A 41175-nucleotide genomic window follows, 5' to 3' on the forward strand; every position below is an offset into this window, starting at 1 on the left:
CCAGCGGGAGCAAGCTCCCTCGCCACAAGTCACTGGTTGTCTGCTCTAGCTCTTAACTGACTGGCATTAGGGCAAGCCCGGCTCCCACAGGGATCTCTACACGTCTGACGGTCTTTTAAAAGGCAAAGGCGCCATCAAACACCGGCTTGTCATCCAGCGCCAACACCCCGCTGGCGAAGATCAGGTCCAGGTGATGGCTGCCCTTCTGCCCGCCACCCAAGCCCAGGTGCAACCCGCAGTGACGCTCTTCAAACCCGGCATTGCGCGCATACAAGTCCTTGACCCCTTCATTGGTGCCAATCCCCAACTCCTCCACGCGACGGTTGGACGGGTTGGCATTCAGGTACTTGTTGAAGTCATCTGCCAACCCCGGCACTTCGCTGGCCACGCTGCAAACGGTGGAGTTCTCGATCCATAACTCCAACGGCGATTGCAGCACGCCGTATTTGCGTGCAAAGGGGATGGTACTGAGGAAAGTGCCGACAAACCGCACCTGGCCGTTGATGGCTTCGCTGTGGGTGGCGATTTCGCCGGGCGCCAGGTCGTGGTTGCCGACGCCGTTGATATTGGTCCACTTCTTGATGCTGCTCATCGGCGCTTCCAGGCGCGAACCGTGTTTGTCGGTAAAGCTCAGCACGTTGGCCTGGGCCATGCGCCGGATCAGTGTGGCGTTGAGGTCGGCGATGCGTTGGGGCTCGACGCTGAAGGTGTCGTAAAAATAGTCGCCGTAATCCTTGAACAGCAGGGATTTCTTCCAGTGCTCGGCCATCACGCCTTGCAGGGCGCGGATAAAGTCAGGGCCTTCGGCGCGTGGGTTGGGCAGCGTGGAGGAATCGTAGAGAAACAGGTACAGATCACAGGTTTGAATGGCCTTTGCCAGGGTGTCGCTGGGCGCCAGGTCCAGGCGTTGCAGTTGGAAGTTGAAGCGGGCGGCGCTGCCGTGGGTGATCGCCTGGGCGATGGCGTCATAGCGCTCGGTATGGCCCAGCAACACGGTGGGGCGGTTCAGGCCGTTGAGGGCCGGGTGGTGAGCAAGGTAGTAGAGAAAGTGTTCGACGGCGCGGGCCTTGTCCATGACGGGTGTCCTTCGGTGCCTTGGGTAAGGGGGCAGGCGCCGTGCACAGCGCCTGCCGGATGCCTGCCGGTTATTAGAAAGGCCACATCGCGGTGCCAAAAGGCACAACGGCATCGGCTTGCATCATTTCAACGGCGGCCTCATGGGTCGGCGCTTCAAACCAATCGTCGAGTTGCAGTTCGGTTTCCAGGTCGTTTTCCAGTGCTTGCATGGTGTATCTCCTAGAGGACGTTGATTGAGAACGGCTCACCCACGGGCTTCGCGGGCAAGTGGAAAGAACCTAGAAGAGAGTGTTTCGAAATGCAAAAAATTTATTGACACGGTTTCATTTGCATTTTTTCTTCTGTTTTTTGGCGGATTTTTTTATTCAGGCAAAACAGTAAATTGGCTGAAGCGATTCTTCAGATTTTGCCTTCCGACAGAATTCCGTTGAGGGCTGCCAAAGTCTGGCTGTAACGCAGGATTTCCGTGGTGTAACGATAGATTTACGCAACTGCCCTGCCGTTGTTGGGGGGCGCGCCGATGTAAGCATTAGCTGACAGAATTGCCTGTGCACTTTCCCGGTGCGTGCCGAAGCTGTCGAGCGGTGTACAATGCGCCGCGTTTTACTGTGACCCCCCTTGCGTACCCACACAAAAGGCCAAGACCTCAGGGTTTGATCCCCCTGATCACTCCGCCTGGCCACGAGCCGGACGGGTTCGATTTCGTCACAGATAAAAACAAACAGGTGACGCATGACCATTAGAAAGACGCTGTACTCCTGGTGCCTGCGCTGGGGTTTGAGCGGCGCTGCTTGAGTCGGTAATTCAAGGCAGCAACCTGCATTCAACTCTTCAAACCTTGCGTGAGACCCTTTTCATGAGTGGACCCCATTCCTCTTCAGGCGAGCTGAAACGCGGCCTGAAAAATCGGCATATCCAGTTGATCGCCCTCGGTGGCGCCATCGGCACCGGCCTGTTCCTGGGCTCGGCCGGGGTGCTCAAATCCGCCGGCCCGTCGATGATCCTGGGCTATGCCATCTGCGGCTTTATCGCCTTCATGATCATGCGCCAGCTAGGCGAAATGATTGTCGAGGAGCCCGTCGCCGGCTCCTTCAGCCATTTTGCCCACAAGTACTGGGGCGGTTTCGCCGGTTTTCTGTCGGGCTGGAACTGCTGGATTCTGTACATTCTGGTGGGTATGTCGGAGCTGACGGCCGTCGGCAAATACGTGCACTACTGGTGGCCGGAGATTCCGACCTGGGTCTCGGCGGCGGCGTTTTTCGTGCTAATCAACGCGATCAATCTGGCCAACGTCAAAGTCTTCGGTGAAGCCGAGTTCTGGTTCGCCATCATCAAGGTGGTGGCGATCGTCGGCATGATTGCCTTGGGCAGCTACCTGCTGGTCAGCGGCAGCGGCGGCCCGCAGGCCTCGGTCAGCAACCTGTGGGAGCATGGTGGTTTCTTCCCCCATGGCGTCGGCGGCTTGGTGATGGCCATGGCGATCATCATGTTCTCCTTCGGCGGCCTGGAAATGCTCGGCTTTACCGCTGCCGAAGCCGACCAGCCACGTACCGTGATCCCCAAAGCGATCAATCAGGTGATCTACCGCATCCTGATTTTCTACATCGGTGCCCTGGTAGTACTGCTGTCGCTCACACCGTGGGACAGCCTGCTGGCGACCCTCAACGCCTCCGGCGATGCCTACAGCGGTAGCCCGTTCGTGCAGGTGTTCTCGATGCTGGGCAGTAACACCGCCGCGCATATCCTCAACTTCGTGGTGCTGACCGCCGCGCTGTCGGTGTACAACAGCGGTACCTACTGCAACAGCCGCATGCTCTTGGGCATGGCCGAGCAGGGCGACGCGCCCAGGGCCCTGGCGAAGATCGACAAGCGCGGCGTGCCGGTGCGTTCGATCCTGGCCTCGGCGGCGATCACCCTGGTGGCGGTGCTGATGAACTACCTGATGCCCCATGACGCGCTGGAACTGCTGATGTCGCTGGTGGTGGCCACGTTGGTGATCAACTGGGCGATGATCAGTTTCTCCCACGTCAAGTTCCGCCAGCACATGAACCGCACCGGCCAGGTGCCGCTGTTCAAGGCGTTGTGGTATCCGTATGGAAACTACATCTGCTTGGCGTTCGTGGTGTTTATCCTGGTGATCATGCTGATGATGCCGGGGATTCAGGTGTCGGTATATGCGATCCCGGTGTGGGTAGCGTTCATGGCAGTATGTTACTGGATCAAGAACAAGCGCACGGCGCGGCCGGCTATTGGCGCAACGGGTCCGGTTCTGGAGTAGGACTTTTCCCCTTGCAGAAAACCCGGCGCCCTGCCGGGTTTTTTGTGGGTATGGCAGGTTAGAATCGCCCCCTCTTTTTTCCGCATGCCCGGAGGCCCCGATGCAATACACCGACGTCGCCGATAGCGCCTTGCAGCGCGATGAGCTGGAAGACTTGATAGACCGGCACAGCGGCCCTTTGCGCTTGATCGGAGTAGATTTAAGTGGCGTCGACCTGTCGCGCATGGCACTGGACAACTGGGTGTTCGAGCGCTGCACACTGGTCCAGACCTCGTTTCTCGGTTCTCGACTGGAAGGGACTCAGTGGAAAAACTGCCGAGCCAGCCTCGCCATTTTCGAAGCGGCCAACCTGCTCGAGGCGCAATTCCACAGTTGCGATCTGAACAACACTCGTTGGCAGCGCAGCAAACTGTCCCAGGCGACTTTTACCCAGTGCAAGCTGACGGGCGCCAATTTCACCCATTGCGCGTCACTGGGGCTGAGCTTCAGCGAAACCCTGCTCAACAGTGCCTTTTTATCCGGGTTGTCGTTTGCTCGAAGTGTGCTCAAGAATCTGGATTTTTCCGACAGCGACTTGTCGGATACGGACTTTCGCAAGGCTGAACTGGTCGACTGCAGCCTCGCACATGCCCGCATCAACGGCGCTAATTTTGCGGGTGCCGACTTGCGCGGTGCAGATTTGAGCGGTTTTCGCCTCAATGATGCCAAACTGTTCAAAGGCGCCGTGATTTCCAAAGCCCAGGCGTCGATATTGTTGTCCGAGTTGGGCTTGTCCGTTGCCTAAGGTTTTGATTGATGCTGGAAATTTCCAACAATGTGCACCTGCCCGACGCCGAGATCGAGCTGACCGCCATTCGTGCCCAGGGTGCCGGTGGGCAGAACGTCAATAAGGTGTCGAGTGCGGTGCACCTGCGGTTTGATATTCCGGCCTCGTCGTTGCCGGAGTTTTACAAGGAGCGCCTGCTGGCGCTGCGTGACAGCCGGATCACCAGCGAAGGCGTGCTGGTGCTCAAGGCCCAGCAATATCGCACCCAGGAGCAGAACCGTGCCGATGCGCTGGAGCGCCTGGTGGAGTTGATCCAGAGCGCCACCAAGGTCGAGAAAAAGCGTCGTCCGACCAAGCCCACCCTGGGTTCGAAGAAACGCCGCCTGGAGTCCAAGACCAAGCGCGGCAGCATCAAGGCCGGGCGCGGCAAGGTCGACTTCTAGGCGTCGCGTGTTTCGCGGGCCTTAGGCGCCTGGCGGTACAGGTAGAAGCTCAGCAGCAAACCGGCGAAAGCTGCGAGGGCCGCGAACAGGAAGATTGAGGCAAAGCCAAAACCTGCCGCCACGGCGCCCGCCAGCGGCCCGGTGATGCCCAGGGACAAGTCGATAAACAGCGAATAGGCGCCCACCGCCGAACCTCGGCTGGAGGCCGGCACCAGGTTGACCGCCTCTACCCCCAGCGCCGGGAACACCAGGGAAAAGCCGAAACCGCTCAACGCCGCACCCGCCAACGCCAGTTGGGCATCCGGCGCCAGCCACAGCAACAGCAGGCCCAGCACTTCCACTGACAGGCAGGCGATTGCGACGCGAAAACCGCCAATGCGGTTGATCAAATTGCCAAACAGCAAGCGTGCGCCGATAAAACTGGCACCGAACAGACTCAAGGCCCACACCGCGTTATCCCAGTGCTGGGTGCTGTAATACAACGTGATAAAGGTGGCGATGGTGCCAAAGCCGATGGAGCCCAGCGCCAGCGCGCAACCATGGGGCAGCACGCGGCCCAGCACGTTCATGAACGGCAAACGTACGCCGGGCACAATCGGCGCCGCTTGTTTTTTCCAGGCCAACAGCACACCCAACACGGCCAACAGAATGATGCTGACGCCCATGCTCCACAGCCCCAAATGGCTGACCAGCAGCACCCCCAACGGCGCACCCACCGCCAGCGCGCCGTAGCTGGCGATGCCGTTCCAGGAAATAACCTTGGCCGTGTTCGCCGCGCCGACACGGCCAATGCCCCAGCCAATCGCGCCCGAACCCACCAGGCTTTCAGCGCTGCCCAGCACCAGCCGCCCGACCAGCAGGCAGCCGAGGCTCAGAGCCGGCAGGCTGGAAAACCACGCCGCAAACAACATGAACACGCCACTCAAACCGCAGCCCACCAAGCCGAGCAGCACGGCGCGCTTGCTGCCCAGATTGTCGATGATCTTACCGGCATAGGGGCGGCTCAGCAGGGTTGCCAGGTATTGCACGCTGATCACCAGCCCGGCGATAACGGCGCCATAGCCCAGCTGGCTATGGACATAACCCGGCAATACGGCCAGGGGGATGCCGATATTCAAGTAGCCGATGAAGGTAAACAGCACGATGGAAACGACTTGCAGCGTGACCGTCATGGGGCGCTGGGTATCTGGCATGGGAGAGATCCACTGTCGCAGCAGGTAAAGATAGGCTGCTAATGATACCGGTGCGCAAGCCGGGCAGGGCGGCAAAAATGTAAAACGTCAGATCTAAGGCAGATCAAGCTTGGGCGGGGGCCAGCAATTGGGTGGTCACCAGGGCCGCCAGGGCGTTTTCCTGGGTGCCGAAGCGCTTGAGCAGTGCTGCTTGCTTGTCGGCACTGAGGCGGTTCCAGACTTCGACCATCTGCAAGGCAGCGTCGAGTACAGCGGCGTCCGGCGTGACGGAAGGGGAAGTGGTCATAGTGAAGGTCTCGGATAATTCAGGCAGTGTGGAAAGCGCTCAAAGGCGCGCTTTCCACACGGTCTGGTACGGCGTCAGTCTCGGCTTTCGCGCTCGACTGGTTTTGCTTCTTTGGCCTCAGGCTGCTTGTCGCTGGCCTGCTGCGGTGTTGGCTGCTCAGTTGGGTGCAGGCTTGGGAAGGGGAGATTAGGTATCTCGTGCATCGTGGTCGCTCCTCGCAAGGTCTGTTTTTTCAATCGCAGGTGATTCCGCGCTCTCAAAAAGCCTTGGCAGGATACAGCACCGTAAATGACAAAAAGACTTTTATCTCCACAGATGCACAATTTTTAATGGTTCAGGCGCAAGTGACATGAGGTCACACCCCTAGAACGGCACCTTGCCCAGGATCATGTCGCGGTACATCACAAAATCCCCCAGCAAGCTGTAGAACGGGTGCTGAAAGGTGGCGGGGCGGTTCTTTTCGAAGAAGAAGTGGCCAATCCAGGCAAAGCTGTAGCCTGCCAGGGGCAACGCCAGCAGCAGAACCAATGAGCCTCTGCCGATGGCGTACGCGAGAATGCCTATTACCAGGGTGGTGCCGATAAAGTGCAGGCGTCGGCAGGTGCTGTTGCCATGTTCGCTCAGGTAGTACGGGTAGAACTCGGCAAAACTGTTGAATTTCTTGATGTTTTCCACGGTCACCGGCCCTCTGGTTGCTGTGCCGCCAACGGGTGCGCGGCGGGGAGCTTATTTGAGTCTAGAGTGATCAGTGCTAACAGCCAGTGACAATAGATGCCACTTTAGTATCCTTGGCTTCCTGGCTGCCGTTTGAGCCTGCTTTCAACAAGAAGACGCCATGAGCGAACGAACAACTTCTGCAAGCTGGGCGATGGGCATCGTCAAGGCGCTGGAAATGGATGGCCTGGATTGCCGTGCCTTGTTCAAGCAACTGGGCCTGGACTACGCCGCCCTCAGTGACCCCGATGCGCGCTTCCCGCAAGACGCCATGACCCGCCTGTGGCAACGCGCGGTAGAGGTGTCGGGTAACCCGGCGATTGGCCTGAACATGGGCAAGGTGGTGCGCCCGGCCTCGTTTCACGTTGCCGGTTATGCGTTGATGTCCAGCAACACCCTGGCCGAAGGTTTTATGCGATTGGTGCGCTACCAGCGCATCATCGCCGAAAGCGCTGATTTGAGTTTTCGACTGTTACCCGAAGGCTATGCGTTGATTCTGACGGTGCATGGCGATCACCTGCCGCCGACCCGTCAAAGCGCCGAAGCCTCGCTGGCCAGCGCCCTGGCCCTGTGCGGCTGGCTCACCGGGCGCACCCTGCAGCCCCGCAAAGTGCTGCTGCAAGGCGAGCAGCCGGCGGACCTGGCGCCCTACCAACAGGCCTTTCATGCGCCTTTGCAATTCAATGCACCCTATGACGCGCTGATTTTCGAGCAGGCGGACATGGAGGCGCCGCTGCCCACGGCCAACGAAGCCATGGCGCTGTTGCATGATCGCTTTGCCGGTGAATACCTGGCGCGTTTTTCCGAAAGCCGCGTGACCCACAAGGCGCGTCAGGTGCTGTGCCGCCTGTTGCCTCAGGGCGAGCCCAAGCGCGAAGCCGTGGCCCAGACGTTGCACCTGTCCCAGCGCACCTTGCAGCGGCGGCTGCAGGAGGAGGGCACCAGCTTCCAGGCCTTGCTTGATGACACCCGGCGCGAACTGGCCGAGCAGTACCTGGCACAACCCAGCATGACCTTGCTGGAAATCGCTTACCTGCTGGGGTTTGCCGACCCGAGCAACTTTTTCCGCGCGTTTCGCCGCTGGTTCGATGCCACGCCCGGTGAATACCGGGCGCGCTTGCAGCAAACGTCGTCGGTCAGTGACGCCAGAACGCCGGAATGCACAACACAAACACGGTGATGATCTCCAGGCGCCCCAACAACATGCCCAGGGACAGGATCCACTTGGCGGCATCCGGCAGGGTGGCGAAGTTGCCGGCCGGGCCGATGGTTTCGCCCAGGCCGGGGCCCACGCCGGAAACGGTACTGGCGGCGCCGGTCAACGCGGTCATCCAGTCCACGCCTAGCAGCGACAGGGCCAGGGCGATCATGCAGATGGTGATGGCGAAGAAAAACGAAAAAGTCAGGATCGACCGCACAATCTCTTCATCGAGGCGATGGCCGTTGTACTTCTGCTTGATCACCGCGCGCGGATGGATCAACTGATTCAAGTTGGCCTTGAGCAGGATGTAGGCCACCTGGAAACGGAAGATTTTGATACCGCCCGCGGTGGAGCCCGAGCAGCCGCCGATAAAGCCCAGGTAGAAAAACAGCATCAGTGAGAAGTTGCCCCACAAGCTGTAGTCCCCCAGTGCAAAGCCGGTGGTAGTCACCACAGACGTCACGTTCAGCGCCACATGGCGCAAGGCATCGAGCCAATGCAGGTTGGTGGTCCACCAGTACCAGGTGCCGAGTACCAGCCAGGTCACCAGCAACAGGCCGAGCAAGCCTTGCACCTGCTGGTCCTTGATCAGCGCCCGACGGTTACCACGTAAAGTGGCAACGTACAGGGCGAACGGCAAGCTGCCCAGGATCATCACCACCACCGCGACCCAGTGCACCGCCGGTTGTTTCCAATGGGCCAGGGACTCGTCCGAGGTGGAAAACCCGCCCGTGGAAATCGCCGACATCGCATGGTTGATCGCATCGAACACGCCCATTCCGGCCCACCAGAAGGCCAGGCTGCCGAAGATGGTGATGCCCACATACGCCGCCACGATCAGGCGCGCCACCATGTGTGAACGAGGCATGACCTTTTCCGAGCGGTCCGAGGATTCGGTCTGGAACAGGCGCATGCCACCAATGCGCAGCAGCGGCAGGATCGCCACCGCCATGCCGATAAAGCCGATACCGCCGAGCCAGTGCAGCAGCGAACGCCACATCAAGATGCCCGGCGACATGCTGTCCAGCCCGCTCAACACGGTGGAGCCTGTGGCGGTGATGCCGGACATGCTTTCGAAGAACGAGTCGGTGTAGCTGATGTGCTGGGTCAGCAAAAAGGGCAGGGCCGCGAAGATGCACACCACCACCCAACTACTGACCGTCAGCAGGTACATGTCCCTGGGGCGCAGGTGCACGTGCTCTGGGCGACCAGGGATGACCAGCGCCAGGCCGGCGATAAAGGTGATCAGGCTGGCCCACAGGAACGAGGGCAGGTCGCTGGTGCGTTCGAAGATCACCAGGGTCGCCATCGGGATCACCATGGCGACCGCAAGGGTGATCAGGAAGATGCCGATGATGAAACCGATGATGCGCAGGGTCGGCAACGCCATGAAGTTCGCTCGGGTGATTGGGCAGAGGCGCCATTCTACCTGCGGTGCAGGTCTTGTAAACCAAGGGCTGCCGGTTGATGGAGAACCCCTGTGGGAGCTGGCCTGCCAGCCGGCGGATATCCACCTGACGCCCCGCAATCCAATGTGGGAGCTGGCTTGCCTGCGATGGCGGTGTGTCAGTTACAGATCAGTCGACTGAACCACCGCCATCGCAGGCAAGCCAGCTCCCACAGGTATAACGGCGGCAGTTATTGCGCGCATGAAAAAGGCGACCCGCAGGTCGCCTCTTTCAACTGCGCTTGATCAGAACTCGTGATCAGCGCTGTCCGGGTTCAGGTCGCTGATGCCCAGCTTGCCGGCAGCAGCCTCGATCGAGCCGGTCTGCTTGACCAGGGCGGCAATCGAGTCACGCACGATCTGGTTGCCCTTTTCATTGTCGGCGGCGATCAACTGGTCGTAGTGCTCGCCGTTGTTGGCGTGGTCAACCATCACCTGGATCTTCGCTTCGGTGGCGGCCAGGTCAGCCTTGAGGGCTGCATCTGCTGCCGGGTCGGCCTTGGCCACCAGGGACGACAGGCTGGCGCCGGTCAGCTTGGTACCGTCAACACGGGTGTATTCGCCCAAGTAAACGTTACGGATGCCCTTGGCGTCGTAGAAGTGCGAGTTATGGGTGTTGTCGCTGAAGCAGTCTTGCTCGTCTTCTGGCGAGTTGGCTTCCAGGGATACTTTCATGCGCTCCCCGGCGAGTTCGCCCAGAGACAGGCTGCCCATGCCGAACAGCATTTTACGCAGGCCATCGGTCGCAGGTTCCGACTCCAGGGTGGCGCGGTAGTTGTCTTCGACGTTGGGCTTCCAGTTGCCGACCATTTCCTGCAGGTCGCTGACCAGCAGTTGGGTGACGGCGCGCAGGTAAGTGCGGCGACGCTCGTTGTGGCCGCCGGTTGCACCGTCACCGGTCATGTAGTCCGATGCCGGGCGGTTGCCCGCGCCTGGGCCGGTGCCGTTGAGGTCCTGGCCCCACAGCAGGAATTCGATGGCGTGGTAGCCGGTGGCGACGTTCGCTTCGGAACCGCCCAGTTCATTGAGGCTGGCGAGTTTTTCCGGAGTGATCTCCTTGACGTCGACCTTGTCTTCGCCGACCTGGATCTCGTTATTGGCGATGATATTGGCGTTCGCACCTGGGTTGCCCAGCGCGTGCTCGTAGGACTTGTCGACGTAGTCGATCAGGCCTTCGTCCAGGGGCCAGGCGTTCACCTGGCCTTCCCAGTCGTCGATGATGGTGTTGCCGAAGCGGAATACTTCGCTCTGCAGGTAGGGTACGCGTGCGGCGATCCAGGCGGTACGGGCCGCTTTCAGGGTTTCGTCGTTCGGGTTGGCGAGGAAGGTATCGATTGCGGTCTGCAGGGTTTTTGCGGTGGATTCGGCATCGCTGTACACCGCAAACACCATGTCTGCGTAGTGCGCGACCACGGCCTTGGCGGCCGCTTCGTCGACCTGGCCAGCCGGGGCAGCCGCCGGTGCGGTAGTGCTGGCGGCAGCGGGTGCCTGGGGCGCGGCGGCCTTGTCTTTACCTTCGCCGCAACCGGCGAGAGAAATGGCAATGGCCAGCAGACTGGCGGTGGCCAGGGGCATACGAATCATGGCGAACATCCTGCTTCGGTTGTTGAAAGGGCGCGCGGGGAGCGCAAACGCTGCGACATAATGCGAAAGATTTGCATTTTGTGTAAAGGCTTATACGCGGGAAATATTGAGTATCGAAGTGTAAATTCAAAGACTCACGGCGTTATTGCGCTCGGACTGCTTCAGATAAGCCGTCAACTCCCGGGCCTGCAGCGGTTTGCTGTAGTGATAGCCCTGCCCCTCATGGCACCCCTCGGAGATGATGTAGGCCTCCTGTTCGGCAGTCTCCACGCCTTCGGCAATCACCTGCATGCCCAGGCTTTTGCCCAATTGGATAATGGCGCGCACGATGGTGGCGTCATCGTCGTCGTCCTGCAGGTCCTGGACGAAGCTCTTGTCGATCTTGATCTTGTCCAGGGGCAGGCTCTTGAGGTAACTCAAGGATGAGTAGCCGGTGCCGAAGTCATCAATGGCGATCAGCGCGCCGGAGCGACGCAGGCTCAGCAGGTGCTGGGCTGCGGTGCTGATGTCTTCCATCAGGCCGGTCTCGGTCACTTCCAGCTCCAAGCTGCGGGGCGGCAGGCGATAGATCTGCATCAGGTTGTTGACCACCCGCGGCAACTCGGTGTGGTGCAGTTGCACGGTGGACAGGTTGACGGCCATGCGCAGCGCGGTGAAACCCTGGTCATGCCATTCGCGCAGTTGCCGACACGCCTGGTCCAGCACCCATTCGCCGATGGGAATGATGGTGCCGTTCTGTTCCGCCAACGGAATGAACAAGTCCGGCGGTACCAGCCCATGTTCCGGGTGTTGCCAGCGCAGCAGGGCTTCCACACCGACCACGTGATGGTCGAGATAGCTGATTTGTGGTTGGTACACCAAGTGAAACTGCTCGCGGCCCAAGGCGTCTCGCAAGTCTTTCTCCAGTTCACGACGCCGGCGCATTTCGCTGTCGACGCTGGCGATATAAAACTGATAGCGGTTGCGCGAGCGGCTCTTGGCCAGGGTCATGGTCTGCTCGGCTTTCTGGAGCAACTTCTCGGTGCTGTCGCCATCTTCCGGGAACAGCGTGATGCCGATGGTGGCGCGCAGGCGGATCAGGTCATGCTCAAGGGCGAACTCTGCTTCCAGGTCATCAAGGATGCTTTGCGCCAGTTCGGCGGCTTCGTAGGGCTGGTCGATATCGGCTTGCACCAGGGCGAACTGGTCGCCGCCCAGGCGGGCGAGCGTGCCCAGGTGGCCACTATGGGCGCGCAAGCGATCAGCCAGCGCCAACAAGAGTTTGTCGCCGGCCTGGTAGGTGAATTGCTCGTTGACGCTCTTGAAATCATCCAGCCCCACGCACAACACCGCGACACGGCGTTGCCGGCGGCCGGCGTCCGTGAGGATTTTGTCCAGTTGCGCCTGCAACTTCTGGCGGTTCGGCAGGCCGGTCAGGAAGTCGTATTGGGCCATGCGCAACAGGCTCGATTCGGCCTCGTGGCGCAGGTGGGTATTGCGCTCGATGGATTCGAGCAATTGGTTGGCGGTGTTTATCCACTGCCCCAGTTCGTTGCGTTCGTGGCCCTTGAGCTGAGGGATCTTGTGCTCGCTGGGGCGGTCCGGGTTGATCGAGGTCAGGTGCTCGATCATCCGCGACAGCGGTTTGGTGAGCATCCAGTGATACACCAGGTACAGCACCAGCCCCATGACCAGGGCGCGCAATACGCCCGAGATAAAGATGATGACCGAGCTGACCAGAAAACTTCGGCCATAGGTGGCGGTGTCGAGGGTGATGCTCAGGTCGCCGTAATATTCGCTGTAGGGGCCCTTGCCCACCAACGCAGTAGTAAAGGAGCGTTCCTGGCCAAGAATCAGGTCGGTCAACCAGCGGCTGGGCGACTGCTGTAAAGGACGGCTTTTTTCCGCCAGCATGGTCTCGTTGGGGTGCCCGATGGAAGCCATGCGCACAGCGTCGTCCTGGAACAGACCTTCGATCACCTGCATGCCCATCTCGCGATCCAGGCTGTACACGGCCTGGGTCGAGGGGTCGCGAAACATGTCGAGGATGCGCTGGGCATCGCCCGCCACGGCCTGGCGCGTCTTGTAGGCATCAAAAACGATCTGCGCCACGCTCAGCGCCACACCCACGATCAATGCCGAAAGCAGCACAACCCGTAGCAACTTCACCGACAAGCTGTTCTTGAGTTCCAGCTTCAAAGGGGCATTCCTTGTCTCATGCGGGTGGCCGTCAATATGCCATGAGTATTGGCAATCTGGTGATGGCAGTCAAAGGGACATTCGGGCTTGAGATTAATTGAAGGGGCTGGATAAACGTGGAGGGATACCCGCTTATGAGACGTGGGCAGAGGGCTTGGCGTGGGCTGGATGCCTGGCAGAGAAGAAGGCGGAACAGATCCGCCTTCTGTTTGGCGACGCTCTCAAAAATTGATCTTACCCTCTGGCTGTTGCTCTTCCCCTCCGACCTTTGACTGTTCACCCGCGATGTCTACGAGTTTGTTCGTCAAGTCCAGTGCGCTTTTCGCCAGGTCCATTCCCTTCTCAAGAAGACCGGATAACATTGGCACTGCACCCGCGGCCGTTGAAATAGGATCCATTGTCATTCTCCACATTGATTCAGGAGGTTTATTCCTCCTGGCGTTTGTGTGGTGAATAGTTACCGTTGGGTTCCGGGATTTCTGGCATGGCAATCAGGGCGCCCATGAAAAAGCCCGGCAATCGCCGGGCTCTTTTTACTGCAAGCGTCGCTTAGGCAGTGAAGGTCTTGCCTTCGAACTGCTCAGCCACGAACTTCCAGTTGACCAGGTTCCAGAACGCTTCTACATACTTTGGACGCACGTTGCGGTAGTCGATGTAGTAGGCGTGTTCCCAGACGTCGCAGGTCAACAGCGGGGTGTCGCCGTTGGTCAGCGGGTTGCCGGCGCCGATGGTGCTGGCCAGGGCCAGGGAACCGTCAGCCTTTTTCACCAGCCAGCCCCAACCGGAACCGAAGGTGCCGACCGAAGTCTTGGTGAACTCTTCCTTGAACTTGTCGAACGAACCGAACGCAGCGTTGATGGCTTCAGCCAGTGCGCCGGTTGGTTGGCCGCCGGCGTTCGGCGCCAGGCAGTTCCAGTAGAAAGTGTGGTTCCAGACCTGAGCGGCGTTGTTGAAGATGCCACCCGAGGAAGACTTGACGATCTCTTCCAGGGTCTTGCCTTCGAACTCGGTGCCAGGCACCAGGTTGTTCAGGTTCACGACATAGGTGTTGTGGTGCTTGTCGTGGTGGTATTCCAAGGTTTCCTTGGAGATGTGCGGCTGCAGGGCATCGTGTGCGTAGGGCAGCGGCGGCAATTCGAAAGCCATGATGATTCTCCTAATCAGGTCAGTTGCGGTGAGCGCAAGGCCGATCACGGGCGGCCAAACATGCGCCGGGGAGTTTGTACTCTTTGCGGCGCAGGGGGCCGATCATAGCACCGGGGGTGCGGCATAACCACGCAACAACTGTGTGGGATAGAGGTTCCAGAGCGTTTTGGAATATTGCTCAGGCGCTGATCAGTTGATAGGCCACCGAGAACATCATCGCGGCCACCAGCAGGTCCAGCAGGCGCCAGGTGGCCGGGCGTGCCAGCCAGGGTGCCAACCATGCCGCACCCAGCGCCAGGGTGGCGAACCACAGGAACGATGCACTGGCTGCACCGGCTACGTAGGCACCGGGTTCGGTTTGTTGCGCGCCCAGGGAGCCGATCAGCAGGACGGTATCCAGGTAGACATGGGGGTTGAGCAAGGTGACCGCCAAAGCGCTCAGCAGCACAGCGCGTAATGAGCGCGTCTTGAGGGTGCCGCTTTGGTCCAGGCTCTGCTTGGTGCAAGCCCTGCGCAGCGCGCATGCGCCGTACCAGAGCAAGAACGCTGCACCGCCCCAGCGTGCCACCGCCAGCAGTATCGGGCTCTGCGCCAGCACGGTGGCCAGCCCGAATACCCCAGCGGCCACTAGCAGGGCGTCGCAGATCACACACAACGCCGCCACGGGTAAGTGATGTTCGCGGCGCAGGCTCTGCGCGAGTACGAATGCATTTTGGCTGCCGATTGCCATGATCAACCCGAGGGCCACCAGCAAACCGTTCATATAGCTTTGCCACATAGAGGGAGATCCTTGTTGATGCTCAAACGATGCTGGCTATGGTGCGGGTCGGGGCTGTATAAGAAAAACCAATATTGCTGATCGCTCATTAGAGAAACTGATGTTCGACTATAAATTGCTTTCCGCCTTGGCGGCGGTGGTGGAACAAGCCGGCTTTGAGCGCGGTGCCCAGGTGTTGGGGCTGTCGCAATCAGCCATCTCCCAACGCATCAAGCTATTGGAGGCGCGCGTCGGCCAGCCGGTGTTGATACGGGCCTCGCCGCCAACGCCCACCGATATCGGTCGGCGCCTGCTCAACCATGTGCAGCAGGTGCGTTTGCTGGAGCGTGACCTGCAAAGCCAGGTGCCGGCCCTGGACGAGGAGGGCATGCCTGAGCGCTTGCGCATTGCCCTGAATGCCGACAGCCTCGCCACTTGGTGGGCCGAGGCAGTCAGCGACTTCTGCGCCGAACAGCACGTGTTGCTGGACCTGGTGGTCGAAGACCAGACCGTGGGCCTCAAGCGCATGCGCGCCGGTGAAGTGGCGGCCTGCATTTGTGCCAGCGAGCGTCCTGTGGCCGGTGCTCGCAGCCTGTTGCTGGGCGCCATGCGTTATCGGGCGCTGGCCAGCCCGGCCTTTCTGGCGCGGCATTTTCCTGGAGGCGTGCGGGCCGACCAATTGGCGCGCACGCCTGCGCTGGTGTTCGGCCCGGATGATTTCCTGCAGCACCGCTACCTGGCGTCCCTTGGCGTGGACGGTGGTTTCGAACACCATCTATGCCCGTCATCCGAAGGTTTTATCCGCCTGACGGAAGCCGGCTTGGGGTGGGGCCTGGTGCCTGAATTGCAGGTGCGCGACCAGTTGGAAACCGGTGTATTGGTCGAGTTATTGCCAGATAAGCCCATCGATGTGCCGCTGTACTGGCATCATTGGCGCAGTGGCGGGCAACTGTTGGGCTTGTTGACCGACCATCTGGCCGATGTGTGTGGTCATTGGTTGGTGCCGTTGGAGTGATGGCGCGCGTCAAGGCAAGAGCGATGAAAAATGAAAGAACACGGAGTACGACATGAAAATTCTGGTCACCGGCGCAAGCGGCTTCATTGGCGGGCGCTTTGCGCGCTTCGCCCTTGAGCAGGGCCTGGACGTGCGGGTCAACGGGCGGCGCGCCGAGGGTGTGGAACACCTGGTGCGGCGCGGTGCCGAGTTCATCCAGGGTGATTTGAATGATGCCGACCTTGTGCGCGACCTGTGCCGCGATGTCGAAGCCGTGGTGCATTGCGCCGGCGCCGTCGGGCTGTGGGGCAAGTACCAGGACTTCCACCAGAACAACGTATTGGTCACCGAAAACGTCGTCGAAGCCTGCCTGAAACAGCGCGTGGGGCGCCTGGTGCACCTGTCGTCGCCGTCGATCTATTTTGACGGTCGCGATCACCTTGGGCTCACCGAAGAGCAAGTGCCCAAGCGTTTCAAGCATCCCTATGCCGCTACCAAGTACCTGGCCGAGCAGAAGGTGTTCGGCGCCCAGGAGTTCGGCCTGCAAGTGATAGCCCTGCGCCCACGCTTTGTCACCGGGGCCGGCGATATGAGTATCTTCCCGCGCTTGCTGAAAATGCAGCGCAAGAACCGTCTGGCGATCGTCGGCGACGGTTTGAACAAAGTCGACTTCACCAGCGTGCACAACCTCAACGAGGCGCTGCTCAGCAGTTTGCTCGCCACCGGCTCGGCCCTGGGCAAAGCCTACAACATCAGCAATGGCGCACCGGTGCCGATCTGGGATGTGGTGAACTACGTGATGCGGCAGATGGAGCTGCCCCAAGTGACCCGCTATCGATCCTACGGTTTGTCCTACAGCGTGGCGGCGTTGAACGAGGCATTCTGCGCGATGTGGCCGGGGCGGCCGGAACCGGCGTTATCGCGTCTGGGCATGCAAGTGATGAATAAAAACTTCACCCTCGACATCAGTCGCGCCAGGCATTATCTCGACTACGAGCCCAAGGTCAGCCTGTGGGCCGCGCTCGACGAGTTCTGCAGTTGGTGGAAAGCCCAGGACCCGGGCCGCCAATAACCTCATAAGCAGCAACACTTCGGGAACCCCATTCCAGGTTCCGAGTCGATCCATGCGCCGGGAGTGCGGTTTATACTCCTGCCGCTCGGCTTTACAGCCAGCCATCTCATTGATTCAGGGTAGATTCATGCGTAACGATGCTAAAGACGACTTCGACAACGTTCCCAGCCTGCGGGCCGACCTTGGGGATGACGATGATTTCGTGCCGACCCCCGCGACGTCGGTGCGTTCGCGAACGACGCCCGTGGTCAAGGTCAAGAGCGCCAGCACTGGCCCGTTGTGGGCACTGGTCGGTGCGCTGTTGATCGCCTTTGCGGGCCTGGCCTGGTGGAGCTTCCAGCAGATTTCCCTGATGGGCCAGCAGTTGGTTGCCACCCAGGAAAGCTTTGCCCGCATCAGCGAGGAAGCGGCAGGACGGCTACAGGCGATTTCCGGCAAGGTCGTGGCCAGCGAAGCGAATGTGAACAACGGCAGCGAAGCCTTGAAGCTGCAGATCAAGCAACTGGAAGCCCAGTTGCAGGAGCAGGGCAAGCAACAGTTGGGCGTCGCCGGTCAAACCACCGAACTGGACAGCCGCCTGGCCCAGATGAGCGCCAGCAACACCGAGCTGGCAGCGGCCAATACCAAACTGCAAGGCCAGGTGCAGGCCCTCACTGACGCGGTCGCCAGCCTCACGGCAGCACAGGCCGAGAGCAAGGGCCTGGCCAACGATGTGGCGGCCTTGAAGAAACAAGGCAACCCAAGCGCGGCCATCGCCCGCCTCGAGCAGGACGTGCTGGTGCTCAAGAGCGCCCAGGAAAACCAGCCGGCCAATATCGACGCGCCGACCAACAAGGAATTCGACGTGTTCCGCATCCAGACCACGCGCAATATCACCACCTTGCAGAGCCAGGTGCAGAACTTGAATCAGCGTCTCAATGCGCCTGCTGCGGTCACCCCACTGGGCCAATGATGTAGACCGGACAGGCTCGTTCCCACGCTCCGCGTGCGAACGATCTGAATCGTTCTCTGTAGGAGCGAGCTTGCTCGCGAAAAACGTTAACGATCCCGCAGGTTTCCTGGAATAAACGCGGCGCTTGTGAGCTTTTCGCGAGCAAGCTCGCTTCTACATTCGGGTGTTGATTGTCACCACTCGGTGACATTTCTTTTCCCCTTCGTTACTTGCCCCTGCCGCGCCCTTGTTTAGACTCCGGTCATCCCAAAAAAACAATAAGGGCCACCCATGACCACCCACCCACTGCCTGCCAGCAGTTGGCTGAATGCACCTGCCCATCACGATTGGCTCGCCGCGGAAGGCCAGCGCCTGTTGGCGTTCGCCAAGGCATCGCGCCTGCCGGACGGGTTCGGCAACCTCGACGATAAAGGCCAGTTGCCGGCCAATGCTCGCGCCGAAACCATGAACACCGCGCGCATGACCCACAGCTTTGCCATGGCCCATGCCATGGGGTTGCCGGGTTATGCCGAACTGGTGGCGCACGGTGTGGCAGCGCTCAGCGGCCCGCTGCGTGACATTGAGCACGGTGGTTGGTTCGCCGCGCCCCAGGCGGCTGATGGCAACACCGGCAAGGCCGCCTATCTGCACGCCTTCGTGGCCCTCGCCGCCAGCTCTGCCGTGGTGGCCGGCGCGCCGGGTGCGCGCACATTAATGAGCGACGCCGTCCATATCATCGACCAGTTCTTCTGGAGCGAAGAGGAGGGCGTCATGCTTGAATCCTTTGCCCGGGACTGGAGCGGCGTCGAAGCCTATCGTGGCGCCAACAGCAACATGCACGCCACCGAAGCTTTCCTGGCATTGGCCGATGTCAGTGGTGATACACGTTGGCTGGACCGTGCGCTGCGCATCGTCGAACGGGTGATCCACACCCATGCCGCTGGCAATCAATTCATGGTCATCGAACATTTCGATGCGCACTGGAAGCCGTTGCTCGGTTACAACAAAGACAACCCCGCCGATGGCTTTCGCCCCTACGGCATCACCCCCGGCCATGGTTTCGAATGGGCGCGGTTGTTGCTGCACCTTGAAGCTGCGCGCCTCAAGGCCAAGCTGGCCACGCCGGACTGGCTGGTGAGCGACGCCAAAGGCCTGTTTGCCAGTGCCTGCGAGTACGCCTGGGCGGTGGATGGTGCGCCGGGCCTTGTCTACACTCTGGATTGGAACCAGCGCCCGGTGGTACGCGAGCGCCTGCACTGGACCCATGCTGAAGCCAGCGCCGCTGCTCAGGCGCTGCTCAAACGTACCGGCGAGCTGCATTACGAAACCTGGTACCGACGCTTCTGGGAGTTTTGCGAAACCCACTTCATCGACCGGCTCCAGGGCAGTTGGCACCACGAACTCAGCCCGCACAACCAACCCAGCAGTAAAATCTGGGGCGGCAAACCTGACCTGTACCATGCCTGGCAAGCGGTCGTGCTGCCTGCACTGCCCTTGGCACCCAGCCTGGCCAGTGCATTGGGCAGCGGATGCTATGTCACCAGGTGGTGACATTTGTACGTCCCTTTGTTACCTGCGCCCCGAAAATCCATGTTTAAACTCCGTGCAGCGCAAGCTCTAGACTTGCATGCATAACAACAAGAAAAGGTACTCAGATGAACGCGATTAATCGCCTCGCCGTCGCTATTTCCATTGCCTCGTTGTTCCCCCTCAGTGCATTTGCCGCCGACTCCAAAGGTACGGTGGAAGTGGTGCATTGGTGGACCTCCGGCGGTGAAAAAGCGGCTGTGGATGTCCTGAAGGCCCAAGTTGAGAAAGACGGCTTCACCTGGAAAGACGGTGCAGTGGCAGGCGGCGGTGGCGCCACCGCCATGACCGTGCTGAAAAGCCGTGCGGTCGCTGGCAACCCGCCAGGCGTTGCCCAGATCAAAGGCCCCGATATCCAGGAATGGGCCTCTACTGGCCTGCTCGACACCGACGTGCTCAAAGACGTCGCCAAAGAAGAAAAATGGGATTCGCTGCTCGACAAGAAAGTCTCCGACACCGTGAAATACGACGGTGACTACGTGGCCGTGCCGGTGAATATCCACCGCGTGAACTGGCTGTGGATCAACCCGGAAGTCTTCAAGAAAGCCGGCATCACCAAGAACCCAACCACCCTCGAAGAATTCTACGCAGCGGGCGACAAGCTCAAGGCTGCAGGCTTCATTGCGCTCGCCCACGGCGGCCAGCCTTGGCAGGACAGCACCGTGTTCGAAGCGGTGGTGCTTTCGGTAATGGGCGCTGATGGCTACAAGAAAGCGCTGGTCGACCTGGATAACGGCGCATTGACCGGCCCGGAAATGGTCAAGGCCCTCACCGAGCTGAAGAAAGTCGCGACCTACATGGACGTCGACGGCAAGGGCCAGGACTGGAACCTGGAAGCTGGCAAGGTCATCAACGGCAAGGCCGGCATGCAGATCATGGGCGACTGGGCCAAGTCTGAATGGACCGCCGCCAAGAAAGTCGCCGGCAAGGATTATGAGTGCGTTGCTTTCCCGGGCACTGATAAAGCCTTCACCTACAACATCGACTCCCTGGCGGTGTTCAAGCAGAAAGACAAAGGCACTGCTGCGGGTCAGCAGGACATCGCCAAAGTAGTGCTGGGTGAAAACTTCCAGAAGGTGTTCAGCATCAACAAGGGCTCGATCCCTGTGCGTAACGACATGCTGACCAAGATGGAATCCTACGGCTTTGATTCCTGCGCCCAGACCGCCGCCAAGGACTTCCTGGCCGACGCCAAGACTGGCGGCCTGCAGCCAAGCATGGCGCACAACATGGCCACCACCCTGGCGGTGCAAGGTGCGTTCTTTGATGTCGTGACCAACTTCATCAACGACCCGAAAGCCGACCCGGCCGACACGGCCAAGAAGCTTGGCGCGGCGATCAAGTCGGCCAAGTAACACCCTATGTAGGAACCCGGCTTGCTGTGGCGAGGGAGCTTGCTCCCGCTGGGGTGCGAAGCACCCCCAAAGACAGCGTCTGCTTCGCAGCCGAGCGGGAGCAAGCTCCCTCGCCACAAAAGCGGGTTCCTGCAGGCTGTAGTCCTTTTTCCCTGTACTGGATTTTCCCATGAGTTCTGTTGCTGTGTTCAGCAAGGCCTCGCCATTCGATGTGCTGCAGCGCTGGCTCCCTAAACTGGTGCTGGCGCCGAGCATGTTCATCGTGCTGGTGGGCTTTTATGGCTACATCCTGTGGACGTTCGTGCTGTCGTTCACCACCTCGACCTTCCTGCCCAGCTACAAATGGGCGGGCCTGGCGCAGTATCAGCGGCTGTTCGATAACGACCGCTGGTGGGTGGCGAGCAAGAACCTGGCCGTGTTCGGCGGCATGTTCATCGGCATCACCCTGGTGATCGGTGTGCTGCTGGCGATTTTCCTCGACCAGAAAATCCGCCGCGAAGGCTTTATCCGCACCATTTACCTGTACCCGATGGCGCTCTCCATGATCGTCACCGGTACCGCCTGGAAATGGCTGCTCAACCCGGGCATGGGCCTGGACAAACTCCTGCGGGACTGGGGCTGGGAAGGCTTCCGTCTCGACTGGCTGATCGACCCGGACCGCGTGGTCTACTGCCTGGTGATCGCCGCTGTGTGGCAAGCCTCGGGCTTTATCATGGCGATGTTCCTCGCCGGCCTGCGCGGTGTTGATCAGTCGATCATCCGCGCTGCGCAGATCGATGGCGCAAGCCTGCCGCGTATCTACTGGAGCGTGGTGCTGCCGAGCCTGCGCCCGGTGTTCTTCAGTGCGGTGATGATCCTGGCGCACATTGCGATCAAGAGCTTCGACCTGGTGGCGGCAATGACCGCAGGCGGCCCGGGCTACTCGTCCGACCTGCCGGCTATGTTCATGTACTCGTTCACCTTCAGTCGCGGCCAGATGGGCATGGGTTCGGCCAGTGCGATCCTGATGCTCGGTGCGATCCTCGCGATCATTGTGCCGTACCTGTATTCCGAGCTGAGGACCAAGCGCAATGACTAGTCTCGCCGCCAAACCTGCCATCAGCCTGAGCCGCATCGCGATCTACGCGGTGCTGATCCTGGCGGTTCTGCTGTACCTGGTGCCGTTGGTGGTGATGCTGCTCACCAGCTTCAAGACCCCGGAAGACATCAGCACCGGTAACCTGCTGAGCTGGCCCACCGTGGTCAGCGGTATCGGCTGGGTCAAGGCCTGGGCCACCGTGGATGGCTACTTCTGGAACTCGATCAAGATCACCGTTCCTGCTGTGCTCATCTCTACCGCCATTGGCGCCTTGAACGGCTACGTGCTGTCGTTCTGGCGCTTCCGGGGTTCGCAGCTGTTCTTCGGCCTGCTGCTGTTCGGCTGCTTCCTGCCGTTCCAGACTGTGCTGCTGCCCGCGTCGTTCACCCTCGGCAAGATGGGCCTGGCCAGCACCACCACCGGCCTGGTGTTTATCCACGTGGTCTACGGCCTGGCGTTCACCACGCTGTTCTTCCGTAACTACTACGTGAGCATCCCGGATGCGCTGATCAAGGCAGCACGCCTGGACGGAGCGGGTTTTTTCACCATCTTCCGCCGGATCATCCTGCCGATGTCGACGCCGATCATCATGGTCTGCCTGATCTGGCAGTTCACCCAGATCTGGAACGACTTCCTGTTCGGTGTGGTGTTCTCCAGTGGCGACTCCCAGCCCATCACGGTGGCGCTGAACAACCTGGTCAACACCAGTACCGGGGCCAAGGAATATAACGTGGATATGGCGGCGGCGATGATCGCCGGGCTGCCGACCCTGCTGGTCTATGTGATCGCAGGCAAGTATTTCGTGCGCGGCCTCACGGCCGGCGCGGTCAAGGGGTAATCATGGCTACGCTTGAACTTCGCAATGTAAACAAGACCTATGGCGCCGGCCTGCCCGACACCTTGAAGAACATTGAACTGTCGATCAAGGAAGGCGAGTTCCTCATCCTGGTCGGCCCGTCGGGCTGTGGTAAATCCACGCTGATGAACTGCATCGCCGGCCTTGAGACCATCACCGGCGGCGCGATCATGATCGGTGATCAAGACGTGAGCGGCATGAGCCCCAAGGACCGTGACATCGCCATGGTGTTCCAGTCCTACGCGCTGTACCCGACCATGAGCGTGCGCGAGAACATCGAGTTCGGCCTCAAGATCCGCAAGATGCCGCAAGCCGACATCGACGCCGAAGTGGCGCGCGTGGCCAAGTTGCTGCAGATCGAACACCTGCTCAACCGCAAGCCGGGCCAGTTGTCCGGTGGCCAGCAACAGCGCGTGGCCATGGGCCGTGCCCTGGCGCGTCGGCCGAAGATCTACCTGTTCGACGAACCGCTGTCCAACCTCGACGCCAAGCTGCGGGTCGAGATGCGTACCGAAATGAAGCTGATGCACCAGCGTCTGAAAACCACCACCGTCTACGTGACCCACGACCAGATCGAAGCGATGACCCTGGGCGACAAAGTGGCGGTGATGAAGGACGGCGTCATTCAGCAATTCGGCACCCCGAAGGAAATTTACAACGACCCTGCCAACCTGTTTGTGGCAAGCTTTATCGGTTCACCACCGATGAACTTCGTTCCCATGCGTCTAAAACGCCAGAACGGTGGTCTGGTCGCGCTGCTCGACAGCGGCCAGGCCCGTTGCGAGTTGCCGCTGGGCATGAATGACGCCGGGTTGGAAGACCGCGATGTGATCCTGGGCCTGCGCCCGGAGCAGATCGTGCTGGCAGCGGGCGAGGGCAACGGCTCGTCGAGCATTCGCGCCGAAGTGCAGGTGACCGAGCCTACCGGCCCGGACACCCTGGTGTTTGTGCAGCTCAATGACACCAAGGTCTGCTGCCGTTTGGCGCCGGACGTGGCACCGCAAGTGGGCGAGACACTGACCTTGCAGTTCGACCCGGCCAAGGTATTGCTGTTTGACGCCAAGACCGGTGAGCGGTTGGGCGCAGTGGCTTCATTGCCGGCACAGGGGCATGCCGACAATGTGACCCAGTTCAAGGGGCGTTGAGCAAGATAAGTGATTGTTTTAGTTAAAAAATGTAACCCGCGTTAGATAAAAACAGTTTAATAACAATAAAGACGAGGATGTAGGGATGAAAAAGCAACACAACAACACCCGGCTGATCTGCCAACTGTCAGCGGCAGCAGCCCTTGTATTGTCCGCCAATGCGATGGCGGCCGATGCATTCAGCGCCGATTCCAAGTGGATGACCGGCGATTGGGGCGGCGAGCGTACCAAGCTGATCGAGCAAGGTATCGACATCAAGGCCGACTACGTGGGCGAGATGGGCTACAACGCCCACGGCGGCTACAACGACGACAAGACCGGTCGTTACTCCGACCAGTTCGGTCTGGGCGTGGCGCTGGACCTGCAAAAACTGTGGGGCTGGGATAACACCCAGGCCAAGATCCAGTTGACCAATCGTAATGGCCAGAACATCTCCAATGACCGCATTGGCGACCCGCGTGCCGGCACCTTGAGTTCCTCGCAAGAAGTGTATGGCCGTGGCCACATGGTGCGTCTGACCCAGTTCTGGATTCAGCACCAGATGTTCGACAACAAGCTGGACGTGAAGCTCGGTTACTTCGGTGAAGGCGAAGACTTCAACACCTTCCCTTGCGACTTCCAGAACCTGTCGTTCTGCGGCTCGCAGGTCGGTAACTACGTCAATACCTGGTACAACTGGCCGGTCGCCCAGGCCGCTATCCGCGTGAAATACAACATCACGCCTGAGCTGTATGCGCAAATCGGTGCCTACAACCAGAACCCGTCGCAGTTGGAGCACGGCAACGGCTTCAAACTCAGCGGCAGTGGTACCAAGGGCACCGTGATTCCGGTGGAATTGGTCTGGTCGCCGAAGGTTAATAACCTGCCGGGCGAATACCGTGTGGGTTTCTATAAAAGTGCGGCCGATGCTCCGGATGTACGTGAAGACGTCAACGGTAACGATGCGGTCCTCAGCGGCGCCGACTTCCGTACCCGCAGCAGCAAGAAAGGCTACTGGTTCGTTGCGCAACAGCAACTCACCACCCATAACGGCGACGCTTCCCGTGGCCTGAACATTGCAGCCAACGCGACCTTCCATGACAAGGAAACCAACCTGGTCGACAACTACCAGTCGTTGATGCTCGTGTACAAAGGCCCATTCGACGCGCGTCCAAAAGATGACGTCGGCATTGGCGTCGCTCGCCTGCATGTCAACGATGACGTGAAGAAGAACTCTCAATTGCTCAACGCCGCCAATGGTGTGAGCGACTACGACAATCCGCTGTACACGCCGATTCGTGAGACTGAGTACAACGTCGAACTCAACTACGGTTTCCACGTCACCAACTGGCTGACTGTGCGTCCGAACCTGCAGTACGTTGTCCAGCCTGGCGGCGTGGATAAAGTCGACAACGCGCTGGTAGCGGGCCTGAAAATTCAGTCTACGTTCTAACGCTGTTGCGATAAGCTCCTCTCTCTGTGCGCATTTGCGGGTAGCCATGGCTATCCGCTTTTTTTTGCGTGGCACTGTGATATTCGGGACCTGGGCACATGCACGAGCAACCGCTGCAACGCTTTTTCAAATCCCTGCGCGAGCGTCCGGTGTTCGCCTGGGAGCGCTTTCAGATGCGCGATGTGTTGGTGATCGACCACCCCCTGTGCCAGGCGGTGTTCAGTCGCCAGGGCGCGCAATTGCTGCACTTTCAACCTACGGGCCAGAAGCCGTGGCTGTGGTGTGCCGCCAAATGGCCGCAAGTCGGGGCTATCCGTGGTGGCGTACCGGTGTGCTGGCCGTGGTATGGCCGCCACCCCAGCGAAAATGCCTGGCCGTCCCACGGATGGGCCCGCTTGATCGACTGGAAACTGCTCGACAGCAGCACCGATGACGACGGCGTGCGCCTGCTCTGGCAATTGCAACTGTGCGACTGGCAGGTGGACTTGCACGCGCACCTGGGTGACACCCTGGAACTGCGCCTGAGCACCGAGCATCACGACGAGCTGCCGTGCCAGTTGAGTCATGCATTGCACGCTTACTGGCGTATTGGTCACGTCGATGAGGTAGCGCTGTCTGGGCTCGAAGGAGCACAAGGTTACGACCAGCTCAATCGCCAGGTTTGCCAGCAGGAAGGTGAATTGCGGGTCGATGGCGGATGCCAGCGGGTGTTCCAGCATGAGGGCGAATTGCAGCTCAAGGACCACGCCTGGCAGCGTGAACTGTGCATCGACACCGGCGACAGCGCCGACACGGTGGTGTGGCACCCGGGGAGCCGGCCGCTGTTGGGCGTGAGCTTTAACGAAGCGTCGGGGTTTGTGTGCGTAGAGGCGGCGATGGCGGCGGCGAGCCTGGCGCCGGGGGAGAGGGCCCACTTGAGTTTACAGGCCAGGGCAGGGGTTTAGCGGTGTGGCTGATGGCGCTATCGCAGGTACTGCTGGAAGAGCTGCCTGCTAGTTGAATTCATGATCGTTCCCACGCTCCGCGTGGGAATGCAGCCTATGACGCTCCGCGTCACGACGCTAAAGGCAGACGCAGAGCGTCCAGTGAGGCATTCCCACGCGGAGCGTGGGAACGATCAGTTGACACGGATTTAGTTGAATTCATCCCCCACCGGATATCGGCTGTCATTCAAGCTCTCTTTGATCTTGCGCAAATGCGGCTGGAAATCCACTCCGCGACGCAGAGTCATACCCGTTGCCAATACGTCCAATACCGTCAATTGAATGATCCGCGAGGTCATCGGCATATAGATATCGGTATCTTCCGGCAACGGGATGTTCAGGCTCACCGTACTGGCCTTGGCCAGCGGCGAGTTTTCGGCGGTCACGCCCAGCACTGACGCACCGTTTTCCCGAGCGATACGCGCCACTTCCACCAGCTCGCGGGTACGGCCGGTGTAGGAAATGATCACGAACAACTCACCGGTGTGCGCCACCGAGGCGATCATGCGTTGCATCAGCACGTCGGCATGGGCGGTCACCGCCAGGTTGAAGCGGAAGAACTTGTGCAACGCGTCCATGGCGACGGGGGCCGAAGCGCCGAGGCCAAAGAAGTGGATTTGCCGTGCCTGGATCAACAAGTCCACGGCCTTGCTGATCAGCGCCGGGTCCAGGGCCTGGCACGCACTGTCCAAGGAGGCAATGGCGCTGCCAAAGATCTTCTGGGTGTAGGCCTCGGGGTTATCATCGGCCTCCACGGCGCGGCTGACATACGCGGCGCCACTGGCCAGGCTTTGCGCCAACTGCAATTTGAGTTCAGGGTAACCGCTGACACCGAATGAACGGCAGAAGCGGTTGACCGTCGGTTCACTGACCGAGGCGGCCTGGGCGAGGGCGGCGATCGAGAAGCGTGTGGCCTGCTGCGGGTTGAGCAGGATCACTTCAGCGACTTTGCGCTCGGCCTTGTTCAATTCTTCGAGGCGGTTCCGGATCTGTTCCAGAAGATTTCGCACGCGGTCCATTCAGTCTTTCCTTCGGGCGACGATGCAAATAAAAAGGCGGTAACCAATCGATGAGTGGCTTTTCGCGGTGGCCTATCCTACTGAGGGTAGCTGAACACCACCACTCGCAATGCGTATTTCGGGAAAATGTTGTGGTTATTACTACATTTTTCCTTGAGTGATGCCTTGAAAAAAGGTATTTGTAGCTTAACTTGATAAAAGAACAAACATCATGCCTTCGATAACCGTGGAACCCTGCACCTTTGCCCTGTTTGGCGCCTTGGGTGATCTGGCGCTGCGCAAGTTATTTCCTGCCCTTTATCAACTCGATGGCGCCGGGTTGCTGCACGACGACACACGCATCCTGGCCCTGGCCCGTGAAGCCGGCTCCGAGCAGCAACACCTGGCCCATATCGAAAAAGAATTGCGTAAATACGTCGGCAAAGAGCTCGACGAAGCCGTGGCCCAGCGTTTCCTCGCACGCCTGGCTTATGTGCATGTCGACTTCATGAAGGCCGACGACTACGTCGCCCTGGCCGAAAAAGCCGGCAGCGAGCAACGCCTGATTGCCTACTTCGCTACCCCGGCGGCGGTATACGGCGCGATCTGCGAAAACCTGTCCAAGGTCGGCCTGGCGGAAAATACCCGCGTAGTGCTGGAAAAACCCATCGGTTCGGACCTGGAGTCGTCGCGCAAGGTCAACGACGCCGTGGCGCAGTTCTTTCCGGAAAACCGCACCTATCGCATCGACCACTACCTGGGCAAAGAGACGGTACAGAACCTGATCGCCCTGCGTTTCGCCAACAGCCTGTTCGAAACCCAGTGGAATCAGAACTACATCTCCCACGTGGAAATCACCGTGGCCGAGCAGGTTGGCATCGAAGGCCGTTGGGGTTACTTCGACAAGGCTGGCCAGCTGCGCGACATGATCCAGAATCACTTGTTGCAACTGCTTTGCCTGATTGCCATGGACCCGCCTGCCGACCTGTCCGCCGACAGCATCCGCGACGAGAAGGTCAAGGTGCTCAAGGCCCTGGCGCCGATCAGCCCCGAGGGCCTGACCACTCAGGTAGTCCGTGGCCAGTACATCGCCGGCTACAGCGCTGGTAAAGCCGTGCCGGGTTACCTGGAAGAAGACAACTCCAATACCCAGAGCGACACCGAGACGTTCGTTGCCCTGCGTGCCGATATCCGTAACTGGCGCTGGGCCGGCGTGCCGTTCTACCTGCGTACCGGCAAGCGTATGCCGCAAAAACTGTCGCAGATCGTCATTCACTTCAAGGAACCGTCCCACTACATCTTCGCCCCGGAGCAGCGCCTGCAAATCAGCAACAAGCTGATCATCCGCCTGCAGCCGGACGAAGGTATTTCCCTGCGTGTGATGACCAAGGAGCAGGGCCTGGACAAAGGCATGCAACTGCGCAGCGGACCACTGCAATTGAATTTTTCCGACACCTATCGCAGCGCACGCATCCCCGATGCCTACGAGCGATTGTTGCTGGAAGTGATGCGCGGCAATCAGAACCTGTTTGTTCGCAAAGATGAAATCGAAGCCGCGTGGAAGTGGTGTGACCAGTTGATCGCCGGGTGGAAAAAATCCGGTGATGCGCCCAAGCCGTATGCGGCGGGGTCCTGGGGGCCGATGAGCTCCATTGCACTGATCACGCGGGATGGGAGGTCGTGGTATGGCGATATCTGAATTGAAACTGCCTCAGGGCGTCACTGCCCATGAGTACCGTACGCCTGCGCTGCTGGCCGATGGCCTGGCCAATGACGTGGCTGAGCAACTGCGCTCGGCCATCAGTGCCCGTGGCGAGGCGACGTTGGTGGTGTCCGGTGGCCGCAGCCCCGTGGCGTTTTTCCAGAACCTGGCCAAGCAGGGCCTGGACTGGTCCAAGGTCACCATCACCCTGGCCGATGAGCGCTGGGTGCCGGTCGAACACGCCGACAGCAATGCTGGCCTGTTGAAGCAACACTTGCTGCAAGGTCCGGCGGCCAAGGCGAAGTTCTTGAGCCTGTACAGCCCCGCTGCCAATCTTGAAGACGCTGCCGAGCAGGCCGATCGCCTGCTGGGCGAGTTGCCAGCCATTGATGTGCTGGTGCTGGGCATGGGCGATGACGGCCACACCGCATCGCTGTTCCCCAACAGCCCTAACCTGAGCGAAGCGCTGAAGGCCGACGGTACCCGCCGTTGCTGGCCGATGCTGGCGCCCACTGTGCCGCACCAGCGCCTGACCATGAGTCGTGCGCTGCTGGCCACGGCCAGCTACACCGTGCTGTCGATTTCCGGCAGTTCGAAATTGACTACCTTGAGCGCCGCCCTGGCCAGCGACGATGTTGCTGCCATGCCGATTCGCGCGTTTTTGCAACCTACTCTAGAGATTTACTGGTGCCCATGAGCCAAGGATCAGCCGCTATGAAAAGCCCTCAACCGACCGTGTCCATGGCGGATAAAGTTGCCTTGATCGACAGCCTCTGCGCCAAGGCGCGGATCCTGCCGGTGATCACCATCGCCCGCGAGCAGGACATCCTGCCGCTGGCCGACGCCCTGGCCGCTGGCGGTTTGACCGCGCTGGAGGTGACCCTGCGTTCCGAGTTCGGCCTCAAGGCCATTCAGGTCTTGCGCGAGCAACGTCCTGAACTGTGCACTGGTGCCGGTACCGTGCTCGATCGTCACATGCTCGAAGCGGCAGAAGTGGCAGGCTCGCAATTTATCGTCACCCCCGGCATCACCCGTGACTTGCTGGAAGCCTCGGTGCACAGCCCGATCCCGCTGCTGCCGGGCATCAGCAATGCCTCCGGCATCATGGAAGGCTACGGCCTGGGTTATCGCCGCTTCAAGCTGTTCCCGGCTGAAGTCAGCGGTGGTGTTGCTGCCATCAAGGCTCTCGGCGGCCCGTTCGGCGAAGTCAAATTCTGCCCGACTGGCGGTGTTGGCCCGGCCAACATCAAGAGCTACATGGCGTTGAAAAACGTGATGTGCGTGGGCGGCAGTTGGATGCTGGATCCGGAGTGGGTCAAGAACGGCGACTGGGCGCGTATCCAGGAAGTCACTGCCCAGGCGCTGGCGCTGCTGGACTGAACTGATTTATCGAATCGTTGTTGCTGTGCTTAACGGCATTTTTGCGGCGCACTTGGTCGGTGTGCCGCTTTTTTTTGCCTGTAAAAAAACCTCAAGCACATCGCCGCTCTGAAGGTGGGGGCTGGCTTGCCTGCGATAGCCATTTATCAGTTAGCCCATCTTTGGCTGATACACCGTTATCGCAGGCAAGCCAGCTCCCACAGTTTTAAACGGTGTTTAGTTTGGTGATCGCATGGACTAGCGCATTGATGTCCGCCGCCGACGTCACCAGCCCCGGCGTCACCCGGATACAGGTGCCAAACGCTGCCCCCGTGCGCGTAGTGGTGAACAGGCCGTGCTCCTTGAGCAACCTGTCCGCCATCGCCTGCTGATTACGCCCGATGAACTTGAAGGCTGTGATCCCGCAATACAGTCGCGGGTCATCCGAGGTCAGCACTTCAATCCCCGGCAACGGCCGTACCTGGTTTACCCACAGGTTGCGCAGGTAATTGACGCGTGCGCCCTTGGCCGCCGCGCCACCCAACTGTCGATGCTCTTCAAATACCAGGGGCAATGTCATCAGCGCCGGAAAGTTCGGCGTGCTGTAGGACGTACGCGCTCGCACATCGGTGGCTGGGTAGTGAAACTCGCCCATATCCGGGTCGATATCGGCCAGGCGCTCTGGTGCGATATACAAAAAGCCCAGGGTCAGCGGCGCGCCGATCCATTTGTGCAGGTTGAAGCCTGCGAACTGAATGCCCAGTTCGGCCAGGTTGAAGTCGATCTGGCCCAAGGCGTGCGCGCCGTCGAGGATCACGTCGATTGCGCGTTCGCGCGCGGCCTTGGCAATGTCCGCAACCGGCATGACCAGGCCCGTACGGTGGGTCACATGGGTCAAGGCCATTAATTTCAGACGCGGGTACTGCACAAACGCATCGTGATAAGTCTGCACCAGGCTGTCGAAACTGGCCGGGTGGGTGTGGGCCACCTCTATCACTTCCACGCCGCGAATCGCTGTCAGCCAGCGCATGGCGCCTTTGACCGTGTCGTACTCCAGGTCGCTGATCAGCACCTGGTCGCCCGGTTGCAGGCGGTTGTAGTTACGGATCAGCGACTGCAAGGCTTCGGTGGCGTTACGGGTGAAAGCGACCGATTCGGGGTCGACATCAATCAACCCGGCCAACTGGCGGCGTATCTCGTTGTTTTCGCCCTGCTCAAAACGCTGGCGCACATGCACAGAGTTGCTGCGGTTGATAAAGCTGATGTGCTCAAGGTACTGGGCCTGCACCGCCCGGCTCATGCGCCCGAAGTAGCCGTTTTCCAGGTTGATCGGACCGGGCTCGTATTCATAGCGTTGGGCGATGGCCTGCCAGTGCGGGTCGTTATCGGCATTCCTTGGCATGGTGAGTCTCTTAGTGGCGGGGGGCGGGTCTGCCATGTTTGGCGCGCAGTGGTTCAAGCAATTCGGACAGGCCGTTGTGGTCGATTTCCTGCATCAAGACCAGCAAACCGCCCAGTTCCCCGTGGGGGAAACCTTCACGGGCGAACCAATTCAGGTAGGGCCCAGGCAGGTCGGCAATGATCCGGCCTTTGTATTTGCCAAAGGGCATTTGGCGGGTGATCAGCAGTTCGAGTTTTTCGGGATTCATGAGCGTCGTAGGGTTGAGGCCAGGCTTTCGAAAATACAGGCATTCTGCATGAAGGCCAAATGACAGATCATGCAAATAACCAACATACAGATGGTTCAATAATTCGTAAGTTATTGAAAATAAACATAAAAATAATTTTTATAAACCTGGCACGGGCGCTGCAATAACCAAGGCAACCTTCTAACCCGTACAAGGAATTGAAAAATGACTGATATCAACAAAGAATCGATCTCCGTACTGAACGACCTGATCGAGACCAGCATCGACGGCCAAAAGGGTTTCAAGGAATGCGCTGAAGACATCAAGCATCCGGAACTCAAGGCATTGTTTGCCAAGCGTGCTGTTGATTGCGGTACCGCTGCCGAAGAACTGAAAACTGCTGTGCGTGCCCTGGGCGGCGATCCAGAGAAGTCCGGTAGTGTTGCCGGCGCCCTGCACCGTGGCTGGGTCGACGTGAAGTCGATGGTCACCGGCAAGGACGAAGAGGCCGTATTGAACGAAGCCGAGCGCGGTGAAGACCACGCACTGAAGGCTTACAAGGAAGCGATCGAGAAGATCAACAAGCACAACCTGGTGGGCATTCGTGACTTGGTTGAGCGTCAGTACCACGGTGTACAGCGCAACCACGACCAGGTAAAAGCCCTGCGTAACCAGGCTCGCGCTCAGTCGTAAGACCTGAGGTAAGACCTACGCTGGACCTAGTGTGGGAGCGGGCTTGCTCGCGAAAGCGGTGGATCAGTCACTGTTGTATTGGCTGATACACCGCATTCGCGGGCGAGCCCGCTCACATTTTTTTATGCAAAGGCTGGAATGTAGATCAGCCGATGCTGATTGGCGGCAGCTCGGTCAGGGTCACGACTTGCTGTTTGCGCGGCGCCAGAATCTCCGCCTCGCCATCGACTACCAACTCATCACGCTGGTTGAACACCCGAGTGGCAATGCGCACGCGAAACTTCGGCAGTTTCTCGAGGATTTCCAAGCGCACGGTCAAGGTGTCGCCGATCTTCACCGGTTTCTGGAAGGTCATTTGCTGGCCGATATAGATCGTGCCCGGCCCAGGCAGCTCGCAGGCCACTGCCGCGCTGATCAGCGCGCCGCTGAACATGCCGTGGGCAATCCGCTCCTTGAACATGGTCGCCTTGGCGTATTCAGCGTCCAGGTGCACCGGGTTGTGGTCACCCGACATGGCGGCGAACAGCTGGATATCGCGCTCTTCGACGGTTTTGCTGAAGCTGGCAGTCTGGCCCACTTCAAGCGCTTCGTACGGGGTGTTGGTTACCTGGGTCATCTCAAGGTGCATCCTGTGGCTTAACGGTAATTAATCGGCTGATTTTAAAGCAAAAACTATTCGCAGCGGGTGGGCCTGCGCAACGCCAGCGCCTGGTCGAGCCAGGTCAGCAGGTCGGCGGTGACTTCATCACGGTTGGTTTCGTTGAATACTTCATGGCGCGCCTGCGGGTAAAGCGTCAATTGCACGTCTTGGCAACCGGCCTCACGCAGGGCGTGGGCCAGGTGCTTGAGACGCTTGCCTTCACTCACCGGATCACGATCGCCGCCCATCACCAGGATCGGCAGGCCGGGATCAATCTGCGCCAGGTTGGAGACTTTGCTGATCTGCTGCAAGCCGCCCAACAGGTCGATCCACAGTTGATTGGTGCAACGAAAGCCACAGAGTGGGTCGTTGATGTAGTTGTCCACTTCAACCGGGTCGCGGCTGAGCCAGTCAAACGCGGTGCGATTGGGTTTGAAGGCTTTGTTGAATGAGCCGAACGACAAGAAGTCGATCAACGCACTGCGCCCTCGCATGCCTTGGCGTGCACGTTCGATGCGCGCAATGATTTGCGCTGCACGGTAGAGGGCCACCGGCTGGAAATTCGAGCCGCTGAGTATTGCGCCATGCAAGCTGGCGCTGTGATGCAGCAAGTATGCCTGGGAGATATAGCTGCCCATGCTGTGGCCCAGCAAGATGATCGGCAGCCCGGGATGCTGTTGGCCGATGTGCTGATTAAGGCTGGCCAGATCGCCCACGACTTTGTTCCAGCCATCCGTTTCAGCATATAGCCCAACGGTGCCGGCCTCGGCGGTACGGCCATGCCCACGCTGGTCCAGCGCATATACGCCATACCCTGCGCCACACAACGCTTGCGCCAGGCGCGCATAGCGACCGCCGTGCTCGGCCATGCCATGGGAAATCATCACCACGGCCCTGGGCGGGCCGTCGGGCATCCATTGGTTGACGTACAGACGGGTGTGGTCGTTCGCGGTCAGCCAGAAGGTGCTGTGGTTCATGGCGGCTTCCTTTGCTCAGGGTGGTTGCATTGTATAGCTCATCCGGCGTGGGGCGGGGTATCTGCCTACGCCTTAGGTACAAGATTCATACAATCAATGACACAGTTCAGCGTCTTGCCTGTTTGGCCATAGCTGCTAACTTCCCCAAAGCTCCGCTTCTTATTGCTGCACATCTGCATGGCAGCGGCCGGACACACTCAGGTAAAGAGGACAAGAATAATGCAACCTGATTTCTGGAATGACAAACGCGCGGCGGGAGTCCCCAATGCCATCGACCTCAGCACCTACAAGTCGGTGATCGAGGTCTTCGAGCGTTCCTGCAAGACCTTTGCCGACCGTCCGGCATTCAGCAGCATGGGCATTACCCTCACCTACGCCGAGCTTGAGCGCCAGAGTGCGGCGTTTGCCGGTTACCTGCAGCAGCACACCGACCTCAAGCCCGGCGAGCGCATCGCGGTGCAGCTGCCCAACGTGCTGCATTACCCGGTTGCGGTGTTCGGCGCACTGCGCGCCGGGCTGATTGTGGTCAACACCAACCCGCTTTATACGCCGCGCGAGATGCGCCATCAGTTCAAGGATGCCGGTGTGCGGGCGCTGGTCTACCTCAACCTGTTCGGTTCACGTGTGCAGGAGGTGTGCACCGACACGGAGATCGACTACCTGATCGAAGCCAGGATGGGCGATTTCATGCCCGCCGCCAAAGGCTGGCTGGTCAACACCGTGGTCGACAAAGTCAAGAAGATGGTCCCGGCCTACCACCTGCCGCGGGCGGTTTCGTTCAAGCGCGCCCTGCGCATGGGCGCGGGCCTTGGAGTGACGCGCCATCCGGTGACCCTGGACGACGTCGCCGTGCTGCAATACACCGGCGGCACCACTGGGCTGGCCAAGGGCGCGATGCTCACTCACGGCAACCTGGTGGCGAACATGCAGCAAGTGCGGGCGTGCATGTCGCAACTGGGCGACGACGGCCATCCGCTGATCAAGGAAGGGCAGGAGGTGATGATTGCACCGCTGCCGCTGTATCACATCTATGCATTCACGGCCAATTGCATGTGCATGATGGTCTCCGGTAACCACAACGTGCTGATCACCAACCCACGGGACATCGGCGGGTTTATCAAGGAGCTCAAGCAGTGGCAGTTCTCCGGCCTGTTGGGGCTCAACACACTGTTTGTGGCGCTGATGGACCACCCGGATTTCAAGACCCTGGATTTCTCCCACCTGAAGATTACCAACTCCGGCGGCACCGCCCTGGTCAAGGCCACGGCGGAACGCTGGAAAGCGGTGACCGGCTGCGCCATCGGCGAAGGCTACGGCCTCACCGAAACCTCGCCAGTGGCCAGTACCAACCCCTACGGCGGCCTGTCGCGCCTGGGTACCGTGGGCATCCCGGTGCCGGGTACGGCGATGAAGGTCGTGGATGAGCTGGGGCAAGAACTGCCGTTGGGCGAGCGCGGCGAGCTGTGCATCCAGGGCCCACAAGTGATGAAGGGTTACTGGCAGCAACCGGCCGCCACCGCCGAAACCCTGGACGCCGATGGCTGGTTGAAGACCGGTGACATTGCGGTGATCGACACCGATGGCTACATCAGTATTGTGGATCGCAAGAAGGATTTGATCATCGTCTCGGGTTTCAACGTGTACCCCAACGAAATCGAAGACGTGATCATGGCCCACCCGGCCGTGGCCAACTGCGCCGTGATCGGCGTACCGGACGAGCGCACGGGGGAGGCGGTGAAGCTGTTCGTGGTGGCACGGGCCCAGGGGGTGAGCCTCGAGGAACTGAAGGCGTACTGCAAGGCCAACTTCACGGGGTACAAGGTGCCCAAGCATATTGTGTTGAGAGAGTCGTTGCCGATGACGCCGGTGGGGAAAATTCTGCGCCGGGAGCTGCGCGACATCGCTTGAATTGAAATAGGGTACAAAAATGTGGGAGCTGGTTTGCCCGCGATAGCAGTGTTTCAGTCGCCTGTTGAATTGACTGATCCATCGCTATCGCAGGCAAGCCAGCTCCCACACTGTATTTTTCGCCCGTGAGAGCCTGTTCTAGAGCCATTTCTGGAGTTATAGAATTTTTGCTCTAAAAGTGACCATTGGATATTCTTGAGTCATGTTTATGACTGTAGGGGCCTCTTTTGGCTCTAGGCGGCCCTTGGCAAAGCTGCTACTCTCGGCGCGCTTTGTGACTTCTAGGCCTGCTTGAAAGCGCCAGACTCACCTAAAAACATACACCAATAATAATCGCATCAAATGCGATGATGAATTCGCGTCGCTGAGGAGTGGGCTTCCATGAATGAAGACTTTTGGAAGGATAAGTACCCCGCCGGGATTGCTGCACAGATCAATCCAGACGAGTATCCGAATATTCAGGCGGTACTGAAGCAGTCCTGCCAGCGCTTCGCCAACAAACCGGCTTTCAGCAACCTGGGCAAGACAATCACCTACGGTGAACTGTACGAATTGTCCGGCGCATTCGCCGCGTATCTGCAACAGCATACCGATTTGAAGCCTGGCGATCGAATCGCCGTGCAACTGCCCAACGTTCTGCAATACCCCGTCGCTGTATTCGGTGCGATCCGCGCCGGCCTGATCGTGGTCAACACCAACCCGCTGTATACCGCGCGGGAGATGGAACACCAATTCAATGATTCGGGGGCCAAGGCCCTGGTTTGCCTGGCGAACATGGCGCACCTGGCTGAAAAAGTCGTGCCCAAGACCGCCGTCAAGCACGTGATCGTCACCGAAGTTGCCGACCTGCTCTCGCCGTTCAAGCGCGTGCTGATCAACAGCGTGATCAAATACGTAAAGAAAATGGTCCCGGCCTATCATCTGCCCCTGGCCATCAAGTTCAACGACGTACTCGCCAAGGGCCATGGCCAGCCGGTCAACGATGCCAGCCCGGCCAGCGGCGATGTGGCCGTGTTGCAATACACCGGCGGTACCACCGGCGTGGCCAAGGGCGCGATGCTGACCCACCGCAACCTCGTCGCCAACATGCTGCAATGCAAGGCGCTGATGGGCTCCAACCTCAATGAAGGCTGCGAGATCCTGATCACGCCGCTACCGCTCTACCACATCTATGCCTTCACCTTTCATTGCATGGCGATGATGCTGATCGGCAACCACAACATCCTGATCAGCAATCCGCGCGACCTGCCGGCGATGGTCAAGGAACTGTCGAAGTGGAAGTTCAGCGGCTTCGTCGGCCTCAACACCCTGTTCGTGGCACTGTGCAACAACGAAGGTTTCCGCAAGCTGGACTTCTCTGCGCTGAAGGTCACCCTATCGGGCGGCATGGCGTTGCAACTGGCGGCGGCGGAGCGTTGGAAGGCCGTGACCGGCTGCGCGATCTGCGAAGGCTACGGCATGACCGAAACCAGCCCGGTGGCCACGGTCAACCCGATCCAGCACATCCAGATCGGCACCATCGGCATTCCGGTGCCTTCCACCGCGTGTAAAGTCATCGCCGACGACGGTACCGAGCTTGCACTGGGCGAAACTGGCGAGTTGTGCGTGAAAGGTCCGCAAGTCATGAAGGGCTACTGGCAGCGCCAGGAAGCTACCGACGAGATGCTTGACAGCGAGGGTTGGCTGAAGACCGGCGACATCGCGATCATCCAGCCAGACGGCTACATGCGTATCGTCGACCGCAAGAAGGACATGATTCTGGTCTCCGGCTTCAACGTCTACCCCAACGAGCTGGAAGACGTGCTGGCGGGCCTGCCGGGTGTGCTGCAGTGTGCGGCTATCGGCGTACCGGATGAAAAATCCGGCGAGCACATCAAGTTGTTCATCGTGGTCAAGCCAGGGGCTACCCTGACCAAGGACCAGGTGATGGAGCACATGCGCGCCAACGTCACCGGCTACAAGGTGCCCAAGGCCGTCGAGTTCCGTGATGCGCTGCCGACCACCAACGTGGGCAAGATCCTGCGGCGTGAATTGCGTGATGAAGAACTGAAGAAACTCGGTCTTAAAAAGTAACCCATAAAAAACCCCGCCGATGCGGGGTTTTTTATGAGGGCGCTGGCGAAGCACTTACCCCCTGTGGGAGCTGGCTTGCCTGCGATAGCGCTACAGCAGCCACTGCTGTATCGCCTGACTCACTGCCATCGCGGGCAAGCCCGCTCCCACAGGGTTACCGGGCTTACAACGCGAACTGCGCGAAGCTCACACCCGCACCGGCGGGGCGTACGTCCTTCAAGAACGAGTCCTTATCCGCGCTTAGCTCCAGGGTAATCTCCGGCTTGCGCTTGCCCGCATTGCGTACCACCAGCCCTTCGAGTTTTTCACGCAGGAACACGGTCGGCACTTTCAGGTGCAGCAACTGGTCGGTGTCGGCGTTGTGCATCAACAGGTGGATCCACTCGTACTGGCCCACGGCAATACGCCCCACCGGCAGGTCGAACCACCAGATGTTGCGTTTGCGGTCCAGGTCGGTGAAGTGGCAGTTGTTGACGCCGAGTACGGCACCGCCCAGTTCCTGGTTTCTGCGGGCAATGGCCTGTGCTTTATTGAGTTTCATAACCTTCCTACGGGATCTGTTATCCAGCGTTGCAGCCTGAATGTGCCGGGCATTCTCGTGGGTTGGCTGCAAAACATAAAGCCAAACCTGCCGCTTTCGATGAAATGCTTGCGCAAAAATAATTGAAACTCTGCCGTTGCGCTTCGGGTCAACCGCTACGTAGTGACCAAAAACCATTTGATTGTTATCAGGAGTAATACCATGAGCAGCACTTCCGATAAGGTAAAGGGCTTGGCGAACGAAGCTGTCGGTAACATCAAGCAAGGCGTCGGTAAAGTCACAGACAATGACAAGCTGCGTGCTGAAGGCGTGATCCAAGAGAAAAAAGGCGAAGCTCAGCAAGCAGTGGGCAAGACCAAGGACGCAGTGAAAAAAGCCACTGAGTAACACGTCCTGGCTGGCTGACCCCAGCAGCCCGACGGCCATCCACGGATGGCCGTTTTTGTATCCGGTGCTGCAACTAAACTTTCGAAATTGTTTCAAAGTCGCCAAATGGGCTACTTTGATGTAGAAAACGGCCCCTGAGTCGCCCACGAACTCAACCTCTTTTGCGGCGAAAGGAGACGCTATGCTTTTTCCAGTACTCGATGGTCTCAAGCTGCACAAGGTGCTGGTACGCACCATCAAGGAATTCGTCGATGACGAGATGCCTACCTACGCCTCGGCACTGGCCTACCAGATGCTGTTCTCTTTGTTTCCGTTCCTGCTGTTCCTCATTGCCCTGATCGGCTTCCTGCATTTGCCCGACTTCTTCAGTTGGCTGCGCCTGCAATCGGAGCTGGTGTTGCCACCCCAGGCGCTGGAACAGGTCAACCCGGTGATCGATCAGTTGCAGCAGTCCAAGGGCGGCTTGCTCTCGGTGGGTATCGTTATCGCCCTGTGGACGGCCTCTGCGGGCGTGCGCCTGATGATGAGCGCCATGAACGCCGCCTACGATGTGGTTGAAGGTCGGCCGATCTGGAAGCGTTTCCCGCTGTCGATTTTCTACACCGTGGGTATCGCCGGCATGCTGCTGGCGGCCGCCGCGCTGATGGTGCTGGGCCCGCAAGTCATGGAGTGGCTGGCCGGGCAGATCGGCATGCAGGAATTCGTGGTCACGCTGTGGACCATCCTGCGCTGGCCGCTGATTGTGATCTTGCTGATGTTCGCCGTGGCCCTCATGTACTACGTGATGCCGGACGTCGAGCAGGAATTTCGCTTTATCACCCCCGGCTCCGTCTTGGCCGTGGTGGTATGGATCGTCGCCTCCCTGGGCTTTGGCTACTACGTCAAGACCTTCGCGGACTACAACGCCATGTATGGCAGTATCGGTGCGATCATTGTCTTGCTCCTGTATTTCTACATCTCTGCCGCCGTACTGCTGCTGGGCGCGGAGATGAACGCGGTGATCGAGCATATGTCTGCCGAGGGCAAGGACCCCGGTGAGAAGGAAATAGGCGAGCCGGGCCACACCGATGAAAAACAACACGTCTCAGGCCTAGGCCGGGACCACTCCAAGCCCATGACCGAGCCTGAACAATGATCCGTGAAATCCTGAAAATGGGCGACGAGCGCCTGCTGCGTATCGCCCCGCCGGTGCCGCCGGAGATGTTTGACAGCCCGGAGTTGTGGCAACTGATCGACGATATGTTCCAGACCATGGAGCACGTGGGCGGCGTTGGCCTGGCGGCGCCGCAGATTGGCGTGGACCTGCAACTGGTGATCTTCGGTTTCGAGGCCAGCGAACGCTACCCGGACGCGCCGCCTGTGCCGCAGACCATCTTGATCAACCCGCTGATCACACCGCTCAGCCCGCTGCAGGAAGAGGGCTATGAGGGTTGCCTGTCAGTGCCCGGCCTGCGCGGCGCCGTGAACCGTTACCAGCAGATCCGCTACGAAGGGTTCGACCCCAAAGGCGAGCCGATCGTACGTTTTGCCGACGGCTTCCATGCGCGGGTGGTGCAGCATGAGTGCGACCATTTGATCGGCCGGCTGTACCCCTCGCGGATTACCGACTTCAGCAAATTCGGATTTATTGAAGTGATGTTCCCGGAGCTGGACCCAACGGCTGACGAATAGCCCTTCTGACACACTCACAGTTCAACTGTGGGAGCTGGCTTGCCTGCGATGGCGGTGGGCCAGCTACCTTATTTGTAGCTGATACACCGCCATCG

General features: G+C 59.6%; 39 protein-coding genes. 23 read left to right on the top strand and 16 right to left on the bottom strand.

Annotated features, from left to right (window positions below; genetic code table 11):
- Window positions 1-115 precede the first annotated feature (115 nt).
- Together AC1RAC_RS27070 and AC1RAC_RS27075 are read right to left on the bottom strand one after the other, a co-directional pair.
- Window positions 116-1075, bottom strand: coding sequence for a M29 family metallopeptidase (locus AC1RAC_RS27070; RefSeq protein WP_054896691.1), 960 nt, complete (start codon window positions 1073-1075; stop codon window positions 116-118).
- Between the two features lie 73 nt (window positions 1076-1148).
- Window positions 1149-1286 carry a hypothetical protein gene (locus tag AC1RAC_RS27075; protein WP_003175756.1) on the bottom strand — a complete coding sequence of 46 codons (138 nt, stop codon included), beginning with the start codon at window positions 1284-1286 and terminating at the stop codon, window positions 1149-1151.
- A gap of 647 nt (window positions 1287-1933) precedes the next feature.
- Between AC1RAC_RS27075 and AC1RAC_RS27080 the strand changes: the two genes are divergently transcribed.
- The 3 genes from AC1RAC_RS27080 (at window position 1934) to arfB (ending at window position 4564) form a co-directional block, all read left to right on the top strand.
- Window positions 1934-3355, top strand: a complete 1422-nt coding sequence (locus AC1RAC_RS27080; RefSeq protein ID WP_072448466.1) for an amino acid permease — start codon at window positions 1934-1936, stop codon at window positions 3353-3355.
- 100 nt (window positions 3356-3455) lie between these two features.
- A complete protein-coding gene (locus AC1RAC_RS27085) occupies window positions 3456-4139 on the top strand; it encodes a pentapeptide repeat-containing protein (RefSeq protein WP_054918208.1) in 684 nt (227 codons plus the stop codon).
- An 11-nt stretch (window positions 4140-4150) separates the two neighbouring features.
- Window positions 4151-4564 carry an alternative ribosome rescue aminoacyl-tRNA hydrolase ArfB gene (gene arfB, locus AC1RAC_RS27090; RefSeq protein WP_034128536.1) on the top strand — a complete coding sequence of 138 codons (414 nt, stop codon included), beginning with the start codon at window positions 4151-4153 and terminating at the stop codon, window positions 4562-4564.
- Here the strand turns inward: arfB and AC1RAC_RS27095 are convergent.
- The 3 genes from AC1RAC_RS27095 to AC1RAC_RS27105 form a co-directional block, all read right to left on the bottom strand.
- Window positions 4561-5757: an MFS transporter gene (locus tag AC1RAC_RS27095; RefSeq protein ID WP_057975122.1), complete on the bottom strand. Its 1197-nt coding sequence runs from the start codon at window positions 5755-5757 to the stop codon at window positions 4561-4563. The two genes, arfB and AC1RAC_RS27095, sit on opposite strands and share 4 nt — an antisense overlap.
- Window positions 5758-5860: 103 nt before the next feature.
- On the bottom strand, window positions 5861-6043 hold the full coding sequence (locus AC1RAC_RS27100) for a hypothetical protein (RefSeq protein WP_057975123.1): 183 nt from the start codon (window positions 6041-6043) through the stop codon (window positions 5861-5863).
- A gap of 363 nt (window positions 6044-6406) precedes the next feature.
- A complete protein-coding gene (locus AC1RAC_RS27105) occupies window positions 6407-6718 on the bottom strand; it encodes an Mpo1-like protein (RefSeq protein WP_034128574.1) in 312 nt (103 codons plus the stop codon).
- A 160-nt stretch (window positions 6719-6878) separates the two neighbouring features.
- Here AC1RAC_RS27105 and AC1RAC_RS27110 point away from each other — a divergent pair, with 160 nt between their 5' ends.
- A complete protein-coding gene (locus AC1RAC_RS27110; protein ID WP_054896696.1) occupies window positions 6879-7937 on the top strand; it encodes an AraC family transcriptional regulator in 1059 nt (352 codons plus the stop codon).
- On the opposite strand, the gene AC1RAC_RS27115 is transcribed toward AC1RAC_RS27110, so the two are convergent.
- The 5 genes from AC1RAC_RS27115 to AC1RAC_RS27135 all read right to left on the bottom strand — a co-directional run bounded on the left by AC1RAC_RS27115 (window position 7894) and on the right by AC1RAC_RS27135 (window position 15091).
- Complete coding sequence (locus AC1RAC_RS27115) at window positions 7894-9348, bottom strand: TrkH family potassium uptake protein (RefSeq protein ID WP_003193780.1); 1455 nt, start codon at window positions 9346-9348, stop codon at window positions 7894-7896. The genes AC1RAC_RS27110 and AC1RAC_RS27115 overlap by 44 nt on opposite strands.
- A gap of 303 nt (window positions 9349-9651) precedes the next feature.
- The gene (locus AC1RAC_RS27120) at window positions 9652-10989 is read right to left on the bottom strand and encodes an imelysin family protein (protein ID WP_127880959.1); all 1338 of its coding nucleotides are present in this window, start codon (window positions 10987-10989) and stop codon (window positions 9652-9654) included.
- Window positions 10990-11115: 126 nt separating this feature from the next.
- The gene (locus AC1RAC_RS27125; RefSeq protein WP_054896697.1) at window positions 11116-13167 is read right to left on the bottom strand and encodes a putative bifunctional diguanylate cyclase/phosphodiesterase; all 2052 of its coding nucleotides are present in this window, start codon (window positions 13165-13167) and stop codon (window positions 11116-11118) included.
- Window positions 13168-13716: 549 nt separating this feature from the next.
- The gene (locus tag AC1RAC_RS27130; protein WP_003175739.1) at window positions 13717-14313 is read right to left on the bottom strand and encodes a superoxide dismutase; all 597 of its coding nucleotides are present in this window, start codon (window positions 14311-14313) and stop codon (window positions 13717-13719) included.
- 178 nt (window positions 14314-14491) lie between these two features.
- Window positions 14492-15091, bottom strand: a complete 600-nt coding sequence (locus AC1RAC_RS27135) for a LysE/ArgO family amino acid transporter (protein ID WP_492617140.1) — start codon at window positions 15089-15091, stop codon at window positions 14492-14494.
- Window positions 15092-15191: 100 nt separating this feature from the next.
- Here AC1RAC_RS27135 and AC1RAC_RS27140 point away from each other — a divergent pair, with 100 nt between their 5' ends.
- The 10 genes from AC1RAC_RS27140 to AC1RAC_RS27185 all read left to right on the top strand — a co-directional run bounded on the left by AC1RAC_RS27140 (window position 15192) and on the right by AC1RAC_RS27185 (window position 26464).
- Window positions 15192-16085, top strand: coding sequence for a LysR family transcriptional regulator ArgP (locus AC1RAC_RS27140; protein ID WP_054896698.1), 894 nt, complete (start codon window positions 15192-15194; stop codon window positions 16083-16085).
- Window positions 16086-16137: 52 nt separating this feature from the next.
- Window positions 16138-17136, top strand: a complete 999-nt coding sequence (locus AC1RAC_RS27145) for an NAD-dependent epimerase/dehydratase family protein (RefSeq protein WP_034128528.1) — start codon at window positions 16138-16140, stop codon at window positions 17134-17136.
- A gap of 127 nt (window positions 17137-17263) precedes the next feature.
- The gene (locus AC1RAC_RS27150; RefSeq protein WP_054918227.1) at window positions 17264-18088 is read left to right on the top strand and encodes a coiled-coil domain-containing protein; all 825 of its coding nucleotides are present in this window, start codon (window positions 17264-17266) and stop codon (window positions 18086-18088) included.
- A 270-nt stretch (window positions 18089-18358) separates the two neighbouring features.
- Window positions 18359-19618, top strand: coding sequence for a D-mannose isomerase (locus AC1RAC_RS27155; RefSeq protein WP_492617141.1), 1260 nt, complete (start codon window positions 18359-18361; stop codon window positions 19616-19618).
- A 104-nt stretch (window positions 19619-19722) separates the two neighbouring features.
- Entirely contained in the window at window positions 19723-21009 is a 1287-nt protein-coding gene (locus AC1RAC_RS27160; RefSeq protein ID WP_003193767.1) for an ABC transporter substrate-binding protein, read from the top strand.
- A gap of 169 nt (window positions 21010-21178) precedes the next feature.
- Window positions 21179-22087 carry a carbohydrate ABC transporter permease gene (locus AC1RAC_RS27165; RefSeq protein ID WP_003193765.1) on the top strand — a complete coding sequence of 303 codons (909 nt, stop codon included), beginning with the start codon at window positions 21179-21181 and terminating at the stop codon, window positions 22085-22087.
- Window positions 22080-22925 (top strand): carbohydrate ABC transporter permease, encoded by an 846-nt coding sequence (locus AC1RAC_RS27170; protein ID WP_003193763.1) that lies wholly within the window; start codon window positions 22080-22082, stop codon window positions 22923-22925. Before AC1RAC_RS27165 ends, AC1RAC_RS27170 begins: the two co-directional genes overlap by 8 nt.
- A gap of 2 nt (window positions 22926-22927) precedes the next feature.
- On the top strand, window positions 22928-24088 hold the full coding sequence (locus AC1RAC_RS27175) for an ABC transporter ATP-binding protein (protein ID WP_492617142.1): 1161 nt from the start codon (window positions 22928-22930) through the stop codon (window positions 24086-24088).
- Between the two features lie 85 nt (window positions 24089-24173).
- The gene (locus AC1RAC_RS27180; RefSeq protein WP_054918236.1) at window positions 24174-25520 is read left to right on the top strand and encodes a carbohydrate porin; all 1347 of its coding nucleotides are present in this window, start codon (window positions 24174-24176) and stop codon (window positions 25518-25520) included.
- 98 nt (window positions 25521-25618) lie between these two features.
- Window positions 25619-26464: a D-hexose-6-phosphate mutarotase gene (locus AC1RAC_RS27185; RefSeq protein WP_054918237.1), complete on the top strand. Its 846-nt coding sequence runs from the start codon at window positions 25619-25621 to the stop codon at window positions 26462-26464.
- A 188-nt stretch (window positions 26465-26652) separates the two neighbouring features.
- Here the strand turns inward: AC1RAC_RS27185 and AC1RAC_RS27190 are convergent, their stop codons facing one another.
- Window positions 26653-27513 (bottom strand): MurR/RpiR family transcriptional regulator, encoded by an 861-nt coding sequence (locus AC1RAC_RS27190; protein ID WP_169856377.1) that lies wholly within the window; start codon window positions 27511-27513, stop codon window positions 26653-26655.
- Window positions 27514-27733: 220 nt separating this feature from the next.
- Between AC1RAC_RS27190 and zwf the strand changes: the two genes are divergently transcribed.
- From zwf to AC1RAC_RS27205, 3 genes are read left to right on the top strand one after another with little or no spacing between them, the layout of a single operon-like run.
- Complete coding sequence (gene zwf, locus AC1RAC_RS27195; protein ID WP_034128521.1) at window positions 27734-29200, top strand: glucose-6-phosphate dehydrogenase; 1467 nt, start codon at window positions 27734-27736, stop codon at window positions 29198-29200.
- Window positions 29187-29900, top strand: a complete 714-nt coding sequence (gene pgl / locus AC1RAC_RS27200; protein WP_034128520.1) for a 6-phosphogluconolactonase — start codon at window positions 29187-29189, stop codon at window positions 29898-29900. The genes zwf and pgl overlap by 14 nt, the downstream gene beginning before the upstream one ends.
- A 17-nt stretch (window positions 29901-29917) precedes the next feature.
- Window positions 29918-30583 (top strand): bifunctional 4-hydroxy-2-oxoglutarate aldolase/2-dehydro-3-deoxy-phosphogluconate aldolase, encoded by a 666-nt coding sequence (locus AC1RAC_RS27205; RefSeq protein ID WP_026067364.1) that lies wholly within the window; start codon window positions 29918-29920, stop codon window positions 30581-30583.
- Between the two features lie 205 nt (window positions 30584-30788).
- Here the strand turns inward: AC1RAC_RS27205 and AC1RAC_RS27210 are convergent, their stop codons facing one another.
- Together AC1RAC_RS27210 and AC1RAC_RS27215 are read right to left on the bottom strand one after the other, a co-directional pair.
- Window positions 30789-31964: an aminotransferase class V-fold PLP-dependent enzyme gene (locus AC1RAC_RS27210; RefSeq protein WP_072448469.1), complete on the bottom strand. Its 1176-nt coding sequence runs from the start codon at window positions 31962-31964 to the stop codon at window positions 30789-30791.
- 10 nt (window positions 31965-31974) lie between these two features.
- Window positions 31975-32211, bottom strand: a complete 237-nt coding sequence (locus tag AC1RAC_RS27215) for a DUF3820 family protein (RefSeq protein ID WP_492617143.1) — start codon at window positions 32209-32211, stop codon at window positions 31975-31977.
- A 204-nt stretch (window positions 32212-32415) separates the two neighbouring features.
- On the opposite strand from AC1RAC_RS27215, the gene AC1RAC_RS27220 reads away from it, so the two are divergent.
- Window positions 32416-32883 (top strand): ferritin-like domain-containing protein, encoded by a 468-nt coding sequence (locus tag AC1RAC_RS27220; protein WP_034128518.1) that lies wholly within the window; start codon window positions 32416-32418, stop codon window positions 32881-32883.
- A gap of 145 nt (window positions 32884-33028) precedes the next feature.
- Here AC1RAC_RS27220 and AC1RAC_RS27225 read toward each other — a convergent pair whose 3' ends face one another.
- Together AC1RAC_RS27225 and AC1RAC_RS27230 are read right to left on the bottom strand one after the other, a co-directional pair.
- Entirely contained in the window at window positions 33029-33499 is a 471-nt protein-coding gene (locus AC1RAC_RS27225) for a MaoC family dehydratase (protein WP_003193747.1), read from the bottom strand.
- A gap of 56 nt (window positions 33500-33555) precedes the next feature.
- Complete coding sequence (locus AC1RAC_RS27230; RefSeq protein WP_054918239.1) at window positions 33556-34500, bottom strand: alpha/beta hydrolase; 945 nt, start codon at window positions 34498-34500, stop codon at window positions 33556-33558.
- A 219-nt stretch (window positions 34501-34719) separates the two neighbouring features.
- On the opposite strand from AC1RAC_RS27230, the gene fadD2 reads away from it, so the two are divergent.
- Window positions 34720-36408 (top strand): long-chain-fatty-acid--CoA ligase FadD2, encoded by a 1689-nt coding sequence (fadD2, locus tag AC1RAC_RS27235; protein WP_492617144.1) that lies wholly within the window; start codon window positions 34720-34722, stop codon window positions 36406-36408.
- Window positions 36409-36789: 381 nt separating this feature from the next.
- Window positions 36790-38481: a long-chain-fatty-acid--CoA ligase FadD1 gene (fadD1, locus tag AC1RAC_RS27240; RefSeq protein ID WP_096144829.1), complete on the top strand. Its 1692-nt coding sequence runs from the start codon at window positions 36790-36792 to the stop codon at window positions 38479-38481.
- A 163-nt stretch (window positions 38482-38644) separates the two neighbouring features.
- Here the strand turns inward: fadD1 and AC1RAC_RS27245 are convergent, their stop codons facing one another.
- Window positions 38645-39022, bottom strand: coding sequence for a hypothetical protein (locus AC1RAC_RS27245; protein WP_003193739.1), 378 nt, complete (start codon window positions 39020-39022; stop codon window positions 38645-38647).
- A gap of 201 nt (window positions 39023-39223) precedes the next feature.
- Here AC1RAC_RS27245 and AC1RAC_RS27250 point away from each other — a divergent pair, with 201 nt between their 5' ends.
- From AC1RAC_RS27250 to def, 3 genes are all read left to right on the top strand, one after another.
- On the top strand, window positions 39224-39409 hold the full coding sequence (locus tag AC1RAC_RS27250) for a CsbD family protein (RefSeq protein ID WP_003193737.1): 186 nt from the start codon (window positions 39224-39226) through the stop codon (window positions 39407-39409).
- Window positions 39410-39590: 181 nt separating this feature from the next.
- Entirely contained in the window at window positions 39591-40544 is a 954-nt protein-coding gene (locus tag AC1RAC_RS27255) for a YihY/virulence factor BrkB family protein (protein WP_032895581.1), read from the top strand.
- Window positions 40541-41080 carry a peptide deformylase gene (def, locus tag AC1RAC_RS27260; protein WP_034128513.1) on the top strand — a complete coding sequence of 180 codons (540 nt, stop codon included), beginning with the start codon at window positions 40541-40543 and terminating at the stop codon, window positions 41078-41080. Before AC1RAC_RS27255 ends, def begins: the two co-directional genes overlap by 4 nt.
- Window positions 41081-41175: the final 95 nt, after the last annotated feature.

The sequence above is a fragment of the Pseudomonas sp. GW823-FHT02F05 genome (assembly GCF_058797315.1).

Bases quoted from the DNA above. Each gene is read 5' to 3' on its own strand.
- AC1RAC_RS27070 (WP_054896691.1), bottom strand. From the start codon at position 1,075: ATGGACAAGGCCCGCGCCGTCGAACACTTTCTCTACTACCTTGCTCAC.
- AC1RAC_RS27075 (WP_003175756.1), bottom strand. From the start codon at position 1,286: ATGCAAGCACTGGAAAACGACCTGGAAACCGAACTGCAACTCGACGAT.
- AC1RAC_RS27080 (WP_072448466.1), top strand. From the start codon at position 1,934: ATGAGTGGACCCCATTCCTCTTCAGGCGAGCTGAAACGCGGCCTGAAA.
- AC1RAC_RS27085 (WP_054918208.1), top strand. From the start codon at position 3,456: ATGCAATACACCGACGTCGCCGATAGCGCCTTGCAGCGCGATGAGCTG.
- arfB (WP_034128536.1), top strand. From the start codon at position 4,151: ATGCTGGAAATTTCCAACAATGTGCACCTGCCCGACGCCGAGATCGAG.
- AC1RAC_RS27095 (WP_057975122.1), bottom strand. From the start codon at position 5,757: ATGCCAGATACCCAGCGCCCCATGACGGTCACGCTGCAAGTCGTTTCC.
- AC1RAC_RS27100 (WP_057975123.1), bottom strand. From the start codon at position 6,043: ATGACCACTTCCCCTTCCGTCACGCCGGACGCCGCTGTACTCGACGCT.
- AC1RAC_RS27110 (WP_054896696.1), top strand. From the start codon at position 6,879: ATGAGCGAACGAACAACTTCTGCAAGCTGGGCGATGGGCATCGTCAAG.
- AC1RAC_RS27115 (WP_003193780.1), bottom strand. From the start codon at position 9,348: ATGGCGTTGCCGACCCTGCGCATCATCGGTTTCATCATCGGCATCTTC.
- AC1RAC_RS27120 (WP_127880959.1), bottom strand. From the start codon at position 10,989: ATGATTCGTATGCCCCTGGCCACCGCCAGTCTGCTGGCCATTGCCATT.
- AC1RAC_RS27130 (WP_003175739.1), bottom strand. From the start codon at position 14,313: ATGGCTTTCGAATTGCCGCCGCTGCCCTACGCACACGATGCCCTGCAG.
- AC1RAC_RS27135 (WP_492617140.1), bottom strand. From the start codon at position 15,091: ATGTGGCAAAGCTATATGAACGGTTTGCTGGTGGCCCTCGGGTTGATC.
- AC1RAC_RS27140 (WP_054896698.1), top strand. From the start codon at position 15,192: ATGTTCGACTATAAATTGCTTTCCGCCTTGGCGGCGGTGGTGGAACAA.
- AC1RAC_RS27145 (WP_034128528.1), top strand. From the start codon at position 16,138: ATGAAAATTCTGGTCACCGGCGCAAGCGGCTTCATTGGCGGGCGCTTT.
- AC1RAC_RS27150 (WP_054918227.1), top strand. From the start codon at position 17,264: ATGCGTAACGATGCTAAAGACGACTTCGACAACGTTCCCAGCCTGCGG.
- AC1RAC_RS27155 (WP_492617141.1), top strand. From the start codon at position 18,359: ATGACCACCCACCCACTGCCTGCCAGCAGTTGGCTGAATGCACCTGCC.
- AC1RAC_RS27160 (WP_003193767.1), top strand. From the start codon at position 19,723: ATGAACGCGATTAATCGCCTCGCCGTCGCTATTTCCATTGCCTCGTTG.
- AC1RAC_RS27165 (WP_003193765.1), top strand. From the start codon at position 21,179: ATGAGTTCTGTTGCTGTGTTCAGCAAGGCCTCGCCATTCGATGTGCTG.
- AC1RAC_RS27170 (WP_003193763.1), top strand. From the start codon at position 22,080: ATGACTAGTCTCGCCGCCAAACCTGCCATCAGCCTGAGCCGCATCGCG.
- AC1RAC_RS27175 (WP_492617142.1), top strand. From the start codon at position 22,928: ATGGCTACGCTTGAACTTCGCAATGTAAACAAGACCTATGGCGCCGGC.
- AC1RAC_RS27180 (WP_054918236.1), top strand. From the start codon at position 24,174: ATGAAAAAGCAACACAACAACACCCGGCTGATCTGCCAACTGTCAGCG.
- AC1RAC_RS27185 (WP_054918237.1), top strand. From the start codon at position 25,619: ATGCACGAGCAACCGCTGCAACGCTTTTTCAAATCCCTGCGCGAGCGT.
- zwf (WP_034128521.1), top strand. From the start codon at position 27,734: ATGCCTTCGATAACCGTGGAACCCTGCACCTTTGCCCTGTTTGGCGCC.
- pgl (WP_034128520.1), top strand. From the start codon at position 29,187: ATGGCGATATCTGAATTGAAACTGCCTCAGGGCGTCACTGCCCATGAG.
- AC1RAC_RS27205 (WP_026067364.1), top strand. From the start codon at position 29,918: ATGAAAAGCCCTCAACCGACCGTGTCCATGGCGGATAAAGTTGCCTTG.
- AC1RAC_RS27210 (WP_072448469.1), bottom strand. From the start codon at position 31,964: ATGCCAAGGAATGCCGATAACGACCCGCACTGGCAGGCCATCGCCCAA.
- AC1RAC_RS27215 (WP_492617143.1), bottom strand. From the start codon at position 32,211: ATGAATCCCGAAAAACTCGAACTGCTGATCACCCGCCAAATGCCCTTT.
- AC1RAC_RS27220 (WP_034128518.1), top strand. From the start codon at position 32,416: ATGACTGATATCAACAAAGAATCGATCTCCGTACTGAACGACCTGATC.
- AC1RAC_RS27225 (WP_003193747.1), bottom strand. From the start codon at position 33,499: ATGACCCAGGTAACCAACACCCCGTACGAAGCGCTTGAAGTGGGCCAG.
- AC1RAC_RS27230 (WP_054918239.1), bottom strand. From the start codon at position 34,500: ATGAACCACAGCACCTTCTGGCTGACCGCGAACGACCACACCCGTCTG.
- fadD2 (WP_492617144.1), top strand. From the start codon at position 34,720: ATGCAACCTGATTTCTGGAATGACAAACGCGCGGCGGGAGTCCCCAAT.
- fadD1 (WP_096144829.1), top strand. From the start codon at position 36,790: ATGAATGAAGACTTTTGGAAGGATAAGTACCCCGCCGGGATTGCTGCA.
- AC1RAC_RS27245 (WP_003193739.1), bottom strand. From the start codon at position 39,022: ATGAAACTCAATAAAGCACAGGCCATTGCCCGCAGAAACCAGGAACTG.
- AC1RAC_RS27250 (WP_003193737.1), top strand. From the start codon at position 39,224: ATGAGCAGCACTTCCGATAAGGTAAAGGGCTTGGCGAACGAAGCTGTC.
- AC1RAC_RS27255 (WP_032895581.1), top strand. From the start codon at position 39,591: ATGCTTTTTCCAGTACTCGATGGTCTCAAGCTGCACAAGGTGCTGGTA.
- def (WP_034128513.1), top strand. From the start codon at position 40,541: ATGATCCGTGAAATCCTGAAAATGGGCGACGAGCGCCTGCTGCGTATC.